General features: G+C 43.3%; 51 protein-coding genes and 2 pseudogenes (2 of these 53 running past the window's edge). 14 read left to right on the top strand and 39 right to left on the bottom strand.

The features are described from left to right. The 3 genes from L4C44_RS01495 to L4C44_RS01485 all read right to left on the bottom strand — a co-directional run. A protein-coding gene (locus L4C44_RS01495) for an ABC transporter permease (protein WP_146492368.1) crosses the window boundary here: on the bottom strand, positions 1 to 954 show its beginning. Its footprint begins 1,500 nt before the window's first position; 954 of the gene's 2,454 nt are visible here — the first part of the coding sequence; it begins with the start codon at positions 952 to 954; the stop codon falls past the left edge of the window. Then, the gene (locus L4C44_RS01490; RefSeq protein ID WP_017060385.1) at positions 935 to 1,606 is read right to left on the bottom strand and encodes an ABC transporter ATP-binding protein; all 672 of its coding nucleotides are present in this window, start codon (positions 1,604 to 1,606) and stop codon (positions 935 to 937) included. Before L4C44_RS01490 ends, L4C44_RS01495 begins: the two co-directional genes overlap by 20 nt. Before the next feature lie 122 nt (positions 1,607 to 1,728). Further along, complete coding sequence (locus L4C44_RS01485) at positions 1,729 to 3,102, bottom strand: MATE family efflux transporter (RefSeq protein WP_146492372.1); 1,374 nt, start codon at positions 3,100 to 3,102, stop codon at positions 1,729 to 1,731. Positions 3,103 to 3,628: 526 nt separating this feature from the next. On the opposite strand from L4C44_RS01485, the gene L4C44_RS01480 reads away from it, so the two are divergent. After that, entirely contained in the window at positions 3,629 to 5,044 is a 1,416-nt protein-coding gene (locus tag L4C44_RS01480; protein ID WP_372384372.1) for a cytochrome c peroxidase, read from the top strand. 182 nt (positions 5,045 to 5,226) lie between these two features. Next, positions 5,227 to 6,687 (top strand): DUF2867 domain-containing protein, encoded by a 1,461-nt coding sequence (locus L4C44_RS01475; RefSeq protein WP_372384373.1) that lies wholly within the window; start codon positions 5,227 to 5,229, stop codon positions 6,685 to 6,687. A gap of 257 nt (positions 6,688 to 6,944) precedes the next feature. Here the strand turns inward: L4C44_RS01475 and L4C44_RS01470 are convergent, their stop codons facing one another. From L4C44_RS01470 to rsuA, 3 genes are all read right to left on the bottom strand, one after another. Then, positions 6,945 to 7,604: a DUF2913 family protein gene (locus L4C44_RS01470; protein WP_010441495.1), complete on the bottom strand. Its 660-nt coding sequence runs from the start codon at positions 7,602 to 7,604 to the stop codon at positions 6,945 to 6,947. Next, the gene (locus tag L4C44_RS01465; protein WP_428804202.1) at positions 7,604 to 8,821 is read right to left on the bottom strand and encodes a Bcr/CflA family multidrug efflux MFS transporter; all 1,218 of its coding nucleotides are present in this window, start codon (positions 8,819 to 8,821) and stop codon (positions 7,604 to 7,606) included. The genes L4C44_RS01470 and L4C44_RS01465 overlap by 1 nt, the downstream gene beginning before the upstream one ends. 190 nt (positions 8,822 to 9,011) lie before the next feature. Continuing rightward, a complete protein-coding gene (rsuA, locus tag L4C44_RS01460; protein WP_017060380.1) occupies positions 9,012 to 9,707 on the bottom strand; it encodes a 16S rRNA pseudouridine(516) synthase RsuA in 696 nt (231 codons plus the stop codon). Between the two features lie 97 nt (positions 9,708 to 9,804). Here rsuA and radD point away from each other — a divergent pair, with 97 nt between their 5' ends. The 4 genes from radD to L4C44_RS01440 all read left to right on the top strand — a co-directional run bounded on the left by radD (position 9,805) and on the right by L4C44_RS01440 (position 14,323). Continuing rightward, positions 9,805 to 11,547 (top strand): DNA repair helicase RadD, encoded by a 1,743-nt coding sequence (gene radD / locus L4C44_RS01455; RefSeq protein ID WP_146491929.1) that lies wholly within the window; start codon positions 9,805 to 9,807, stop codon positions 11,545 to 11,547. A 161-nt stretch (positions 11,548 to 11,708) separates the two neighbouring features. Continuing rightward, entirely contained in the window at positions 11,709 to 12,107 is a 399-nt protein-coding gene (locus tag L4C44_RS01450) for a PepSY domain-containing protein (protein ID WP_017108242.1), read from the top strand. A gap of 88 nt (positions 12,108 to 12,195) precedes the next feature. Beyond that, a complete protein-coding gene (locus L4C44_RS01445; protein WP_017060377.1) occupies positions 12,196 to 12,855 on the top strand; it encodes a response regulator transcription factor in 660 nt (219 codons plus the stop codon). A 121-nt stretch (positions 12,856 to 12,976) separates the two neighbouring features. Then, on the top strand, positions 12,977 to 14,323 hold the full coding sequence (locus L4C44_RS01440; RefSeq protein ID WP_123325945.1) for an ATP-binding protein: 1,347 nt from the start codon (positions 12,977 to 12,979) through the stop codon (positions 14,321 to 14,323). A gap of 78 nt (positions 14,324 to 14,401) precedes the next feature. Here the strand turns inward: L4C44_RS01440 and L4C44_RS01435 are convergent, their stop codons facing one another. Both L4C44_RS01435 and L4C44_RS01430 read right to left on the bottom strand, forming a co-directional pair. Next, positions 14,402 to 15,709 (bottom strand): LssY C-terminal domain-containing protein, encoded by a 1,308-nt coding sequence (locus L4C44_RS01435; RefSeq protein WP_428804201.1) that lies wholly within the window; start codon positions 15,707 to 15,709, stop codon positions 14,402 to 14,404. 14 nt (positions 15,710 to 15,723) lie between these two features. Continuing rightward, entirely contained in the window at positions 15,724 to 16,452 is a 729-nt protein-coding gene (locus L4C44_RS01430; protein ID WP_146491927.1) for a glycosyltransferase family 2 protein, read from the bottom strand. Between the two features lie 369 nt (positions 16,453 to 16,821). Between L4C44_RS01430 and rplY the strand changes: the two genes are divergently transcribed. Then, positions 16,822 to 17,100, top strand: coding sequence for a 50S ribosomal protein L25 (gene rplY / locus L4C44_RS01425; protein WP_010441516.1), 279 nt, complete (start codon positions 16,822 to 16,824; stop codon positions 17,098 to 17,100). Positions 17,101 to 18,282: 1,182 nt separating this feature from the next. Here rplY and L4C44_RS01420 read toward each other — a convergent pair. The 3 genes and pseudogenes from L4C44_RS01420 to L4C44_RS01410 form a co-directional block, all read right to left on the bottom strand. Continuing rightward, positions 18,283 to 18,530 (bottom strand): annotated as a pseudogene (locus L4C44_RS01420) (hypothetical protein); the annotation flags it as partial. Between the two features lie 60 nt (positions 18,531 to 18,590). Beyond that, a complete protein-coding gene (locus tag L4C44_RS01415) occupies positions 18,591 to 19,193 on the bottom strand; it encodes a hypothetical protein (protein ID WP_102270209.1) in 603 nt (200 codons plus the stop codon). 132 nt (positions 19,194 to 19,325) lie between these two features. Next, positions 19,326 to 19,766, bottom strand: coding sequence for a hypothetical protein (locus L4C44_RS01410; protein WP_210441111.1), 441 nt, complete (start codon positions 19,764 to 19,766; stop codon positions 19,326 to 19,328). 205 nt (positions 19,767 to 19,971) lie between these two features. On the opposite strand from L4C44_RS01410, the gene L4C44_RS01405 reads away from it, so the two are divergent. Then, positions 19,972 to 20,334 (top strand): hypothetical protein, encoded by a 363-nt coding sequence (locus L4C44_RS01405; protein ID WP_210441113.1) that lies wholly within the window; start codon positions 19,972 to 19,974, stop codon positions 20,332 to 20,334. Positions 20,335 to 20,681: 347 nt separating this feature from the next. On the opposite strand, the gene L4C44_RS01400 is transcribed toward L4C44_RS01405, so the two are convergent. The 11 genes from L4C44_RS01400 to L4C44_RS01350 form a co-directional block, all read right to left on the bottom strand. Next, a complete protein-coding gene (locus L4C44_RS01400) occupies positions 20,682 to 20,936 on the bottom strand; it encodes a hypothetical protein (protein ID WP_210441115.1) in 255 nt (84 codons plus the stop codon). 104 nt (positions 20,937 to 21,040) lie between these two features. Next, positions 21,041 to 21,439 carry a hypothetical protein gene (locus L4C44_RS01395; protein WP_210441117.1) on the bottom strand — a complete coding sequence of 133 codons (399 nt, stop codon included), beginning with the start codon at positions 21,437 to 21,439 and terminating at the stop codon, positions 21,041 to 21,043. A 127-nt stretch (positions 21,440 to 21,566) separates the two neighbouring features. Next, a complete protein-coding gene (locus L4C44_RS01390; RefSeq protein ID WP_210441119.1) occupies positions 21,567 to 22,136 on the bottom strand; it encodes a DUF2971 domain-containing protein in 570 nt (189 codons plus the stop codon). A gap of 142 nt (positions 22,137 to 22,278) precedes the next feature. Further along, positions 22,279 to 22,725 carry a hypothetical protein gene (locus L4C44_RS01385; protein WP_210441121.1) on the bottom strand — a complete coding sequence of 149 codons (447 nt, stop codon included), beginning with the start codon at positions 22,723 to 22,725 and terminating at the stop codon, positions 22,279 to 22,281. Positions 22,726 to 22,839: 114 nt separating this feature from the next. Continuing rightward, complete coding sequence (locus L4C44_RS01380; RefSeq protein ID WP_210441123.1) at positions 22,840 to 23,484, bottom strand: hypothetical protein; 645 nt, start codon at positions 23,482 to 23,484, stop codon at positions 22,840 to 22,842. Positions 23,485 to 23,627: 143 nt separating this feature from the next. Then, a complete protein-coding gene (locus L4C44_RS01375) occupies positions 23,628 to 23,927 on the bottom strand; it encodes a WYL domain-containing protein (RefSeq protein ID WP_210441125.1) in 300 nt (99 codons plus the stop codon). Positions 23,928 to 24,154: 227 nt separating this feature from the next. Then, on the bottom strand, positions 24,155 to 24,730 hold the full coding sequence (locus L4C44_RS01370) for a hypothetical protein (RefSeq protein ID WP_210441127.1): 576 nt from the start codon (positions 24,728 to 24,730) through the stop codon (positions 24,155 to 24,157). A 148-nt stretch (positions 24,731 to 24,878) separates the two neighbouring features. After that, the gene (locus L4C44_RS01365; RefSeq protein WP_210441129.1) at positions 24,879 to 25,643 is read right to left on the bottom strand and encodes a S1 family peptidase; all 765 of its coding nucleotides are present in this window, start codon (positions 25,641 to 25,643) and stop codon (positions 24,879 to 24,881) included. A gap of 151 nt (positions 25,644 to 25,794) precedes the next feature. Next, positions 25,795 to 26,975, bottom strand: a protein-coding gene (locus L4C44_RS01360; RefSeq protein WP_428804200.1) for an IS3-like element ISVisp1 family transposase whose coding sequence is annotated in 2 segments (ribosomal slippage) — positions 25,795 to 26,690 and positions 26,690 to 26,975 — 1,182 coding nt in all. Because the reading frame shifts where the segments join, the coding sequence is not laid out codon by codon here. 71 nt (positions 26,976 to 27,046) lie between these two features. Then, a complete protein-coding gene (locus L4C44_RS01355) occupies positions 27,047 to 27,643 on the bottom strand; it encodes a class I SAM-dependent methyltransferase (protein WP_210441146.1) in 597 nt (198 codons plus the stop codon). Positions 27,644 to 27,681: 38 nt separating this feature from the next. Next, positions 27,682 to 28,431, bottom strand: a complete 750-nt coding sequence (locus tag L4C44_RS01350; protein WP_246859794.1) for a competence protein CoiA family protein — start codon at positions 28,429 to 28,431, stop codon at positions 27,682 to 27,684. 257 nt (positions 28,432 to 28,688) lie between these two features. On the opposite strand from L4C44_RS01350, the gene L4C44_RS01345 reads away from it, so the two are divergent. Then, entirely contained in the window at positions 28,689 to 28,964 is a 276-nt protein-coding gene (locus tag L4C44_RS01345) for a hypothetical protein (protein ID WP_210441150.1), read from the top strand. 361 nt (positions 28,965 to 29,325) lie between these two features. Here the strand turns inward: L4C44_RS01345 and L4C44_RS01340 are convergent. After that, positions 29,326 to 29,799, bottom strand: a pseudogene (locus L4C44_RS01340) (transposase); the annotation flags it as partial. A gap of 423 nt (positions 29,800 to 30,222) precedes the next feature. On the opposite strand from L4C44_RS01340, the gene L4C44_RS01335 reads away from it, so the two are divergent. After that, positions 30,223 to 31,182, top strand: a complete 960-nt coding sequence (locus L4C44_RS01335) for a nuclease-related domain-containing protein (protein WP_132787311.1) — start codon at positions 30,223 to 30,225, stop codon at positions 31,180 to 31,182. A gap of 96 nt (positions 31,183 to 31,278) precedes the next feature. Here L4C44_RS01335 and L4C44_RS01330 read toward each other — a convergent pair whose 3' ends face one another. The 7 genes from L4C44_RS01330 to L4C44_RS01300 form a co-directional block, all read right to left on the bottom strand. Next, positions 31,279 to 32,541 carry a site-specific integrase gene (locus L4C44_RS01330; RefSeq protein ID WP_132787313.1) on the bottom strand — a complete coding sequence of 421 codons (1,263 nt, stop codon included), beginning with the start codon at positions 32,539 to 32,541 and terminating at the stop codon, positions 31,279 to 31,281. Further along, positions 32,542 to 32,751, bottom strand: a complete 210-nt coding sequence (locus L4C44_RS01325; protein WP_010434910.1) for a MerR family transcriptional regulator — start codon at positions 32,749 to 32,751, stop codon at positions 32,542 to 32,544. Between the two features lie 387 nt (positions 32,752 to 33,138). Beyond that, positions 33,139 to 33,531, bottom strand: coding sequence for an NUDIX hydrolase (locus tag L4C44_RS01320; RefSeq protein WP_146491910.1), 393 nt, complete (start codon positions 33,529 to 33,531; stop codon positions 33,139 to 33,141). Positions 33,532 to 33,561: 30 nt separating this feature from the next. Beyond that, positions 33,562 to 34,071 carry an RDD family protein gene (locus L4C44_RS01315; protein WP_285952962.1) on the bottom strand — a complete coding sequence of 170 codons (510 nt, stop codon included), beginning with the start codon at positions 34,069 to 34,071 and terminating at the stop codon, positions 33,562 to 33,564. 150 nt (positions 34,072 to 34,221) lie between these two features. Further along, positions 34,222 to 34,977 (bottom strand): nucleotidyltransferase domain-containing protein, encoded by a 756-nt coding sequence (locus L4C44_RS01310; protein ID WP_428804199.1) that lies wholly within the window; start codon positions 34,975 to 34,977, stop codon positions 34,222 to 34,224. Then, positions 34,961 to 35,725: a carbon-nitrogen hydrolase family protein gene (locus L4C44_RS01305; protein ID WP_146491907.1), complete on the bottom strand. Its 765-nt coding sequence runs from the start codon at positions 35,723 to 35,725 to the stop codon at positions 34,961 to 34,963. The genes L4C44_RS01310 and L4C44_RS01305 overlap by 17 nt, the downstream gene beginning before the upstream one ends. 105 nt (positions 35,726 to 35,830) lie before the next feature. Then, positions 35,831 to 36,493: a DNA alkylation repair protein gene (locus tag L4C44_RS01300; protein ID WP_146491906.1), complete on the bottom strand. Its 663-nt coding sequence runs from the start codon at positions 36,491 to 36,493 to the stop codon at positions 35,831 to 35,833. 205 nt (positions 36,494 to 36,698) lie between these two features. Between L4C44_RS01300 and L4C44_RS01295 the strand changes: the two genes are divergently transcribed. Further along, a complete protein-coding gene (locus tag L4C44_RS01295; protein WP_146491905.1) occupies positions 36,699 to 37,220 on the top strand; it encodes a prepilin-type N-terminal cleavage/methylation domain-containing protein in 522 nt (173 codons plus the stop codon). A 180-nt stretch (positions 37,221 to 37,400) separates the two neighbouring features. Here L4C44_RS01295 and L4C44_RS01290 read toward each other — a convergent pair whose 3' ends face one another. From L4C44_RS01290 to L4C44_RS01265, 6 genes are all read right to left on the bottom strand, one after another. Next, complete coding sequence (locus L4C44_RS01290) at positions 37,401 to 37,931, bottom strand: GNAT family N-acetyltransferase (RefSeq protein ID WP_146491904.1); 531 nt, start codon at positions 37,929 to 37,931, stop codon at positions 37,401 to 37,403. Positions 37,932 to 37,971: 40 nt separating this feature from the next. Beyond that, the gene (locus L4C44_RS01285) at positions 37,972 to 38,367 is read right to left on the bottom strand and encodes a DUF3465 domain-containing protein (RefSeq protein WP_146491903.1); all 396 of its coding nucleotides are present in this window, start codon (positions 38,365 to 38,367) and stop codon (positions 37,972 to 37,974) included. 67 nt (positions 38,368 to 38,434) lie between these two features. Next, positions 38,435 to 38,686: a TIGR03643 family protein gene (locus tag L4C44_RS01280; protein ID WP_048658368.1), complete on the bottom strand. Its 252-nt coding sequence runs from the start codon at positions 38,684 to 38,686 to the stop codon at positions 38,435 to 38,437. Between the two features lie 114 nt (positions 38,687 to 38,800). Next, positions 38,801 to 39,322 carry a GNAT family N-acetyltransferase gene (locus tag L4C44_RS01275; RefSeq protein WP_146491902.1) on the bottom strand — a complete coding sequence of 174 codons (522 nt, stop codon included), beginning with the start codon at positions 39,320 to 39,322 and terminating at the stop codon, positions 38,801 to 38,803. Between the two features lie 64 nt (positions 39,323 to 39,386). Beyond that, complete coding sequence (locus L4C44_RS01270) at positions 39,387 to 40,217, bottom strand: hypothetical protein (RefSeq protein WP_123305309.1); 831 nt, start codon at positions 40,215 to 40,217, stop codon at positions 39,387 to 39,389. Between the two features lie 203 nt (positions 40,218 to 40,420). Continuing rightward, positions 40,421 to 40,846, bottom strand: coding sequence for a hypothetical protein (locus L4C44_RS01265; protein WP_048658365.1), 426 nt, complete (start codon positions 40,844 to 40,846; stop codon positions 40,421 to 40,423). A 515-nt stretch (positions 40,847 to 41,361) separates the two neighbouring features. On the opposite strand from L4C44_RS01265, the gene L4C44_RS01260 reads away from it, so the two are divergent. Both L4C44_RS01260 and L4C44_RS01255 read left to right on the top strand, forming a co-directional pair. Further along, positions 41,362 to 41,553 carry a hypothetical protein gene (locus tag L4C44_RS01260; protein ID WP_428804198.1) on the top strand — a complete coding sequence of 64 codons (192 nt, stop codon included), beginning with the start codon at positions 41,362 to 41,364 and terminating at the stop codon, positions 41,551 to 41,553. 205 nt (positions 41,554 to 41,758) lie between these two features. Then, on the top strand, positions 41,759 to 42,178 hold the full coding sequence (locus L4C44_RS01255) for a BLUF domain-containing protein (RefSeq protein WP_146491900.1): 420 nt from the start codon (positions 41,759 to 41,761) through the stop codon (positions 42,176 to 42,178). 83 nt (positions 42,179 to 42,261) lie between these two features. Here L4C44_RS01255 and L4C44_RS01250 read toward each other — a convergent pair whose 3' ends face one another. The 3 genes from L4C44_RS01250 to L4C44_RS01240 all read right to left on the bottom strand — a co-directional run bounded on the left by L4C44_RS01250 (position 42,262) and on the right by L4C44_RS01240 (position 57,272). Then, positions 42,262 to 43,257 (bottom strand): OmpA family protein, encoded by a 996-nt coding sequence (locus L4C44_RS01250; RefSeq protein WP_428804197.1) that lies wholly within the window; start codon positions 43,255 to 43,257, stop codon positions 42,262 to 42,264. A gap of 62 nt (positions 43,258 to 43,319) precedes the next feature. After that, complete coding sequence (locus tag L4C44_RS01245; protein WP_428804196.1) at positions 43,320 to 46,835, bottom strand: hypothetical protein; 3,516 nt, start codon at positions 46,833 to 46,835, stop codon at positions 43,320 to 43,322. A gap of 27 nt (positions 46,836 to 46,862) precedes the next feature. Next, a complete protein-coding gene (locus tag L4C44_RS01240) occupies positions 46,863 to 57,272 on the bottom strand; it encodes a hypothetical protein (protein ID WP_428804345.1) in 10,410 nt (3,469 codons plus the stop codon). 307 nt (positions 57,273 to 57,579) lie between these two features. Between L4C44_RS01240 and L4C44_RS01235 the strand changes: the two genes are divergently transcribed. Further along, positions 57,580 to 57,671, top strand: the 5' end (the start) of a protein-coding gene (locus tag L4C44_RS01235) for a helix-turn-helix domain-containing protein (RefSeq protein WP_428804195.1). The gene runs 1,768 nt beyond the window's last position; the window shows 92 of its 1,860 coding nt (coding positions 1-92); it begins with the start codon at positions 57,580 to 57,582; its stop codon lies off the right edge, out of view.

Genomic DNA, 57,671 nt, shown 5'->3' with positions numbered 1-57,671 from the left:
TACTGCCGGTAACAATTGATTAGCCAACATGACACCGAATACATTACCGCAGATCCAGCTCAGTACTACCAATAGCAACAGCTCTAAACAAAGCGCTTTCGCCAGTTGCCAGCCCGATACACCTGTTTGTCTTAAGATTCCGACTAACGGTTGGCGCTGAATAAACGACAGCGACATCGCTTGATAGAAAATAAACAAGCCAACCACAAACGACAGCATACCCATCGCTTTAAGATTTAAGTGAAAAGCACTGGTCAGCGACTCTAGCTCCGCTTTAGAACTGCGGGTGATCGTCAGCCCATTCGGCAACATATTTTTTAGGCGCTCAAATTTCTCAGTAGACATGTCTGAGCAAGCAATCACTGAAAGTCCTGCACTGCGTTTAAGCATGCGGAGCAAGGAAATATCTGCTATTAACCTGGTGCCATTAATCAGGTTGTTTTGATCGACAACCACAGGACCAAGCTCAGAGCCATCCATCAGAGGAATGTAATCACCGTTGTTCCACTCCATGTGTTCAGCGAGATCATCACTTACAAGGATTGGATATGGCGGTTTCATGAGGTTTAAAGTGGTGAGATCTTTTAACGCAATACCCGGCTGCAATTGAAGCATAGAAACAGGGTCTATGCCGATAAGCATGAAGTTCGCGCCGTTTTCATCAGTGATACGATGGTGGTCAAAAGGAGAGCACTGTTGAAAGCCTTCACGGCGAAGCTGGATATAAAAACCTTGTGGGATCTTATTAGCGTTGTGTTTTGGTCGAATACGGTAAGGAAGAGGATTCGAAAAGAGTTTTTCGCCATGTGCATAGCTTTGCTTGGCGTGTTGATTGATAGCAGTAACACCAACCAAAAGTGATACGCCGAGGGTTAAACCAAGCCATACCAAAATAATCTGCAGTGGGTAACGTCGATAGTGACCGAGTAGTGCCTTAACTACGGGCCATAACATGCAGTTGCCCTCCTTGTAGACGGATCCTGCCATCCATGTGCAGTGCTACTTTTTCACTGTGTGTCACCAGCAACAAGGTACATTCTAATTGGCGAGCCAAAGAGGTCAGCAAACGCATTACGGCTTCTGCATTACGCTCATCTAAACTACCGGTCGGCTCATCGGCCAGCAATATTTTTGGTTCCATATACAGCGCACGCGCAATTGCCGCACGTTGTTGTTGACCACCAGACGCTTCTTCCGGGTAACGGCCAAGCAAAGGCATAAGGTCTAAAGCAGAAAGAATCTGCCTCCAGAGACCTTTGTCTTCAGGTAAGCCTTTTAACTGACGGCAAAAACGGATGTTATCGGCAATATTTAGCGTTGGCAGTAAGTTGAACTGCTGAAAAATATGGCCAATGTTGTTTCTACGATAAGCAGTGCGATCACGCTCGGTTGAGTCGTGCATATTGAAGTGAGGGAAAGCGATTTCACCTGAATCCGCAAGGTCTAAACCCGCGATAAGGTTCAGTAAAGTGCTTTTACCTGATCCGCTTTCTCCCATTAATGCTAGCTGGTCACCTTGGTTTAATGTTAATTCAGCACCTTGCAAAACAGGGTGAAACTCCCCCCCATCGACATAGCCTTTACATAGGTCTGACAGCTTTAACATTAAACAGCTCGCATTAGTTAGAATTTGGAAGGAGAATCTACACTAATTCCCTGTTAGGAGGAAGTATTTTGAAAGATAGATCACACACCAATGATAAAGTGACGTGATTGGTGCGTCCTACTTCAACTTCCTATCAAGTTTTTAATCCATTTTCTTGTTTTCATGCGATAGAGCGACCCGCCCCACTTAATCACTTCTTCGGTTAGGAAAAGCAGATATACCCACTCCGGTGGAAACTTAAGATAAATAGCAGCAATAGCCGCCAGTGGAATACCAATCACCCACTGAGCAATCAAGTCTTGATAGAGGCAGAACTTCACATCACCGCCCGCTCTCAACACACCAACAATCACAGTCAACGGTACCGAGCGAATAATAATACCTACACTTAGAATCAGAATAAACTTTTCTGAGAGGGCTCTGGTTTCTTCAGTCAATGCGCTAAAGGCATTAAGTATTGGCGTTTGAACGAAGTAGAGAAAAACGGCCACTACGATACTGGTTAAGAAACACAGAATCGTTAAGCCCAACGCTTGATAGTAAACCGCTTCATTGTTTTTCGCGCCAAGTTGGTTACCCACCAGAACCGCTGCCGCATTTGACAAACCAATCAATAGGCTCAATGAGATAGACTCAACCGGCGTCATTACTGAAAGTGCAGCTAAACCTTGAACGCCCGATTGTCCCATGATCGCATGGTAAGCAAACAAGCCACCCGCCCATGCTAAAAAGTTGAACGTGGTCGGGAGAGACAACTTCAAGAAGCGAACCACCTTTTCGATCGAAGCTGCCGCTTTAATATCGCAGAACTTGAAAGCTAATAAATGCTTAGAGAAATAGAGATAACCAAACAAAGTCGCGACTTCAATTGCGCCACTCAGTACTGTTGCAATTGCTGCGCCTTTGATTCCAAGTGCTGGAAAACCCAAGTTACCGAAAATCAACACCCAGTTTAAGAATATATTAGACAGGATACCGATACCGCTGAAAAAGGTACTTAGTCCAGGTTTGTGCATCGCTCTCAAACCCACAGCCATACTGCTTACGCACGATACCGCTAGCATGCTAAATGAGGTAATTACGATGTATTCAACGCCTAGGTTGATGACCTCTTGAGAGTCGGTCGTCACGCCCATGATTTGTGCAGGAAATGAAACGAAAAATGCAATGGTCAGTAACGCAAATAGGGTCGAAACCAGCCACGTCAGTGCGGTGCTTTCTCTCACACCTTGCCTGTTACCCGCTCCCCAATATTGAGCAGTAAGAAGCGCGCCGCCGGTGGTGACACCCACCAGCATAATGGTCGTCACGAACATCGCTCGGCTCGCAACACCCACAGCCGCAATGTCTGCTTCGCCAAGTTGGCCCAACATCAACACATCCACTAAGCCTCGGCTTGAAAACATAATGCTCTGCAAAGCAATAGGCAAAGCAATCGCAATAAGCCTGCGAACAAAATCACCTCGAGTATGATGAATAATTGAAGAGAGCAACATAGAGATACCTAAACGGAACGTATTGATGAATAAAGGAAAATATCCCGCCATTATATCAACGTTCGGTTTTTAACCATACATAAATAACGAGGTGAACATGAATTCCCGCATAGCATCCTAATTTATGCATCATTCACTTGTTCAAATGTGAAAACTCGATTAGCCAGACAATAGTGACATAATATTGTTCCTTACTCACCGAACTAGCAAAGCACATTCACTCAACCACTCTCTCGAACAAGGCGGAAATCATCAAATCCGCATTATTAATACAGGTGCACATATCAAAAAACACATTTGACGCTATAGACAGGTAAATTGATTGAAATCAAAGTTAGTAGCGATCGGCATCGCGTTGTATTTGTTGCCATTTTTAACAAACCAACATAACCACATGAATTAAAAGGCTTTATTTCGTTAAATTATTCTCCATCTAGTTATTCGATTAATATTGATTCCTTTTTGTCATTTCATAAAGTCGCTTAAATTCAATAACTTCCTAGCCAATTCACTAGGGAGTTAAAAGATGAATAATAAAAAAATAATATTAAGTTTAGTTGGTTTAGGGATATTGGCTTATTTAGGCTCGGTGTATTGGGTCGACAAAAATGACCAAAAACTGGCCGAGCAAAACTTGGCGCAATTCTCATCACTCGATAAGTCATCTCTTGATTATCAAGCGATGAAAGTACTTACAGATAAGGGATGTAGTTATTGCCATACAGGCGACAGCGAGATGCCTTTTTATGCCAACTGGCCAATCGCTAAAAACCTTATGGATAAAGACCTTCAATCTGGTATGAAACACTTTGAAATCACTCAGCTCTTCAATGGGGTACAAGGTAAAGAACCAATATCTGAAGTGGCATTAGCTCGTATCGAAAAAGTGCTTTATGACGATTCCATGCCACCAAAAATCTACCAATCGATGCACTGGTCAGCGGGAATTTCGAAAGAAGAAAAACACACGCTTCTTAGATGGATTCGTCACACTCGTGCCACTCTTCACGCCAACTCACCGGTGCATGACGAGGGAAAAAAGCTCGCTTTGCAGCCTATCTATTCTAGCTTTGACGTTGACGAAGACAGGGCTAAGTTAGGTAAGGCCTTATATCACGATACGCGCCTGTCTGGAGATGACACCGTGTCTTGTGCATCATGTCATGGCCTCGATACGGGTGGAGTAGACAACCTCGTTGGCTCGGTCGGCATTCATGGTCAAGTGGGTGGAATCAATGCACCAACCGTCTTCAACTCAGTGTACAACAAGCTCCAATTTTGGGACGGTCGAGCAAGTGACTTACAAGACCAAGCTGGCGGTCCTCCATTCAACCCAATTGAAATGGGTTCTGAAGGTTGGGATCAGATAGTTGACAAGCTTAGCCACGACCAAGAATTAGTGGCTATGTTCGACAAGACCTACGAAGGTGAAATCAGCGGCCACACCATCACTCACGCTATCGCTGAATTTGAAAAGACATTGACGACACCCAACAGCCGTTTTGACCAATACTTAACGGGTAACGTCGATGCTATAGATAGCCATGAAAAATATGGCCTAATGCTTTTCAAAAAGTATAGCTGCGGTACATGCCATGCGGGTGAAGCCATGGGCGGTGAAACCTTTGAGGCAATGGGCCTCAAAGCGGATTACTTCTCTGACCGTGGTTCTGACATCACACCAGAAGATATGGGGCGTTTCAACGTAACAGGTATCGAATCGGACCGACACAAGTTTAAAGTCCCTACACTGAGAAACATCGAGCTGACAGCGCCCTACTTCCATGACGGACAGGCAGAAACTTTAGACAAGGCGATTTTCGATATGGGTAAGTATCAAGTAGGTGTTGAAATGAGCGACCAAGAAGTTGATGCGATTAAGGCATTCCTCAAGACACTCACTGGTGAATATAAAGGTCAAAACCTTAGCCCAACCTCGTAAGTAATACCTTATGTCGCTCGTTCTTAGATAAAAGAGCAGGCTGCTCTTGAAGCTCAAAGCCAATAGGTTAATTCTATTGGCTTTTTTACATCCATCACTGGTAAATTGGTGTATAAGCAAGTTAACGCAGTTACCTTGAGTAACGTGTCCGAACTTTGAATAGCACATTACATGGAGTAACAATGAAGAAAGTACTGGTTTTAGGCGCTTCTGGATATGTTGGTTCGCAACTCCTCCCTCTTCTGCTTAAGCAAGGCTATCAAGTCACGGCAGCAGCAAGGCATATCGAGTATTTAAAGGCACGGACCGAGCCTCACGAAAACTTATCACTTAAGTATCTTGACCTGGCTGATCAAGCCGCAACACAAGCCTTAGTCCCCGATTTTGATCTTATCTTCTTCCTTGTCCATGGAATGGCAGAAGGCCACGACTTTATTGATTATGAGTTAAATCTAGCTCGCAACTTTGTCTCTGCACTTGGCCCTAAAAACCAGCACGTTATCTATCTAAGCTCGCTTCAGCCTCAAACCGGCGACTCAGAGCACCTTCAAGCGAGAAAGAAAACCGGTGAGCTACTTCGTAAAGGACCAGTACCGATAACCGAACTTCAAGCAGGCGTGATCATAGGCCCAGGCTCTGCGGCATTCGAGATCATGCGAGACTTTGTGTACAACTTGCCGATTATGATTGCGCCAAAGTGGGTCGATTCTAAAGCCAACCCGATTGCATTGCAGAACCTAAACCACTACCTACTGAAACTTGCACAAGAAACGCCTAGCGAAAGCCAAACCTTCGAGGTTGGCGGGCCGGATATTGTCTCTTATCGAAATCAATTTGCTCACATAGCCAAAACAGCCGATCGTCCACTCAGGCTTTGGGCGACATCGCTACTAACGCCGTCAATCGCTTCATATTGGCTGGGCGTGGTAACCTCTGTACCCTCTAACATAGGCAGAGCGCTTCTCGCAGGCTTAAAACACGATTTTATCGCCAGTTCGACCACCATTAGAGAAAAGTACCCTCAGAAGCTTATCTCGTTCGAGAATATGGTTGAGCAAGCTATTCATTCTGAAGGCAACTTCGTAAAGAGTAATGTGTGGGGTTTTGACAAAACCGCCTTCAAACGCTGGCAAGCTGGGTATGGCTATTACCCGAAGAAAACAGGCGCAAGTATCACCTCAAGTGCACCACTAGAATCGCTTTGGCATGTTGCTCAGCAAATCGGAAGCCCGAAGCAAGGTTACTTCTTCGCTAACACTTTATGGCGCACACGCGAATGGTTGGATGTTCTTTTCGGTGGCGGGGTACCTGTTCGTCAAATGCCAGAAGGCCCCAACCTAAAAGTCGGTGACAAAATCGATTCATGGAAGGTCATTCGCTGTGAAGAGAATCAGTTTTTATCTCTGCTTTTCGGTATGAAAGGCCCCGGTTTAGGACGACTCGAAATTACCGTCTCTGACCACGGAGACTCTCGCGAGCTGAACATTTCAGCGTGGTGGCACCCTAAAGGCTTTCTGGGATTACTGTATTGGTTCGCAATGATGCCAGCTCACCTATTTATCTTTAAAGGCATGGTGAAGGCGATTGAGAAGCAAGCAAAAGAGCAGATGCGAGATTCGAGTGTCGAGATGCGAAAAGACTAAAAGCAGATACGGGATTCGAGTGTCGAGACGCGAATAGATTAAAACGGATGCGAGATTCGGGTAACGGGATGCGAAAAGACTAAAAGCAGATGCGGGATTCGAGTGTCGAGATGCGAATAGATTAAAACGGATACGAGATTCGGGTAACGGGATACGAAAAGACTTAACAGCAAATTAGCGACACGCGCTATGAGAGGCAAAAAAAGAGCGGATAATTCCGCTCTTCGTATCTCTCATCTCGTATCCCGAATCCGCTACTAGCCAATAACGCTAATTGGGATCTCAGCCAATTGGTTGCCTTGATTAGCAGGGTAAACGATGTATTCACCGTGATACTTCACTGCAGACTTATAGTCCGTTACTTTGTGAAGCATGAACCCCGCTTCCATCGCCGCTTGGATGAACTCAGCGTGGTTACCACGAACAAACCAGTTCATAGGCTTAACCATCAACTCACCGTCAAAAGAGTCGTCGCACTGTTTGCCACACAAGGCAAAAGAGTGCTCACCATCGGTGAAGAATTGGATCTTGCCGCCAGTCGTTAGCTCGTCTTCACTCGATACGCTCCACCCCATCTCGTACATTTTGTCCATGAACGCTTCAACATCACTGTCTTTTAGTGCTTTAGGCTCTTCGCCTTCAGGGAAAAAACGTCCGTAAAACGCAGAAATACGTTTAAAGGTAAAAGTTAAATCAGAGTTGTTGCCTTTTGAGCGCCCCTGTTTCTGCCAACGAACCAAGTCAGGCACAATCACGCGATCATAAGCTTGAGATTTAATCGCCTTTGTTACCCAGCGAACAAGGTAAAGGTTGTTCGCGATAGGCGCATCGATCGCTTTACCTGACTTATGTAGAGCATACAGTTCGCCTAACGCATCGTTCACTAACTTCTGAATTTCAATATAGTATTTTGACATTATGCCTTCTTTCCTAATGTCCAATATAGTAATGCTGACAGTATTGCACAAACTGCCATCACCATAGCCATTGGCCCTGCAGTGTCACTTGGTAGCATTGCAACAATTGCCCCTACCACAGAACCAGTACCAAATCTTAATGTGCCCGCAAGCGAAGACGCTGTGCCGGCCATATTCGGGTATCCGCTTAAAAGCAGTGCCATTGAGTTACTACCAATAGTAGACAGTGTGCCGATAAACAGCATCACAAACGGCACAATACCCCACAAACCGATATCCAGCATCCAACCGACGAGTAGGCCTAAGCCAGCAAATAGTTGAATGGTTAAGCCCACTCTAAGCATGGCATGAGAGCCCACTTTCTTAACGATTCGACCATTGATGCTCGTCATCAAGATCATCGCAACAATGTTCAGACCGAACAGGTAGCCAAACAGATCAGGGCGAACACCATAGATATCAATGTAAACGAATGAGCCAGCCGTTAAGAACGCAAACATGCCTGAAAAAGAGAATGCACCAGAGAAAATCAGGCCCATCGCCGTTGGGTTCTTACACAAACGCGCGTAATTACGAATCGTTGTTTTAAAGCGCAGTGGCTGTCGCTTTTCTATTGGGAGCGTTTCTGGGATCTTCATCGATACCGCTAGAATCACGATCACCGCAAAAATAGCCAAAACCCAGAAAATTGAGCGCCAACCGAACCACAACGCTAGGTAGCCACCAATCATCGGAGCGACCAATGGCGCTACCGTCATCACCAAGGTAACGAAAGACATGGTTCTCGCGAAATCTTCACGATCGAACATATCTCTTACCACAGCTTGGATGATAACGGCCGCCGCAGCACCAGCAAAACCTTGAGCAGTACGGATGTAAGTCAGCGCTTCAATGCCGTGTGTTGTCGCACTCACCATAGATGCGATAGCAAACAAGAACACACCAATAAGCAGTACAGGTTTACGACCGTAGCTATCCGCCAACGGACCATGCAGCAATTGCCCCAGTGCGAAACCCGCGGTATACGCTGTTAGCGTAATTTGTACCTCACCCGCCGTCACACCAAGATCTTTGGCAATGGTAGGCATCGCAGGCAGATACATATCAATGGCGAGCGGAGTCAGTGCACCAATCGCACCTAGAATCAAAAACAGCACTAAGCCTAATTGAGGGGGTTCTGGTTGGGAGCTTGGGCTCTGTGGGGGCGATGTTTGCATAACTCTCCGGCTAAGTACTAGGTTTTATTTGTGCACGAGCATGCACGCAGCAATATACGAATACGTACAGTGATACACGAATATGCGCACACATACATGAACATATAGCAATAATGGCTGAAACTGTCCTAGTACCAGTCAAAATAATCAGCCGACGCTATCCTTGCTCGGCTACATCAATAGGTAGGGATTACTTCCAGATAGAGTCGACTTCTTCTTGCGTTAGGTAACGGTATTCACCTAACTCTAAAGATTCGTCCATCTCAATTTCGCCAATACGTTCACGGTGCAGTGCTTCTACCTTGTTACCAAGTGCTGCAAACATGCGTTTAACTTGGTGGTATTTGCCTTCGTGAATCGTTAGCAGCACTTCACGCTCTGCACGAACTTCTAGGTGCGCAGGAAGTGTTAAGCCATCTTCGCTCTTAAGCTGGATGCCCTCTTTGAATTTTTCAACGTAATCGTCTTCAACAGGTTCAACCAACCACACACGGTACGTCTTCTCGCACTTATGCTTTGGTGATGTGATACGGTGAGACCACTTACCATCATCAGTAATCAACACAAGACCCGTTGTATCAATATCTAGACGACCAGCGAAATGCAGCTTATCCATTTTGATTTCATCGAGTAATTCAAACGCGATACGATTTGCGCCATCTTCATGCGAACAAACAAAGCCTTCTGGCTTATAAAGCATGATGTAACGAGGGCCATGCACATTCAGTTCATTGCCTTGCCATTCGACAACACACTCTTCAGTTACCTTGAGTGAACCGCTTTTTTGAATGACATCATTAACTGTCACTGCCTTGGATTTTAATAAGTGTGTTGCTTCTCTTCGAGTGACGCCTAATGCATCGCACAGAAATTTATCTAAACGCATGAATACCTCAACTAATCTAAGTCGGGTATTATAGTCACCTTTGCTCAATTAGTTGAGCTATTTCACACTATTTGTTTTCCACCTTACAAGACGCGATATGTATACACTCCGCCCGTACCAAGCTGATTCCGTAAAATCAGTGATTCATTACTTCAGAAAACACCAAACTCCGGCTGTTCTTGTGCTTCCGACAGGTGCTGGAAAAAGCCTTGTAATTGCAGAACTGGCAAGGCTTGCGAAAGGTCGTGTACTGGTACTTGCTCACGTAAAAGAGCTGGTTGAGCAGAACCATGAAAAGTATGAAGGCTACGGGCTGAAGGGGTCGATCTTCTCTGCGGGTTTAGGACGTAAAGAGACCGACCAACAAGTCGTGTTTGCTTCGGTGCAATCCGTCGTTCGAAACCTCGACTCATTCTCTAACCAATTTTCACTATTGGTGATCGATGAGTGTCACCGTGTTCCCGATGAAAAGACCAGTAGCTATCAAAAAGTAATCACTCACTTGCGTGAGAATAACCCGGGCATCAAGGTACTTGGATTAACCGCTACCCCTTATCGTCTTGGTATGGGGTGGCTTTACCAATACCACACACGTGGACAAGTTCGATCTGAAGAACCTCGCTTTTTCAGAGACTGTATTTTCGAACTTCCAATTCGCTACCTGCTCGACGAAGGCTTCTTAACCCCTGCACGTATGATCGATGCGCCAGTTTTAAGCTATGACTTTTCACAGTTAAAGCCAGCGAGCACTGGTCGCTATAAAGAAGCCGAACTCGACATGGTGATCGAGCAATCTAAACGCGCTACTCCACAAATTGTCGACCAAATCATTGAACTGGCCAAAGACAAACTCGGCATCATGGTATTTGCTGCGACGGTTCGACACGCACAAGAGATCCTTGGCTTATTGCCAGAAGGCGAATCATCAATTGTAATTGGTGACACGCCTACGCTAGAGCGCGATCAAATCATCAACGATTTCAAAGAACGTAAGATCAAATTCTTAGTCAACGTATCGGTATTAACCACAGGCTTTGACGCGCCGCATGTCGATTTAATAGCGATTCTACGCCCAACTGAATCCATCAGCTTGTACCAGCAAATCGTTGGTCGTGGCTTACGTTTGTCTCCAGGTAAAAAAGAGTGTTTAGTGCTCGACTATGCGGGCAACAGTTACGATCTATACCAACCTGAAGTGGGCGACCCAAAACCCGATTCAGACAGTGAAATCATCACCATCCCTTGCCCGGCTTGCGGTTTCAATAACAATTTTTGGGGGAAATTGGACAGCAACGGCTTCTTGCTTGAACACTTTGGTCGTAAATGCCAAGGCTACTTTACCGATGAAGACACTGGCGAACGCGAACACTGTAATTATCGCTTCCGAGCGAAATATTGTGGTGAATGTGGGGCCGATAACGACATTGCCGCGCGTATTTGTCATGAGTGCGATGCAACCTTAGTCGACCCAGACAAAAAACTTAAAGAGGCACTGAACCTAAAAGATGCTTTGGTATTCGAGTGTTTAGAAATGGACCTCAACGTGCTTAAAGATGATAAAGGTAAATCACAACTTAAAGTCACCTATCGCGGTGAAAACCAAGCGCAAGTGCATGAGTTTTGGTCATTAACCACCAAAAAGCAGAAGCAGAACTTCAAAGACCAGTTTGTTCGCCCTCACCTTGCAGACAGACACCGCCCTTTTGAAGAAGCGTCACCAACGAAAGTGGTTGCTCACCAACACAGATTCCGGCCACCTCAATTCGTCATCGCACGTAAAGTCGGACGCTTTTGGAAAATGAGAGACAAGATATTCGAAGACGAGCTTCAACAACGCTAGATATTATGTTCTTAACACTCAATGGTTAGTCTGCAGTGATCAAGTCTTTAACCAATAAGTTTGAAGTTTTTAGGTTCAAATTCTCATTATTAATCAGGTTCACTTTCTGTTCAGAATTACTTTTTTATACTGAACGCTATCAACCTTCTCTAGGATTCGCTATGTTTAGTAAAGCTATGATTTCTTTGTTTTCTATAAGCTTAGGCTTATTTGTTTCTGCTGGCGCATGGGCTGACTCACATCATAATGGTCACGACCTAGTACAAGACGTTCACAAAGCAGGAACTCGTATCGAATTTGAAGAAGATCAAGACGAAGTCTATGAAGCGGTTCGAGAAGGTTATATCCGCCCTTTCTCAGAAATGTATGCAGCGGTTGAAAACGATCTTCATGGTCGAATTATTAAAGTAGAGCTAGAAGAAGATGACGACATTTGGGTGTATGAACTAAAAATCAATTACCAAAACAACATCATCAAAGTCGAATACAACGCTGAGACGTTAGAAATGCTCATGATTAAAGGCCGAAACTTTAAAGACGCAATTAAACACGGTGAATAAGTAAGAGCCGCAACTTTAAAGACACCATTAATCACGACGAGCAATTAAGCACAACGAACAGTCATTACAAGAATTAAGAAGAACAATTATGAAAATTTTAGTCGTTGAAGACGAGCCTCGTTTGGGCCAACAAATTATTGAAACACTTGAGGGAGCCGACTGGGTTCCAGAGCTTTCTCAAGATGGTATCGATGCACTCTACCGTGCGACATCAGAAGAGTGGGACGCGATTGTTCTCGATTTAGGTTTACCTAAGCTTGATGGCCTTACCGTATTAAAAGGCATTCGAGACGAAAACATTAACACACCAGTGATTATCTTAAGCGCTCGTGACACCCTAACTCAGCGTGTTGAGGGCTTGAATGCAGGTGCAGATGATTACCTAACTAAGCCATTCGAAATGGTTGAACTTATCGCCCGCATTCGTGCTCAACTACGCCGAGCGTCAGGCAGTGCGGCACCGATACTTCAAATTGGTGATTTAAGCCTAGATACACGCAGTTCTAAAGTGTTATGGCAAGGCCAAGCCGTCAGCTTGACAGCATTGGAGTACAAAGTTGTTGCTTACTTCATGCATAACCAAAACAAGGTTATCTCGCGCACTGAGTTGGTTGAGCACATCTACAAACAAGACTTCGACCGCGATTCAAACACCGTGGAAGTGTTTATCGGGCGTATTCGTAAGAAAATCGCACCTAAGATCATCAAAACCGTTCGTGGCCTTGGCTACCAACTGAATGCTGAATAATGCTGTATTTAATTAAGCTAAGAGCAGTCGTCAATTTAAGCACAACCATCAATTAAGTGGACAGCCTGTGCTGACCATCGTTGTTCTCATAGCAAGATGAGCAAAGACAGGCTGATAACGTATGAATCTAAAAAAACGAACACTTAAAAACGTCAGTCTAAAAAGCCGCTTGCTCCTCGCCGCGGCTTTTTGGCTAGGTGCGATGATATTAGCGGCAGGCGTTGGAATACCTAAGTTGGTTAACGATTACTTGGTCGATGACGTCAAGCAACAGCTCAGCCTAACCATGGACGAGTTAACCGCCAACATAGAAACCAACGACAATGGTAACCTCATCATGGCAGAGCGTCTGTCTGACCCTAGGTTTAACCAACCCTACAGTGGTATTTATTGGCGAGCTGCTACCCAAGACCAGATTATTCGAGCTCGATCTCTATGGGACAAAGACCTCACCATCAAGCGTTCTCCTATCCACACATCGGTCAAAGGGCCACAAGATGAGAAGCTGATTTACATTGAGCAAGACATCTACTTACCTGAACTAAATGAGCCCGTTACCATCACCATAGGTATTGATGAAGACCCACTAGAATCCACATTGACCGAGCTTACTAGTCAAGTATGGTTGATTCTGATGTTGTTGTTTGTGGGTGTGCTACTGCTCATCGGCATTCAAGTCAGTTGGTCGTTATTACCACTCAGCAAGATGCAACGTGAACTGGTAATGTTAAGAAACGGCGAGCAACAAGGGTTAAGCGATAACTACCCGAAAGAGGTTTCTCCGCTAGTTTCTGACCTCAATGCCCTACTCTTCCACTATCAAGAGTTATTGGAGCGAGCTCGCAACCACGCTGGAAACCTATCTCACGCGTTGAAAACACCGCTTTCCGTTCTGAAAAATGAGATAGAGCGACTGCCCGAAGATGACAAAGCACTGCTGCAACAGCCCATTCATCAGATTCAAAGCCAAATAGATTATCACCTTGGCCGAGCGCGTATGGCCGGTGCAATGAACATTCTTTCTGTGAAGTCTTCACCTTGCGAGCGTGTCGAAGCGATCTCAATGGCGTTTGATAAAGTGTATGCCGCCAATGAAGTCACCATGATTAACGAGCTAGACTCTGAGATTGAAGTGGCGGTAGAAAAAACCGATCTTGATGAAATGGTCGGTAACCTACTCGAGAACAGTTACAAGTGGGCGAGCAGCATTATTCGAGTCCATGCAAATGAACTCGACGATGGCAACATAGAATTGGTGATTGAAGATGATGGCCAAGGCATTCCTGAAGAGAAACTTGAGCAAGTGACCAAACGTGGCGTTCGACTCGATGAAACCACACCAGGAACAGGCTTGGGGCTTAACATCGTAAATGAAATGGCGCACAGTTACCGAGGCAGCTTAACGCTCGGCAAGAGCTCAATGGGCGGATTAAAAGCCTCTCTGGTACTTAAAATAAGTAAAGGCTGAACAAGCTAAGTAAAAGTTAAACACAATAAGCCCTAACGTAATGCTAGGGCTTAGTTCTATCGACCTGATATACAAACTCTATATATCGTTCACAGCGACATCCCAAGCTTGGGAATCATCACTCAGGGTCGTTGCTCCAATCATTAAAATTCTACCATCAGTATAATAATCATGATCTTCATCGATCACTTCCACAGTTGCCAATGGATTCTTATCTAACTCAATATCAGGCAGTAACGTTCGAATCTGATTAGCGAGCCTATCTCGCTCTTCATCAACATTAGGGTCAATGTTATGAAGTATGGTCACAATACCTGAATAAGGAGTGACTTTAAGGCCATCATCATAGCTGATTGCGCCTAACCATTGAGGCTGATTAGTTTGAATATCAACACCAGCACGCCACCAGCGAATATGGCTGCGCTTCATCAGGTTACCCGGCAATTGAAACGCCATATCTTGCGGCTTGTCTCGCCAATATAAATCGGACACTGGCGGCGTTTTGTCTCTGAGCAATGCGAGATAACCAGCCCATTCAATCTCATTTCTAGAAAAGGTTTGATTCTCTATCCAGCCTAATTGCTGCATTAAATCTCTTGGGGTTGAGCCCACATAAATCACGTTGATCGCTTGTGCTGAATAGAATGACGATTTCCCTGGGAATGCTTTATAGGAAACCGAGTTCCAATCTACTTTACTAATTTGAGCCGTACCTTGTTGATTCTGAAAATCATCGGCCTTCCAGAAAAAGTGTGCGTAATTTGCAAACAATACCCACGCCAACAACAGCGCACTCGACTTAAGAACCAAGCGTCGCCACTTCATTCGGTAACCGATAATGGTGAAGACCAATACCGCGAACACACCCACGATCAAGCTATTATGCTCAGAGATAAATATCTTAAGGCTATTAAGCCACGGAAAGCTTTCAACGCCATGCGCCAGCAACATGCCCCAAGCAATGAACTGTCCACCACCAAGAACCAAACCAGTAAAGGCCAACACACTGAAATTGCGCCACGGTACACGATGCGAGCCAGCAATAAATGGTACAACCCAAGCAATAGGTCCTAACAAACGAGCAAAAAGAATGATATATGTGCCTTTGCGAGCAATCAGGTAGCGGCAGCGCGCAATTAATCTTTTGGTTTTAGGGCGAAACTTAATGAGCCTTCGTTGCGCCTTAGCACCGTATTTATAACCTATAAAATAACTGAGTTGATCACCAAGCAAGCCACCTAGCATCACTAAAACTAACGCCATCCATGCACCTGAATACAATTGAAAGCCCGCTGCGATAAAAAAAGGCTCTCCCGGTACAAATAGGTTTGGGCCTATGAGAGCATCACCCAATGCTCCCAAAAACAGCCCTAGTCCATCAAACATAACAACCTCAATGCTTACTGTTCTTTATAGTGACCAAACTTGTAATTCATCTCATTGTTACGCATTTCTCCTTTAAAGAAGCGTCTGACATTGGCTTTAAGGTAAGTTGAGCCTGTCTTCACAACGCCATCTTGATCTAATCGACGTGGGTCAAACCCAAAGGTCAGATTTAGAAACCTAAAGCGCCATGTCTTGCTTGCACGTTTAACGTAGTCACAATCTTCACACAGTACGATCTCTTCATCGAAACCACCGATTTCTTCATGTGCTCGTTTCGTCGAGAAAATACACGCGCCAATCGCCGTAGGAAAAAAGAACTGGGTAGTAAACAGGCCTGCGTTAAATAGCCCATAACCAAACTTGTGCACAAGCGGCAAACCTTTCGAACTCATATACACACCTGCGACCTCAAGCTTGTTCTCTTCTAGTTCATAAAGCGCTTTTGCAAGGAAGTTTCGAGGCAAGCTCACATCGGCATCTAAAAAAAGGATTCTGTTGTACTGAGCCAAAGAAGCGCCCGTATTTCTGCCAAGGCTCACACCACGATTTTCCATATGATGAACAGTTAATTTTGGCAACGCGCTTTCATAAGCTTGTGCCACTCCTCTTGTGTTGTCTTCACTGTTCGAGTCGACAACAATCACTTCAAACTCTTGGTGGGTTTGCACGCTCAACTCTTCCATTAAGCGGCTAATACGTTTCTCTTCGTTTAGTGTAATAACGACAATGCTGACCGGTTCCATATTTTCACCTATTCATTCTGCTGTTTAATTAACACTAAGATTAACTAACCAAGCCTTAACCAAGCCTTAGCTAAGCATTCATTTTCCGTTCATTAACTTGATGATTTAGCAGCGATATAAATAGATAAGAATGGCGATGTAATAGGGGCTAAAATGGGCTCAACAAGCATTAGCGAACGTTTTATCTCCAAACGAACCCATTATTGAAGGAAATTCACTTTGAGGTGGGCTTCTGACTTGCTCATATTGGAATGTGATGTTAGTATCCGCGCTCGCTTAAGCATGAACTCGTTTATGCCTAGGCATTACCACATACTCAAGGTCGCATTGAGGTGTGAAGTTAATTTTTACTAATTTGAGAGTAAAACTATGAAATTTGAAGCAGTAGTACGTACTGAACTAGGTAAAGGTGCGAGCCGCCGCCTACGTCACGCTGGTAAATTCCCAGCTGTAATCTACGGTGGCGAAGCAGCAGCTGTAGCTATCGAACTTGTTCACGCTGACGTGATCAACCAAATGGATAAGCCTGAATTCTACGAAGCAATCACTCTACTGATTGACGGCGCAGAAGTTAAGGTTAAGCCGCAAGACGTTCAACGTCACGCGTTCAAGCCAAAAGTTGAGCACATGGACTTCATCCGTATCTAATTCCCTACCAAGGAATAAGATTGGATTAATCCAAGCCTTCTGCATAGAAAAGACAATCGATCTTACCAGTCGAGAAATCTAGAAATTCGAAACCCCGATGCTACCAACATCGGGGTTTCACCGTTTCTGAGCCCTCAAAAACGTCGTAAATCTCGCGCAATACACTGAAAAGAATCAACTTTCCCCTTCCCCACTTTGTCCCAATCTTACTTGGGTGGATTAAGGGTGGACGAAAGGTGGACTTATACAGTAGTTTTTCTAACAGTAAGACTAGACCGCTTTTTCGCTAGGTTCAACACACTACTCAAACAAAAAGACAAAACCGACTAGCATCTAGAATGTTACTTGTATGGTCTTGTACGCACTTCTAAACAAATATAATCATCCAAGAATAAGAACCGATCCTTTGGCATAATTCGCGAACGCTGATAGCCGCCAATATACATTCATGTATATTGGATTGGGCATTACCACCACGTAACACAGGCTAATCAAATAACGCTGAAAGACGCTCAAGAAAACACACTTCTGGCCTTTCGTTCATTCTTAACACCATCTTCCAGCCTAATCTTTCAACTCTCATTTAACGACATAACACGCCTGAACTAGCCATTAGCCAATAAACCTACTCATCCAGTATTAAGAACTTAAAAGGCCTATAGGCATTCACAGATCCACACACCCACTTTTCAAAACATAATACTCGGCTTCGCTGGCCAAAAATCATGGATTCGGATTCCGAATAACAGCTCGAACGTCTATGCAAACCTAAAATATTAAAGCATTTGGTCCAAGAATTTGTGATGGTGGGGCTCTGGTCGCATCACAAGCATAAACTCCCGCAACCCCCACCCTCATGCACTCTAGGTGACACTTTCAGTTCACCTAGAGTGCACGGATTTAAAGGGCTAACGAGAGATTTTATTGACCAAGTAATGTTGACACTTTTTTGGAAGAAATCTCAATCCAGATTCTAGTGCTAATTCTTAAAAATCAACGGCGTTTTGAAGGAGAAAAAAACGAGTAACTCTACGATTTTCAATACAACTCGTATAATAAAACTCGTATAAGTGAGGTTGCCGAGGCAGAATTGTAGCGGATATCCGAATTCGCGAATAAAAAGGAGTAATATTGAGATGATTGCAGCTACGAAAAAGAAGCGGCCTAATTAGCCAACTTTCCTTAGGCTCTTCTTTCTAGAATACTCGTAATGTCTTTTTTGAGTTCCTCTGAAAGGCGTTCGAATTGTTCTGGTGCAACCAAGCCTTCCTCACACATTTGCATTAGCTGGATAAATGTACGGCTTCGAGAATGACCATCAAAAATAAGCTTCATTTGCTTTTGAGATTCTTTGGAATGCTGACACATAAAGTTATACCTCCCCCTACAGGTTCTGCTTCATCAGTAATCGTTTTAATTGCTTGATCTAAATGACTTAAACCAACGCCCACCGAAATGACACGCACTGCGAATCACTCTTAAATGCTTTGTTAGCTTAGTTCTTTCCACATCTCGTTAACTATTCGTTCTGCAGCACAAATATTCCAATACTCACGGACGTAAATGTATGCCAGAGACCCTAGGGGGAAAGAGAATACAACTACGCCCCATAAGCCATTAAAACCAAACGATCTAATGATATCACCAATAAAAAACACTGGTGTAGTTGCCAAAAACGCTGTCACAAAGTAGCCCAGGCTATTATAGATTTTAATTTTTTTCAGTCTGCTTGACTTATAATGATTTTTAAATACAAGCACTCTTTTATTTTTATCATCAATGGACAACGTCAAATATAATTGAGCTTGCTCAAATAATTCGAATTTCGACAACGGATTTTGCGTGTTTAATATAAATCGAATTTCAGAAGCGTTAAGAGCTTTAGCACTTATAGCCAAGTAACCTTTTTCCAATAAAAAGTCTGACATATTTTTCCATTTATCATTTGCAATTAGCTTCTCGGCAAAGTCATAGTCAGCGCGTAACTTTGCCTTTTTATTAAACGTAAATTCATTAAACTTGCTAAACACAACAAAAATACTAGTTGCCAATGCGATTATCTTGGCAATATTGTCAATTGTAATAAAATCCATATTTTCCTCGAATAAGCTAACGCCCAATTAAGGAGGGAACAACGCCACCACCCAACCTAAAGCATTGTGCTATAAACACTAATTTTGAAGTAGAAGCAAAAATGCCAAGTGTTGTGAATCCCCCTTAAACAGTTATACATTTGTCCAAACCTTAGGGTCTGACTTGAAGTCTTCTTTCTCTAGTTTCTCCAAAAAACTAAATGTACCAGGGGCCGATTCCTTAACTTCAGACCAAACTTCAGAAAACAAAGCCCTATTAATATTTTCTTCAATTCCACTCGCCCAGCTCTTCCAAAGGCGTTCGCTTATACGCTTAGTGTGCCTATGAGCAATTTGTTCGTTACATAAGTCGAGATAGTTAAATACAATTTCACGCGCCTTCAACTTTTCGGGCTCAGGCAAGTCTTTACCGAGAAGTACATCAACTGGGATTGCATAAATCAAATCTCTATATTGTTGGTTAAAAGAGTCTTCAAACGTAGCTTGAGCAAGCTTTCGACTCTCCCATATCTGCCAAGTTGCTACAGCTACGCCAATTGCTGTTGCTATCGAAGCAATATTCTCTAAATCCATAACTTCCTCGAAAATGTATAACGCCAAATTAAGGTGTGAACAACGCCAACACCTTACCTAACGCATTGTGCCATAAACACTAAACTTGCTTGAAGTGAAAGCGCCGAGCGTTGTGAATCACTCTTAAATTTATTGTTAGAACAACACACTTGAAATACCTACCTACTGCCCCAATTAATCAATTCCTTTTAGTTGAGATAACAATATGACAAACAACGAAAAACTTACGCTACTCGCTTCTTTGGGAGCGGCACTGCTATCACTTTACACATGGTGGGAAGATGGCAAAGGCGATGACACCCAACACGCCTACGGTATTTATAGTGATTACTTAAAATCAAGAAACCAATGTTTGAATGAACAAAAATGTGCTGGGCTGGACGATCTTGCAATTCTCACTGCTGAGAGAATTTTCACTTTAGCAAATGATGATGCTGCTTGGCTTAATACGATTACATACATCCATGCTAATGACCCAAGTTTCTTTAAAGAAATACACTGCAATACTCTAAATTCAGATTTTCAAGGCTTCCTAGCAGAACAGAGCTTAACTTACACCTGCAAATAGAAAGCCCCCAAGTAAGGCTACAAACCTTACTTGGTGTTCTAACGCCCTGTTAAGGTGTGAGCAACGCAATACCGATGCTTCCGCATGCCACCTTAAACACTAAACACAACGCATAGTAAAAATGCCACGCGTTGCGAATCACTCTTAAATGCTTTGTTAAGTTTCAGACTATCCTAGTGCACGAACTAATATAAATACTACAGTCACGATTACTCCGACCCACGCGATTTTGCTGGCTAGGTAAACAACGACGCCCAAAATCGTAAGCAGAGCCCATGAAGCTACTGGCCAGATTACGAAATATCCCAATATACATAGCACTATCAATGTCGCTAGGTAGTGCATAACTACGACACTTCAATTTGGTACAGCAGTTCTACCAAATCAGTCGGCTGAACATCATCCCACCGCAAATAACTAGCCAAAGAACTATTTCCAGAATCTCTACCAAGTACTTTTTTACAGATACCTTGATGATCTAGCGACGCTGACACCCAAACTTTCCCCGACTGTTGGCAAAAATATGTAGACCCTTTCAAACTACCTTTTTGAATTCGTTTCTTCCATGTATCCACTTTTTGAGTGGTTATTTTAATTGCCATAATACCCTCTAGAAACTTAACGCTAAACTAACCCGCACGGAACCTTGGCATAGACTTTTGCGAAGCAAAAATGCCAAGCGTGAAGTGTCGGGGTTAGTGCCTTGTTATATTGAGCCACCGTAATATTCATCGCATGAAGGGCACTTATGATGCCCAAACGTAGCAAATGAACCTGTGACTTTAGCTAAGCGTATTTGCTGGTTTTTTACTTCATAGCAAGCCGAACAAAAAGGTCCATCCTCATCTTGAGTGTAATACGCAAATTCTTTGAAGATAAGTTGATTTAAGTTATTGCCTTGTGAGTTTTTAAGCTCGTTAACTTCAGACTTTAACTGATAGTTTTGCTCCATGACATCTGCTAATGCGAGCTTAGTATCTGCTAATTCCAAGTTGAGATCAGCAAGTAAGTTTTTAAACTCTGCATCCTCAATATTCTTACTGATTTCACGTAAACGCTTTGCCAAACCGATAGCTTGACCGATAGAACCTAAAACATCACTCATAGATTACCTCCCAATTTGAACAACAATATAACGCCGCATTAAGGTGTGAGCGACGTTTGGCTATACTTGAGCGAAGCGAAAACGCCAAGCGTTGCGAATCACTCTTAAATGCTTTGTTATACGATTTCTACGAGAAGGCGTTTTTCAACTCAATACTAGGATCGATTTTCTCGACTAGTTCGCGAATAAACCCTTTGTCTTGATTGCTCATTGAACGACCAAAGATTACCTCTTTAACTCGTACGCTAATAAAGTGTTTTCCCTTAACAAAGACTCGCTCTTCCTGCTCATACTCCCAAACATTAAGTTTATGAGATAGGATATCTAGTGCTGCATTTTGATTTAGATTATTTCGGTTAAGTACATGCAAACCATCATAGATAATCGGCTTAACTTCATACTCTGTGTCATCAACTTCTACGCCGATCGCAACACCTCGGTGTCCCTCAGCATAGTGTGACCACATAAGTTCATTTTCTGGATCTCGTGATAGTGAACATATCCGAATTTTTTCTTTCTCACCTTTTATTAAAGCTCTTACATCTTCATCGAGTGTGTTAGAGCCTTGAGAGTATAGGTATCTACCCTCCATAGGGTCGTTCAAATCAAAATACGGAGCAGCGTATAACCGCTGTTTCATAATAATATCAACGAAAAATCTAAAGCCTTGAACGCCTCTATATTTGTATAAAATCAACACTACCTCCAATCGTATAACGCCGCGTTAAGTAGTGAGCAACGCTACCAGAGAACTAAAACATACCACCGTAAACACAATACTCAACGATGGAATAAAAAACGCCAAGCGTTGGGAATCTGCCTTAAACGCCTTGTTAGGCTTAACTTTCACCATTTATCTGTCTTGCAAAATCCGCGTGAAAGCTGATTAGCTCAATACCATCAATTGCTTTTATTGATGCATTGCTGCCTTCAACAGTACAAAAAGGCGGATAAGCGAATAGCAGCTGACCAACCTTTAGCTCCAAATCGCTTGGAATATTCAATCTTTCAATTGGATCCTCGTGTACCCAAGCCAAAAATTGCTCCCAGGTACAACCAAATTCATCAATCTCACCAGTTTCAGCATTCAACTTAACCACCAAGTTATCTCGAATAAGGAATTGGTCGCCAAAGCAATCCTGAGCAATAGGAAAATCGCTTGCTTTAACTTCTCGATACAAGTTGTGGAAAGCAAATTCACCTTCTAAGAAGGTATTAACATTTAACAAGCGTTCTTGTGCATCGTGAGAGCGAACCTGTAGACCGCCTGAATACAATATTTTCATAGTTTCCTCTGTAAGCCTAACGCCGCATTAAGGTGTGAGCGACGCTTGGCTATACTTGAGCGAAGCGAAACTGCCAAGCGTTGCGAATCACTCTTAAATGCTTTGTTATGTGAATTATGAGCTAATAGGTATTTCGATTATCTTTCTGATTATTTTCACATCATATTCAATTTGGTCGAATACACTATCCATTAGAGGAAATGTCTCATGCACAAGTTCCCACCGACTTTCTTGCTGAGCGTCATAAATGTTCATTTCATTCTCTTCGTTGGTGTACGCCAACCCATGAACAGCAATGCCTTCAATACCAGCCTTTTTAAAGTACTTAACCGCAACGCTATACCAAGAGTCGTATAAAGATGCCAGATCATCGCTAATATATAGCTTTTCTCTTTCAATAATTACTTTGCATTGAATGAAGTAATTGTAGAAAATATCTGGTGACTCTAGCTCATCATCTGCCAGCGGATTTTCATTTTTAAACTTTGAATAATCTTGTTTTAACTTAAGCAGTTCCGTATATACCGAGACCTTACGATCGAAGTTCATTTCATACGTAGACTTAGATATCTGGTGGCTATGGTCTCTCTTCTGCATTTCAACTGAAAACTCATGTTCCAATGCTTTCAAGCTACTCTGGCTCTCATTTTTATACTTTTGTAAATTTCTTGCCGACCAAAACTGCCATAGCAACGTACATAAAGCCAAAATTGCAGCACCGCCACCAAGATAATCACTAAATTCTTTTAAAAATCCCACTTTTTCCTCGATCGTGAAAATTCACATAACGCCCTGTTAAGGTGTGAGCAACGCAATACCGATGCCACCGCAGACTACCTTAAACACAAAACGCAACGCATAGCAAAAATGCCAAGCGTTGCGAATCACTCTTAAACAGATTGTTAGGCTGGTACTATTTCGAGTTCACGATCCCAAGGACTATGTGTTCCTGATGGGAAGGGTCTACGTCCAGCAAAAGTCTGACTAGTCACCCGTAGATTACTAATCCTGAACAAGTCAAACCTACGCCACTCAGGTAACCCTCCGGAGCTACTTTGACCACCAATTTGATAAGCCAAGACTTGAATATTGCCATTACAGACGCCAAGCACATGAGGCTCTACCACGCGTAACTTATTGCTATAGGTAAACTCAATTACTAACTTATTTTGAATTGCTCTTCGAATTTCTGATTCGTTCATTTTGATACCTCAAAGAACGGCAATATGCCACTAGACACATTACAAGAATTCGATGCTCAAATAATTGAAGCTGTTGGCAAATCCATAATTTTTATATGGGTAAAGCCTAACGCCTTGCTAAGGTGCGGCTAATACCACGAAACCTAAGTAAAGCCACCGTAATCACTAAAGCCAACCAAACCAAAAGTGCCAAAGGTTAGCCGTCACTCTTAAGCAATTTGTTAGGCTTATATTATCGCAAGTTCCTTGGCTCTCAATATCACTGAAATCCCCATGCTTTTATCAACAGGAGTACCAGTAGATAATGCGAGTACTGAACTGGTAAAACTGGCAAGTTCTGTATCTGAAGCTTTTGTAGCCAAATACTCACTCATCTCATCAATAATGTATTTTATTTGTACTAAATGAGCCTCATACTCACAACGTTGAGATATATAATCTACATAGTTTGTGCCATCAAACCTAATGTAATTTTCTTCGTTTTCTACAGTATTCTTCTGTAAAAAATGAGCCGTCTCATGATATATAATATCTTCACGCCCAAGTGTTCGGTAACGTTCAGGCATTTCTATTTTATATTCGTTATACGCAACCGATTCAAAGCCCTCAAGTGAATACCTACGTTCAGCATTAACACCTGGGTAGCCATCACAAACCCAAACAACATCGAAATGCCTGGGGCCGTTATAACTATTATCATTGACATAAAAATCATCGAGATTTTGATCTACTAAAAATGTGTCCCTTGTTTCAAAACCAAAGAACTCCATCAATTCAAGGGTTTTATTAACGTAATGATTCAATATGACTCCTTTAAGCCTAACGCCGCATTAAGGTGTGAGCAACGCATCCACAAAACTTAACCATACCACCGTAAACACAAAACCCAACGATGGAATGAAAAATACCAAGCGTTGGGAATCACTCTTAAATGCTTTGTTATACATATTGTCAGGTTAATTTATCCAATGTCTTTCCGCAGTTTGCAGGAACCCAGTCTTTCAGTGCATCCATACGCACAGCATAAGACATACTCCCTGCAATCTCGATAAACTCTATTTTCTTATCTAGGTTATTATCCAATGTTTCAAATGCGATTGTCTCTGTTTTATCAGCAATATATATTGCTGCAACTTCCCATATTCCATTTTTTGATTGGAACACTGGACTTCCTGAGCAACCAGCTCCAACAGGCTGACTTAACTCATAAAGTTGCTTACCTTTAATTCCAGGTAATGCAAACGACGTTCTACGTCTAATATGACCTTTTGAGTAAATTAAATCAGGTCTACCCAAGACAGCTCCTGATGCATCTCGGGCATCTACGTTTTCATATAAATTTGCGTTTGGATATCCAAAGAGCTGATATTCAAATGATGCAAATTGCATATCAAAACTAACTCTTACATCAGTTTGAAATGGAGTCCATCCACGCATTTTTAAAAGACTAACGTCTTCAGTAGGATGAGTATCTGCTCTATCAGCATTGAACATCTGCCACTTATTAGTAGTTTTATCCACAAATAAGCCAACTATAGCTTGGTTAGGTTCGACCTTAAGGTCAACGACATGAGATGCTGTCAACGCATAGCCATCTGAACCCACAAGAAAACCTGTTCCCAGAAAGCTAACCATTTTCGACTCACCAGGCTTGACTTGTTCTGCCAAGATCAGTGGAAATACAATATATCTAACTTTAATATCGCCTGAAATCAAACTTTTCTCCTTATGTATAACGCCCTGTTAAGGGGTGAGCAACGCAATACCGAAGCCACCGCATACCACCTTAATCACTAAACCAACGCATAGTAAAAATGCCACGCGTTGCGAATGATCTTCACCCGATAAAATGGACACCCTATTATCTTTAACCCGTCGTTACTTCATATTCATGCGGGGTTCGATATCCAAGACTTGAGTGCAGTCTATAACGGTTATAAAAATGCTGGATATAACCGGCAAGTTTATCTCTAAGCTGCTTCTCACTTTTAAAACTATTTTTCCTAATTATGTCGCCTTTGAGCGTATGGAAGAACGACTCCACCTCCGCATTATCAGTGCAATGACCTGGACGATTCATACTTGGGACAATTCCATTTTTTGATAATAAAGCTTGAACTTCATGGGCGCGATATTCAGAGCCTCTGTCGGTATGAAACAATAAGCGCTCTTGTGGCTTTCGATTTCTAATGGCCATTCTCAACGAACTCATCGTTAGCTGTGTACTCTTCTTACTACCAAGCGACCAACCGACGATTTTACGTGAGTAAAGGTCGATAACGACGGCTAGATACATCCAACGTTTACCTTGCTTTATATACGTTAGATCTCCAGACCATTGTTGATTAACTGCCGTTGGTTTTGGTGTGTCTTTTTTAATATTCTTAATCGATTGATAGAACCGATGTAGCTTGGCCATTTTCATGTAAATGCGATAACTTCGTGCTCTCAGCCCTTGCTCTCTCATGATCCGAGCCACACGCTTACGGCTAACCAAAACTCCTTGGCGCCTCAGTTCTGCATGAACTCGTGGGCTGCCGTAAGTCTCTCGACTCTGGGTAAACACTTTAATTATACGCTTCTTCAAAGCCTGCTCTTCTTGAACGTAGCGGCTTGGCTCTCTATCAAGCCATGCGTAGTAACCCGACTTAGAAACAGATAGAAAACGGCACATCAATACAATGGAATAACGCGTTTTGTAATAGGCTATGAATCGGAATTTTGTCGATTTTCTTGGGCAACGAATCGTTGCCACTTTTTTAGCAAATCATTCTCGAGCTTAAGTTGTTCATTCTGACGTTCGAGCTCTGCAATCCGACTAGACTCAGTTTTCTGGCTCGGGATCTGAGTCCTTTTCTTACGTTTATCTTCCATAAGAACCCCTTCTCTATAGTCCTTTCGCCATTTAGAAAGCATATAAGGGTGGATATCTAATGATAGCGCCACGCCTTTAACTGTAGCTCCTTCTCGAAGCGAAAGTCGGACAGCAGTTACCTTAAATTCCGTAAGATATTGTTGAGTTTTTTTACCTGATTTATAAGCTGGCATAAACACCTCCAATTGCTATTGAAGGTGTCCACTAGATCGGGTCAACTACAGAATCTGTCTTAAACGCTTTGTTATGTACGTTTCACCGCGACCACAGAATATGTATGCCAATGCTTCATTCTACCCAATGAAGTTTTTGCTTTTTCATCACGCTCAAAGAACCTGATTATGTCAAAACCTGAGAACAAAGCCTTTACTTCTGATTCCGACAAAGGTGTTGTTGGGCTGCGATAGTTGTTAGCCCAACTGTCTTTGAAACCCATGAAGTCACCAGCAAATACCCCACCGATTTCAATTGAAGATTTAATGTTGCTCCAAGTCGATTCAAATTGGTTTGGGTCAGCGAAGAACAAACTAGAATTTGCGATAACTACACCCGATTTTGGATAGTCGAACGACTCAAACGAAGAGTCTGCAATATCAACTAATGACTTTGCCCCAAATCGGTCTCTACAAATAGCGACCGAATCAGGATTAATATCGAAGCCATGAACTTGAAAACCCTGTTGATCTAAGTATTCGATATCACTGCCTGTTCCACAACCACAGTCAGTGGCTACTTTGAGGTTCGATTCATTAAGTCGGACTGCAAATTCAGTACGTTTTGAATGTGGGTGAGATAGTGCCTTTTCGTAGTACTGACGCCAAATTTCAGTATTTTCATCCATAAGTTTCTGATTTTCCTTAAAAGTACATAAACAGATTGTTATGCAACTGCTCCATAGCGTCTTAAGAACTCTTCTTTGCGATGCGCTTGAATACAGAAAGAACTGAATTCGTTGAAGCGTTTTAGCTGCCATAGAATGCCCTTGCCAAAGTCAAGATACACTGGCTTCTTTGCATTTAGCCACACTTGTTTTGGTCGTTTCCACTCATAGAAAAAATGACCAACATGAGTATCTTTAATTAAGCTCTCTATTTTATCAGATGAATGTATTTCGATGAGTTCGTCTGGTTGGCATTCAGAAATATGGAAGTAGATAAAATGTGTTTTATGATTAATATTTCGAACGCCAATGTCCACCATAGATACATGGTTCGGGTCTGGTAATGCAGCCCTTAACTTCATATTTTTAGCTAGGTTCCTACCATTTACAACCCAAATCATATCTCCGTAGAATTGCTCACGAGACTGTAATTCCTTATGCGACATCGGTGAGTTTTGGAACTCTAATACCATACCATTAGGTAATTTAACGTCTGCTATGTGTTTTTCACCGACCTCATCAAAGTCGACAATCTCTTGATAGTCATTTGCCCAATGGTTTTTCCAGTCTCTGTGCCACTGACTTTCATTATCCCACCAAGGGTCACATGAATCTTTGCGTGCATGAGCCCAATGCCAACGTACTTTAGTGCCACACTTAGACAGCGTTGGCTTACCACAAAACTGGCATAAACCTTTTACCTTCGGGGACGGTTCCTGCCTAACTCCGTCAACTAACGAAAACTTCATTCTAGCCTCTTGTTGCATAACGCCCAATTAAGGGGTGAACAACGCTTCCACCCAAACCTAAAGCATTGTGCCATAAACACTAAAACTGAAGTAGAAGCAAAAGTGCCAAGCGTTGAGAATCCCTCTTAAATTGCTTGTATGTTTTTATTTGCATAAAAACATTGATGCATATCAACTAACTGGTGGATATAAATTAGATGTCAATACGTATGGACTATACCTACTAGTGATCATTTCCATATGAAGGAGGTAGTACAATGCCAGCTAGAATGGATGTAGTCGTTGAAGGAGTAGACGGAATATTTGGTTTGTTTAAATGGTTTGAGGGAATTGATAATGCCCATGAACAAATGGACAGATTCCAGCATGAAAGAGAACATATTGCTAGAACCCTTCCCAAAGGCTCTAGCAAGGACTATCAAGTGATAACCAAGGGAAATAAGTTTCACAGCCTTATACCTACAGATGAGGCCCACCTTTTACCTGGAGACGTTCAGTTTGGGCCAATAGAACGCATTTATGGTATGAAGTAAAAGTCCTAATTGAAGATGTTCAGGGCCTATTTCGACATATCGTTTAGGCCCACCTTACTAAAGTGTCTACTAAACGTGGGGTATTCAGAAACATAACGCTTAAGTATTTATCCTTTGTCGTAGCACAATGGATAAATACCTGTTGGACTTGGCCGCTTCTATCTATGGAATTTGCTTTTTAGGACTGACTTACGTTCCACTATTATCATTAAGACCGGTACCCCGTCAGCCATCCATTTTCCACTTCTAGCCACCAATTTATCTACATCGAATATACCCGTTGCATAATCTTTTTTAAAAGCGAACAACGCCCCTCTCTCGCCATAACACAACGATAATTTTATTCATTATAATCAGACAATTAGGTCAGTCGGTGCTCTGAAACGACTATCCTAGGTCTAATATTGATGCACACGAGTACCATGCTGTTGCTATGGCAGTTCGGACAACACGGTTTCTCTTTCAACACTTCCTACTTTTCTGCGGGTCACTTTCGTAAGCTTTGCCTAATTTCCGCTATCGCTTTTACCCGTACCGCATTAGCTAAAAAGCCATAATAGCGTATTCGCATTAGCCCTTTAGGTAATACATGTAAAAGTAAGCGTCGAAGTAACTCGCCCGCATTACAACACATTCTTTGAGTCCCATTGGTTCGATAGTCTTTGTAACTCATCGTGATACGGCCATCCACGTTATAACTTAATTGGTTTGGATTTAACCCGATACGATTGCAATACCGAGATAGATAACCCACTACCGCTGTGGGCTCCTGAAGTACAGGTTTACTGTACACAACCCATCTCTTACTAGCGACTTCCTCTAATAAGTTCTTGATAGATGAAATTCGGATTCCGAATTCTGAAATGACTTCATAATCACGAAACAGGGCACTATCACCTGCTCTTAGGGCTGAGGCCTCTAGTCATTCCAAAAGCTCAATAACAATTTATGTGTGTGTTTTTCTCTGCAGCAATGGCTGCGTATCACCTCTTATTGTTGCGCCACCATTACCTATTTACAACTTTCATGGCGCTCACAACGCCTTACCACACTCAATAACTTGATACCTAACAAACACATTATTAAACAGCGGGTTGCAGGTTTCCTACTCTCGACTTTGAGCTTTCGAAAAGAGATATTTCACAATTTTCATCAATAACAGTGTTCGAAAAAGAACATATGTCTCAAAAACATACACACCATCAATATGAACAATACTGCATGGTAAACTGCTTTTATAAAAAAGCAGGAATAAAGAATGATTACTAAGGATAGAGATTCAAAAATCGACAACAGTCTTCAACAGAAAGCTGGCGCAAAAGTAGAGCAAGATGTCGCGTTTTACTTACGCAGAGAGTTTGGAGATGCAAATGACGTTTTCATTATTAATGACCTACGCATACAATTTAAAAATGAAACAGCTCAGATCGATCACTTAGTCCTTTATAACAAAGGATTTATCATTATTGAGTCGAAATCGATTCGTGGTGAGGTTAAGGTCAACAATCAACTCGAATGGAGTCGAACCGTAAGAGGGAATTGGACAGGAATGCCCTCGCCTATCGAGCAAGCTAAGTTGCAAGCCAAACTATTGAAAGCACTTTTAAATGACAACGCTAAGTCGTTACTAGACCGAATTGCATTTGTACAAGCGTACTTTGGTGGTCGCTGTTGGGATCAGCTCTGTGCCGCGTCTAATGACGCTCTCATCGATCGAACTTCTATCCCTAAAGATATATCGAAGAAGCTCATTAAAGCCGAATCTATTGGTAGCTGCGTTAAGAGTCTCATCAAAAAGCACCGCGTAGGTTCAATACTAAATCCGAATCCTACGTTTAATCGTGATGAACTGTACCGCCTAGTTCACTTTCTAAACGAACAACATGTGCCTACGTCTTCTCCGGCTCCCAAAGTACATATCGCAGAATTGAGCGAAACGGAAAAGGTAGACTTGGTTCCAGCTCAAGAAACAATTGAAGAAGCCAAAGTTCCACAAATAAGGCATGGTTTTAATTGTAAGAAGTGTCAAAGCCCGCAGACCGAGCCGAGGTATGGAAAGTATGGGTATTACGTCTACTGCCCACAATGTAAGGTGAATACTGCAATGCGTATTAGTTGCCATTCTTGCCAATCTAATTCAGCTAAAGTCAGTAAGAAAAAGAACACGTACTCAATTGCATGCTCTTGTGGTGAAGGAACTCAAGTCGTATTTCCTTAATCTAATAATTCGGAATCCGAATTACAACGCAATTTAAAGCGATGCGGATTCAAATTCGGAATCCGAATTCCTCCAAAACTAAACAACTGACAAACATCACTTCTGGCCACCTTTAGGCATAACCTCAACAGGTGGTACTTGGTGCCAAATAATGTCACTTGTGCCTGTATAGATTTTTGTCGTTTTAGCGTTCGCATGTGCCATTCGCTCGGTAGCACTCTGCCCTTGCTGTTCAATCATTCGAGCAGCTAGTCCTCGAATTTCATGATAGGTCGGCCTTAGCGATTTCTTTAGGTGACTATAAAGCCCTAGTGAGTCTCGAACCTTACTGAACTCTTTACTTATATTGTGATGATGTACTTGGTACAGATGATCGGTCTCTTTTGAAATGCCACGTTGCTGCTGTTTGGGTTTACGATGAACGATATAAGGACAAATCAATCTCGATGTTTTAGAAAGATCGACAATGTCTTTAATCGTCTGAGTGACAGGAATGGCGACGGTGGAAGCATCGGACTTTTTCACCTTTTCTCGATGAACATAAAGCATTCCATACACTGCATGCCCATCCACATACTCCACCTCTTTGTCAGGGTTCCAAAGAATCCCACACACGCCTTCACGTGGTTTGTATATCCGATAACGAAGCCTATAGATCTCTCTCACAGCATGAGTCGTCTCAAGTGTTAAGCTCATTGCGACCTTAAGAAACAGTGGCGCTGCATCGTAGACCTTTTGGTAGTTTTCGATATCTAGGTCGTGGCGAGCTTTTGTGTAATCTTCTCTGGTCAATCGACGCTGTTTTTTATTGAGTACAAAATTACTCTCAATAGCGCTCTCATCAGCAAGATAGGAAAATACCTTTTTAAGGTTACTGATCTTATTGTTGAGCTGACGATTACTTAACTCTGAATAGTATTTCGAAAGGAACTCATTGATGTGCTGTAACTTGATCGATTTGGTTGGCAACCGCCCCATGAACTCATCAAGGCGGTAACAGTCCCTTTCCAAATTTCGATAAACGTCTTTGGAAAGCCGTTCTTCTTTCTTCACACGAGACAACACTAACGGAAGCCACTCTTTTAAAGGCCGATTAAATTTGTCCTTACGGCCTTTGGAGACAGCTTTGCGAAATGGGGTCATCTCAGAAAGGGAAAACGCGCTTCCTAACTCAGGACGATATTGCAAGTTGTAAACATGCGCAGCTTGTATCGCTTCTTGCTCTACAGTCCCGATAGGAAATAGCTTCTTCACACCATCTACGGTCGTAAACCGAAACCGAGATTGACCCCTATGGCTCATTTTCACCAAGAATGGAGGGTAATGAGCCGTTTCTTTGCTTCTAGCTCTACCAACCATTTATGACTCCAAGAATCTTAGAAGTTCACTCACCCTGTCTGCAGGGTTCCCTATCTCGTCGTCAACACAGACTAAATATCGGCCCGTTGGCGTTCTAGTGCCCTCGAGCTTGCCATGTTTAATCCAGTTTATGATGGTGGTATTGCATATCCCTGAATCAGGGTAAAACTCATCAATAAATTGTCTAGGTCTGATTTTACGCGTCGCCATGTCGTTCTCCTTACCTTTCTCACTACATGAAAATTAAGATTTTTCATCTACTGGTAGAAAAACTATGCACGATTTTTTCAGTGACATTCTATTTGCGCAGCAATTAACAAAAAGAATTCCCGAAGCGTAAAATGATTCAACGAATCGATTTCAAGCCCACTTTAGGGTGGACTAATACAGTAGTACCAAGTTGCTAATCTATTGATTTTATTTGACTATTTCATTGGCCTTTTTAACCGTTTTTTAGGCTAATTAGAGCTTAACCACCAGCTCTAAACACATGAAATTCATATAAATCAATATCATACAGCTAAGATTACTACCAACATCGGGGTTTCACCGTTTTTGGGCCCTCAAAAACGTCTTAAACATGTTATCGAATCTAAACTAAAGATAACTACCCACTCGCTCCACTTCTCTCAAAGCAATACCATCGGCCGCTATACCAACAGGAGCAGTATTTAGCGAATACCACGCGATGCTGTCAGCTTCTTGTGCGATTATCTCCCCTTCCCATTGGGTTACCACAAAGTAATGAATCAACTGGGTCTCTGTTGTTGGGTGGTAAAGTGAACATAAGAACGTGTATTCAGTAGGAGTAACGTTGAGCTCTTCTTTAAGCTCACGAAACAACGCCTGTACCTGACTTTCACCGCGCTCAATATGACCGCCAGGTATGGTAATCAATCCCGGATCCGTCTCTTTAGACTCGCTGCGTTTTTCTAACAATACTTGTGATTCGTTCAGCAAGATAAAAGAAACACACTCATGTACATCCATCGATTTTTCCTTAAGCCAAAGTTTAGATAATTAGACTTTCTTTACGACAACAGAGCCCGCAATGAAATCATGAATCGCTCTGCGTTTATGATTAAATAGCATGGAGATGAACTCTAAAAGAACCCATCCGATCATTGCGTACCCAACAAAAATAAAGGCCCGGCCTTGCTCTAAACTTTCCCAAGTCTGGCCGTAAAAAGACAGTTGCGCGTAAGCATAGAGACTAAAGGGTATAAGCATGATTGGGACAATATCTCTCATACAAGACTGTTTGAGGGTTAGGTTTCGACTTTCAGATACATCGACTACTTTCACTCGGGTGACCATCTTACCGATTGTTTGCCCAAATTTAGCATGCATGCCAACGTAGTAAGTGACACCAATTAGTGAATTCACCGCTCCCCAAGCAAAAATACCACCTGAACTTATCACGCCAGAAAGTACATAATCATCTATCCACTCCAAAGGTAAAAATACGATTGAATCTATCCAGATAGCGAAGAAGCGTCTCCAGAAATTAGAATACTTATTGGCATACATTTTTGTTCCTTGGTCTCTATTGGCAATAAAGCACAGACCTTACAACACATCAGTTTTTAATACATTCAACTGGCTATGATTTATAAAACAAATGCGAAGCGGCATGCATATGCCAATGATTTACCCCACCGATTTGCAGGCTCACTAAGCTCACGACAAATTCTTGCTTAGCCTTTCATACAACTCCAAGGCTTCAACTTTAGAGGTTAATTGCCCGAGAGCGTATTGATGTGCTAATTCAATATCGTCACTTTGCTCTGGATAATAACGCTTAGCTACTGCAGTACACTGGCTCAAGTTGGTGTGCCAACTTCCGTCTTTCTCAGCGGCAAAGTAGTACGCCGCCCGCACTAACTTTTTGCCAATCAGCTTAGCGACATCCGCATCTGTCATTGTTTTAAGGGCTGGACTCATTTGATCCAGAAAAGTAGACAAGTCACCATTAAGCGCTAGGGCTATTTCACGACTAGGTTTGTGGCGTGGAAAATCAATAGATAGATCATTACCCCAAATACAACAGCAACAGTGCTTGAGCCAAAACTGCCAATGGAATTTTTCTTGTGGTTGCAGCACTTCCGAAAGAAAGCCAGGGTCAATATCAAGCTTACTTACTTGGGGATATGCTTTGGGAATACAGTCAGAAAGGCGTTGAAATACTCGCTTCTCTTTTTTGCCAATAGGTGTATTGAGTACGATAGAAACATCCAAATCCGAGCGACCAACAACCGCCGAGCCTCTCGGAACACTTCCATATAGGTAGATACCATCAATTTGATTCGGCAGGTCACTTAACAACGAATCAATAACAGCAGTCACAACCTCTTGGAATTCGGGAGCGATATTCTTAGGAGAGTATAGATTTTCGATGAACCCGTCTTTGTCGAGACCTCTAGTTTGATTCAGCATGCCACTTTCCAGCTAGATTAAGATCCGTTTCACAGCCCGAGATCGTACATAGAACAATGCCACTCTCTTTTGAGTTTGCACTGATCACGAGCTCTCCTTGCGAACTCCAAACCGAGCTCTTGCCACACGTTTCCCAATCTCCCGTCATAGAGATATGGTTACTCAGTAATACTGGTATACCGTGTTCCGACGCAATTCCAGATAAGATTTTAGAATCCGGATCAAAGCCATTCTCAGAGATTAAAGCGCTCGCTAAATAGATATCAGCATCTAGATGTTTAGCTCGTTGGGAGTGATCCGCCTCTATGAAGTCAGCACATATTGCTAGCGCGATTTTATGCCCATTCACATCAAATACATAATCAACATCGCCAGCGGAGCAGTATTCACCCTCACCATCATGCAGGTGCTGTTTAGAGTAGAACTCAACTCTGCCATCGGGAAAGCAAACAACGGCGCCTATGGTGGGATGGGATAAGCCAGGAACTCGCAAGGGACACCCAGCCACAACAATCATCTCACTTTGAACTGAAGCACGGGAGAGTTCTTCAAAATTTGATGGCTCAAGAGACAATGCAAGTTCTTCAGCCAAATCAAGCTCATAGCCAATCAGTGATAGCTCGGGGAAAACAACCACATCCGCATTGTACTTTGACGATTGCTCTACCATTTTTAGATGTTGCTTAAGGTTTTCTCTCCAGTTGCCTCTTACGATAGGAATTTGGGCCAAACTGATAGTGACACTCATTTCAAACTTCTCCAAAGAACAAAAATCGCTACAGAAATCTCTACATAGTTAAATGCGGTTTACGTTAAGGTGTTGTGGTTATAATTTGGCTTCAAACACTGCTAATCAAAGCGACATTAACTCTCGCTTAATTTCATTGTCCAACTTTTCAATCGCGTAACGAAAAGCCACTCTTGGTATTGCGGCATGCTTAGCATTCAGATAACCAATAACCTGTTGAGGTTCTCTTTGACTGAGTACTTTAAGCATCCAACCATAGCCTTTCTGTACTAAGTCATGGTTATCTTCGAGCAATAGATTCGCCACGCGAAACGGATCCAACGCAGAGTATCGATTCTTATTGATAGGATAAATTAAGATGACCGCAGCGGCCCTGCGTACAGCAAAATTCGAATGCTCGACCCATTTGGTTGTGAGATCAAACAAATCATTGTATTGAGACAGTAATTCCCCAAAAGCATGAGTACAAAAGTCGTCACAATCGCTCCAGTCTGTGACGAACTCTTTTAACCAACGCTCAAAAACAGGAAACGTGTCTCTTGAATATTGTTTTCTTACTCTAAAAGCCCAATCGTACGCGATAACTCCTAGCGCCCAATCTCTTTGTTCCAATAATTGAGTACACAGAGACAACACGTGAGAAATATCTTTGTCTTCAATAGTCTTAAAAATCTGAGCAGAAATGGAACGAACCTGAGCTGTTTTGATACCCACTTTTGGATAACCCACTTCTGAAAGATGCCGCTTTACCGTTTCGACCATATTCACTACAACAAACTCCTTGTCTATCTAAATTCAACATTCAAGTGGGATATCCGGCACTTAAGTTATGTCTCAATTGAGTTTTATAAAATAAAGCCATGTAAATCACAACATTCATAATTGGTTTATAAAATCACCCCTGAAATATAGAAATTTCCTTTGGCAATAGTCACTTATGGTGCATACTTGCCGCCTTCAAAAGAGGTGCATAATGAAAAAGAACGGTTTTACAATTATTGAGCTTGTTGTCGTTATTGTGATTCTTGGAATAATCGCCGTTACGGCAGCGCCCAGATTCCTGAATGTGAGTACAGATTCGCATATTGCAGCCGTGAAAGGTACTGGCGCTGCTTTCAAAGCAGGTGTCGATCTTGCCTACTCAAAAAATTTGACCTTAAACGGTGGCGGTCCATCTACGAACATCCCTATCTATGATGACTCTGCCACTGGCCAGCTTGACTTCAATGAATGGGGATACCCAGTACAGCAATGGCCTTACGCAGAAGATTTTCCAAGATTGGATAATCCGGAAGACTGTATTTCGGTATGGGGAGCTCTCCTGCTTGATCCACCGAGCGTTTCTAGTTTCAACTCCCCGACTAATACTGACTATATCGCTGAGTACATCCACACCGACCAATGCCGTTATCATTATCGAGTCGTACCGGGGATATCTATTTACTACAACTCGATGAATGGCGATGTCACCGTGGATGACGAACCAGACAGCTAAGCTCTAGTTTAATACTCAACGTGTTGGTACACACAAATAAACTTAGAGAATGCCAAGCATCAAGATCCAGCCATCCTAGAAATTAAGACAAGCACGTTTTGGCGAAAACCAGCGTGCTGTTTAGCTTACTTGATGGCAAACACCTCACATTCGCATAGCGCACTTCTGCAGGTGACCACATCATTCCCACTCTGAGCGAAGCATTGCTAATACAACGGTATCCCACCACTTATTTTTGAAGAATCGGTGCTCTTTAAAGCAAGCTTCTTGTCTCATTCCAAGTGACTTGCACAGCCTTATCGCCGCTAGATTCTCACCAATAGTTTCCGCATAAATTCGATGAACCCCTAACTCTGAAAACCCAAAACCAGCCAGAGCTTTGGCCGCTTCTATGGGTAGCCCTTTCCCCTGAATTTCTCTCGCAAAAGCGCAACCCATTGAAGCTTGCTGGTTATCTTCAAGGCGTAAACACACGGTTCCGATAAACTTCCCTGACTCTTTACTTTCAACAGCTAATTGATAGGACTGGCGAGGATCTTCCTCAGCCTGTTCAACAAATAATTGGGTGAGTTGATAGTATTTACTAGGCTCACAATCACTCTCATCATAGAAGCGCTGATACTTAGCGTCTTGAGACATGGTAACAAAGGCGCTCTCATCTTGGAGTGTCATGTCTCGAAGAATCAGTCTGCTGGTTTCGAGTTTGAACATCAAAACTCCTTTTTCACGTTAAAACAAAACGAGTTGTCACTTACTCGTATACTTTCCCATTATGCTTTAACCAACCATGAGCATGATGATTGCGAGGATCTTTGTGCGTCCAGTGCATTACGCCACCTTTCTTGTTCCATTCATATTCACCATAAAATTCAACTCGATCGCCCTTTGCCAGATCCTGAACACGAGGAGCTAAGTCAATATTATGTGCGACTAACAATGTTTGTCCGCTATCAAGTCGTAAAATGAATTTCTGATGCCGAGAACCTTTATTATCATCTGGCAGTACTCGATACACCGTACCCGAACCGCGCACCTGAACGTCGCTGTGGTGATTTTCGTAAGCTTGCTTAAGTCGCGTATCATTCGCTTGAACATGACTGATGCCGAAGCTAAGCAGCACTAAAAGTAGAGCACAAAATTGTTTCATTACCTTCATTTCTTTCATTCCCCATATCTGAGTATTGATTTGGGATACTGACTTGGCATCCCCTCTTTTAACGATGCTTGTACTGAGTTGGACAATAACCTCTCGACACTTCAGAGCTACGAAGTTTTACATGTTTTGTCGCACGACCTGCGACGCGAGCGCGCCACAATTTGAAGCTACCCGGCTTCATATGGCTACGCATAAAACGAATCACCTGTGATTCATTTAAACCAAATTGGTGTTCAATTGCCTCAAATGGCGTTCGGTCTTCCCACGCCATTTCAATAATTCTTGATTCACTCTCTTTAGATAATTTCATTGTCTACTCATCCTTTAAAATCTGAGTAGAAGTACGCTCACTCTCACTTTTTAGATCAGGGTGTTACCACTGAATCGATAGGGAACCGTCAAGCAGGAAAACAGATATTTGTCGCTATCCTCTCTCCATCCACTCGCTACGCAGCACCCCATACTTCACCGAGTCATAATACTCGCCTTGGTAATATCGCACCTTTCTCAGCTTCGCCTCTTGCTGGAAACCTAGCTTCAAAGCAAGAGACATCATGCGCGGGTTACCTGACCAAGTAGTTAGCCCAACACGCTCAATCTGTTTGTTTCCGAATAAGTAAGTAACCCAAAGCGGAAGTGCCAATGCTGCGATCCCCTTCCCCCAATAATCAGAGTTATAAATGACCACGCCAGCTTCGAGCCAACGTGTCTCTTCACACTCCCAGTAGCAACTCACGGTTCCAACAGGTACACCGTCGACAACCACCAGCTGTAGATCATCGCCCTCGATCAGTCGTTTGAACGAATGCGCTTCAAAACTTTCTAATGACGGATGAGAATACGAAAAATAAGGGCCATTAAACTTAGTCCACTCATCGTTTGAGATAACCAAAGCATAAATGGTAGCCAATTCGCTCGGCATTGCTGGTCTTATCGTTATGTCCATTCACTTTCCTTATCCTGTTTTCAAACGCCATCGTACTATTTGATTATTCTCGGCATTAGCTCGACTAATTTTTGTTGGAGTCTATTAGCTTTAAATGAGTATTTGCGAACTCTCTAAGCACTCTCGCATTATTGTGATGCGCGTTATCTCCACATTGCTGTCCGTTCACTCTAATTTCAGGACTAGAGTAGGCAGGAATAATATCACGCTCGTAAGACATTACAGTGCCTCTCTCTGCACATGTAGCACCGAATGAATATGCGGGCGCTTTCGGGTACCTGTCAGCGATAAAATGTTCAATAGTCGCGTAATCTTTTAACACCGTTTTATAGTCATGGTTAGCACCACTCAAATGACCAACTTCATGTTCCATTGTCGAGTCTGGGCAGTTTATCGCTAAAGAGAAAAAATAGGATACTGGAGATGAGGTACCACAATATCGAGACTCGAACGCAGAATGATAATTAGAAAACACAACCCCTGAAAAAACAGGATGACCGTCTTCTGTGATTTCTTTAATTGGCTCTTCCATCGATAATTTGAGTAGCCTCTCTGCTGCGCTCAAATCTTGAAACCAGAGGCTATCGATTACCGAGCTATAAGTCACCTTGGTTACTTTTCTCGTCATAGGAATGCATGAGTTTTTCAACACCAAATTCGAATAGCTTTCCCATGTCGCTATTTTAGAGGCTATAAATTCTTTGGAATATTCGGCTAACACAGATTCATCAACATAAAGGTGGATCTCTGTATTCAAAGCCTCGCTCTGTGCACAAGTAGGAAACTCTATGGTTTGAGCATTGGAAAATCGGCTAAAGCTCAACACCATAATCAAAGCGTAACCAACTAGCCGGATAAGTCTCGTTAAAAAACTCTTATTTACTCGCGTATTCACCGCCACCCTCTCCCTAAGTTCAAAGTCCTAAAGACCACTATAAGTACCGTGACTTAAGATTCATAAAGATCACCATTACCAACATCGTCGTTGGCGTACAAAAGTAACCTGCTCTATCTATGTTTTTCAGAAAATAAAAAGCTCGCCAACGAGTGACGAGCCTTGTTTATTATTGAACCTAACTTATTACGACACTCTGCTTACTAAGAAACTTGGTCTCGTAACGTCAATTCGACGTTTTTCAAAATTTTGAACTCTTCGCGAGTACAACCACGAGCTACAGATACCCAGTGATCACCGGTTTCGTCTGCCCCTTTGAACTCTGCACGCAACTCGTATTTTCGCCATGAGACAAAAGCCAAAATAAAAGTCAGCGCAAGCATAGGCAGTCCAAACTGAGGAACAAACGCCCAAGTCGCAGCGGAGAGTACTAAAGCCAGTGAAACGATATTGATAGCGTTTTCTTTGAAGCCCAATTGACGAATTTCTAACTGTTTAATTTTACGCAAGCTATAAACATCTTTCTTAACTCGTAGTTCATTAGAACTGACAAGGAAGTCTGTTGCCTTATATGGTTTACGAAATCGCATTAAATTCGCTAACCCGTTGCGTGTTTGGTTCTTATTCATCGCCTTTCTCCATGTTATTTAAAGGTTAGTAAAAACTAATATAATCATGAAGTTATTGATGCGCAGAGAATTTATAAATCAAAGGAATGTTAAAATCAAGCTTATGCAATTAATAACACTTATAACAATACCCACCTAACATTGACAACCCCGATAGATACTACCGGTCGTGAAGCTTAGATTTCACCTCGAACGATAAGTTCTAAGTAGTTCTCTCCATTGATTACGAGAAAGAAGCAAAGCAAAAAATTAAGTAATGCCTAGCCGTTTTGTAACCACTTATTTCAATCCAATTTGGGTAAGAAATAACTATCGTAAAAGTTGTTGAAGCCTTGTCACAGAACACCGCCGTAATCATAACCACTGTAATGACAGGCTTTCTCGTCCATTAGCTATTTGAATGATCAAATCATTCATCCAGAGGCATTAACGCGGCTTATGAATTAAGCAATTGATCTCATAATGTAGAGTCTGTACGCTTACACTATGCACACGGTTACCTAATGGAGATCACGATGAACGAACTACTGACATGCGCAATGGAACAGAAACAACGAACAACGGTGACGAGTCTGTTCGCAAGGAATGGATTTAAGATAGCAGCTACTGACTTTGATGATGTGACTTTCGAACGTGAAAGTGTGTTGGTCAACGTTCGATTTGATTCCTCTTCTAACGTCGAATCGATTTCAATTCTAAACAACTAACGAGCTAACAAGTAGGTCGCTAAAATAATTGAATGGCCAACATTCGAGTCATTTTAGCGTATCTTGCGACCTGACTTTTTCTACTTCATCTCCTTCCTCTTCTCTTCCAACAGCCACCGAGTGACAATTAGATCAATAATTAGCAATTCTATGAGCTTGGCTTATATTTGTTAGTACCCTTTGAACAAAAATCGAAGTGATGCCTATGCTCCTAACTCGGTTAATTTATGTCAGTACGCTCTGTGAAAGTTGCGACTCTCAGGCTTTGAACGACATTCTTCAGATTTCACACGACCGCAATAAGCAAAGCCATTTAACAGGCCTTCTAAGCCACAATGATAAGTATTTCCTGCAATGCATTGAAGGTTCGAGAACCGCAGTGAACCATACTTACAATCATATTTTGAATGACAAGCGACACAAAAACGTCATGATTTTATATTTCAAAGAGATCGATTGTAGGCAGTTTGGTGATTGGTCTATGGGTGATATTCCTCAGTCGAGCCTAACTGAATTGGTGAACTTACAGTTTTCGACATCGAACCAATTCAATCCATATGAGATGTCTGGAGAAAGTGCTTATCGAATGCTTCTGGAGTTAAAGCAAAACTTACCGTCTCAATAGATGTTTTACCCTAGTTAGTCCATAGAGCAGGCAACAAAAAGCCCCAATGCATGGGGCCTTTTTGTATTTAAATCCAATGCTAACTATTGATTATCAGTCGAAGTTTCCTGCTCGCTCTCGATGCTCATTACTTCCTGTTCATTTCCAGAAAGCGCCTGCTCGCTGCCAACAAGAGCTTGCTGTTCCGCGTTAATATCAGACTCTTTAAACACGATAAACGCTCGACGGTTCAACGCATCCGCTTTATCTGAACGTTCATTGATTGCTGGCTGCAATTTACCGAACGATTTTACTTCCCAAATGAACTGCTTAGGGTCGAGTTTGGTTTTGAGGTATTTCACCACGCTTTCTGCTCGGCGTTCCGCTAACTTCTCGTTGTAAGAGACCGAACCGGCTTGGTCAGTATGCCCTGCCACCATGATGTTGCCTTGTAAGCCACTCAATTGAGATGCAAAGTCATCTAACTGAGTTAAGTCCTCTGGTTTTAGCACTGACTTATCAAAATCAAAGTGCGGTGTGATCGCCATATACACCTTACGTTCGGGTTTTGGTGGCTCACAGAAAGGCATCTCTTCGTATTTCTGCGCCTCTTCAAACACAATAAATGCACGGCGATTTTCCGCTCGGTCTTTATCGGTTTTACCCAACAACAGAGGCTGCGTTTCACCGAGGTGTTTCACTTCCCAATCGTAATTCTTAGGATCCAAATGCGTCTGAAGGTAGTCAGCCACTGACTTAGCGCGTCGCTGTGAAAGGCGTTCGTTATATTCCAGAGAACCTTTGTAATCAGTATGGCCGACAATCGTGATGCGCCCTTTGAGGCCTCTGATCTCTTTAACAAAGGTATCCAAGTTGATCTTGTCGAGGTCGCGTAGCTTGTACTTATCAAAAGCAAAATGCTCTGCGATAGCGATATGCACCTCACGCTCTGGCGCCAAACACTCGCTAATTAAAAACTTAGATACGTCTATGCCAGCAAACTTGTCTCGGTTCTCCTGACTCACGTACGTGTCGGTTGCACAGCCGGAAAGCAACAAAGTACTCATCACTGCGCTTATTAGGAAAATAATTGTTTTCATCTTACTCTTAACTGTCACTTCGAATTCTCAACTCTTAACTTTCAACCCACTTTTGAGCAGGCTTAGATCTTACCGACTAAGTTAATAAACACACCGGATGCGTCGTAGTCGTCATCATTGGTTAGATCGCTATCAAACGCAGAGAAGTTATAACCAATCCCCATTTTGAAGTTCTCGCCAATGTGCTTATTCACCGAAACTAACGCGCCGTGCTCTAACTCATCATTGAGTGTGTCAGTTTTCCAGTGATATTCACCCGTTACATCCCACTCTTTCATCACTCGGTAAGAAGCACTAAGTCCGTATAAATCAATGTCGCTTTTCACCATCTCATTCGCACCAGAAGCACGCTCGAAGGCCTGCTCTTTATCTTTATGCGCATACTTCGTGCCGACATCCCAGTGCTGGTCGATTGAGTAGAGCGCTTCAACTTCAATGATCTGGCTGATTTCGTCTTGATAATCCACATCGCGATCCAGTTTATCGAAGTCTGCAATATAGGTGTAACGGCTCAGTAAGTTGAGTCGATCGTTGTAGATCGGACGATACGCTAGCCCACCCGTCGCCTCGGTAAATTGCGCCATGGTTTCGCCAGTGGTTTCACTCTCTGTGATTGAGTAGTTGTACTTACCAAACAGCGTGTATTCTTCCGTTAAGTGATGCGTATAACGGTTGGTCGTCACGATTTGTTGCAGCTCACGTTGTGCTATCTCTGGGTCGTCTTCACTCTTATCCACTCGGTATTCGAATTTGTGACTTAAGGTGATGTCGTCCAGGTCAATCGATGCATTGAAGCTGATGGACTCTCGCTCTGTGGTGATGTTTTCGTCATCTTCAATTTCACCAAGCTGATAACCGATGCCCATCTCGACATCTTCCGTCACGTCGTAACCAAAGCCATAAGAATCGATTCGACCGTGGCCATCGTTTTCATCAACGAATTGGTTCTCTTGGTAGAAATCGACACTGCTGGTGAGGTCCGCACGTTGCCCGACAATCACGTTATTTTGGCCTTCGTAGTTATCATCAACATAAGTAAGGTACGTTGAATGATCATCGGATACATCGTAAGTCACCGTCGCTTCAGCGACTTGGCCTCGATCGCCGTCGGTATATTCGCCGCCAAGAGACAAGTCTTCCAACACTTGAAATTCCGCACCAATCGACGCGCTGTCGTTTTCGTCATAGTCATCTGACTGGTCGACGGTCTTTTGCCCTTTGACGTAAACGCTATTGTCGCTGTCCCACATGTATTCCAAACGCACACCCGCTAAGGTCGCATCGCTGTGCTCGTCGTTTTGGTTTAGCTCTTCGGTTTGTTGCCCGGCCGCTGAAACCTTGATGTGCTGAGTGATTTTGACTTGAGTTTCGATCTCAATCGTTTCTGTATCTGTTTCTAGATTACCATCAACATCGCGCTCTTCATTGGTCGAGAAACGAGACAGAACCGCCAAACGATCGGTGGCTTGCAAACGAAGCTCAGCACCGTAGGCTTCTTGTTCTAAATCATCGCTGCTGCTCGCGTAGCTGTATCCTGCATCTTTGTCTCGATACCAAAGTTTCAAATCATTACCAACGGCACCAAAAATGGTTGGAGCAAGGTCATAAAGGCTGGTCACTGCGGTGATTTGAATGCTGTCACCTTCGCGGTCTTCTAGCGTGTCGCCAATCGGCGTAAAAGTTAAACCACCGTCAGTAGAGACGAAATTTGACTCAGTTTGAGTACCTTCACTGTGGGCAAACTCGGCTTTAATGTAAGTACCTTCCGTCGCACGCAACGTTAGGTCAGTACCGTAAGACTCGTAATCTTGGTTATCTTTCTCTTGCGTTGCGTAAGTGACACCCACACCAACGTAATCATTGATCCAACCTTTGGCTCGTCCACCGTAAGACATCGCATCCAGCGAGTCTGAACCTTGTGGGACATACTCATAATCAACGACCAGAAAGTTTTCGTAGTCGTCGCCGTTTTCAATCACGCTACCGAAACTGTCAGACAAGATATTGTCGAGTGGTTTAGTCAGAATGATGCGGCCTTGGTACGGGTCGAAGTCATAGTCAACACCCGGCTCCAGTGGAATTTCATTTTGTACTAGACCAGATTCATCTTTTACTTTTACATAAACCTTGTCGCTCCCCGGTACCGCTTCACCGTGACGAAGGAAATACAGAGAACCACCTGTACCTAAGAACTCATCATGTGCATATAAAGAGTCAGCTTCTGCCGTAAAACCAACTATATTCAATCGGTCTTCACCATATTGTGTGGTATCGCGAGTACGGTAATCAGCTTTGAAACCATAGAGGCTACGGTTGTAATCGTTGTTCTCGGTGCCTGTTAAACCCGTGTTGTAGTTACCCCACAAGTATTGAGACTTATCGTATTCAACATTGAGGTAAACCTTGCCCTTGGTGTTAACCACTTTTTCGATGTTTGAGCTATCACCATAGTTACCGTAATACAGCTCATCGTCGTCTTCGAGAATATCGAACACATCCGAATCGTCTGATGCGAACGGATGTTTAAACATGTCTTTGATTTCACTTTCTCGAGTGTCGAAGTGAGTGGTCACGCGAAGTTTGTCGCCAAATTTACCCTGACCAAAGTACGCTAAACGGCCTTGGTTATAGATGTCATCTTGGTACTGGTCATCGACGCTCAGCGCACTGTTATTACCAGACACATTGTTCTTACCAACATAAAGATCAGCCAAACCCGTTTGTGCGTAGTACGTATCTGGAATACGAACGTACAGCTTGTAACGACGTTCATCACCGTTATCAAACACAACCTTGGTTGGGAAAATGTAGGAGTCTGTAGGTAAGTATTGTTCTGCGTATAAGTTGCCGTCTTCAACGTCAAATTCGTCTTCACCGATGATGACTTTATCAACGCCTTTCAAACCGGTACCAATGAACTTTGCTAAGCCCGCATTGGTCGGAATGTTGTGACGCATCAACTTAGCTTGGCCATAGCTCTTGTCTTTGCTCTCTTCATCGTCGTTATCGTTGCGATCGATATCGACTTCAGAGTCAGGCTTCACCAGATCTGTCACACCAACCGTGGTCACATCCATGTTGCCATCTTTGTCCCACGCTTTTAGGCGGAACATCAGCTGCTCACCGACTTCAAACTGGTAGTCAATATCAGTTTGACCATCCCAATTGATGTCAGAATCGTTTGCCAGTTTATCGCCATCAAGCACAGCGATTGGCTCAGACAAACCAAAGTCACCCACACGGTACACTTCCAATTGGTATTTTTTGATGTAGTAACCATAGTTGGTGGTGATGGTGAAACCGACGCTGTCACGCAGTGTGCCTTGTTCCACTTCTAACTCATCGCTGACGCTAACATCTAATACGGGATCAAAGCGAGTGATGTCGCGGCTTGCCCAAATAGCACCTTGCTCTAGGTATATACGCGAGCTGTCCTGGTCTTGGTTCGGCTTAGTGATTTCAATGCCCGTTGTCTCAGAACCGAGCTTTTCAAGCTTACCTGTGTCTTTGGCCATTGCCATTGCCGGGATCGCCGCCAACACACACGTAGCTACACGGGACTTACTAAATACTTTCATACAATTTCCAGATACGGTTCCAATGGCCTACTGCTGTTCACTTTCTTGGTCTTTGCGATGCACGCTAAAGTTGAACTTGGTGAGCTTGTTCGGGGTAATTCGCAACACTTTCGGGTTCTCGCTCACCACTTCCATGGAGGTGGATAACGAATCAGTGTCCAACTTCACGAGGAAGTTCTTACCTTTCTTATTGAGTACCCATTGGTCGGGAACGTGGTAACGACCGTACTGGTCTGTGTAAATAACGATTCCATCAACCGTCATCAACTTAACGCCCGGAACACCATCTTCGTAAATACCTTTATTTTCGATAACGATTTCCCACAGGTAATCCTCGCCATCACGATATAGGTTTCTGGTTACGTTGAGATTTTCCGCGCTCAGTCCCTTTTTCTTGTCCGATTCATGCTTAAATTGAATCTGACCTTGTGCATCAAACTCGATACGGGAGCCCGCATCGGTCGTGACATAGAAATCAAAGCTCTGTTGTGTGCGAGTCTTGAATTGAATCACCACTTTGCTGGTTTCTGGCAGCGTTCGGTTGACTGAGTGACCCCAAAGATCACCAAGGGCCAAGCCCTTCTCAAGCGCCGAGGTTGCTGTGCCAATTAAATCTTTATCTCTAACTGCAATCTCCTTACCATCTCGGAGAACGATTGTAGAACTAGCAATGTAATCCTGAGTAGGCAAACTGGCTGTTAGCTCAACATTAAATGCCGTTGCATCTGCTTGGAATCCATCTTTGTTGTGATCTTCAAAGACTTTGCCGATTATCGATGAGGTATCGAACACCTTGTCCGGTTCTACGGTCACTTTGGCGGTGTCTTCATTGGAAACTATCGCTCCATCCACTTTCGCTACTGCGGTGTTGATGTAATCACCAAACGTTGCTCCTACCGATACTCGCAATAAGTAACGAATACGCAGCTTCTCGCCCGGATCAAAGTTCAGCGACGTGAACATAAGCTTGCCGGTGTCTGACGGCTCTTGAGAGATCACTTGATCGTCTTGTGTACCAAACTCACCATCAGTACCGCTCAACACGATTTCTGACGTGTCCACGATATATTTCAGACCACTTGGGTAACGGTCCTCTACAGTCACGTTCTTAAAGTAAGATTCATTGTTGTTCTCTACGATAATCTCGTATTCAACCGCGTCACCGACTTGCGCGGTATCTTGCAACGCAGATTTCGTCAACTCGAGGACACCAGAATTATCCGGAATTTTTTTTATGTGATTGGTGACGCTATCACTGGTTTCGGTACCGTCCGATTCCGTCGCGGTGAAGGTATTGGTGATGTCGTCATCCAAACCTTTACCCAATGTACCCACAACTTCAAACGCGAAGGCATTTCGCTTTTGAGACTTAAGATTAACGGTGGTGTCTAGGTCTGTGCTTGATGGGAAGCTATGACGTTGAATCACTGCGCCCGTTTCATCAACTTCGACCCCTTCAATGGTCCAATCGGTAAACACTTCGTTGCCAGCGCTGTTTTGCAGTTCGCTGATTTCATCGGTTAGGCGAACGTTCGCAGCATTACCCAAGCCGTTATTAGTTACGGCTAAATAGTAAGTCACACTATCATCATCTTCGGTGTATTCAGGTTTATCAGAACGCTTTTCAACAACCAGATCAGCACCCACTGGCGGTAGATCCAGAGCTGATACTTGGTCTGCTACTGCCTGCATCGAGGTTTCTGATGCCAACATGCCTTTCGATCGAGCACGCATCGTTGGGCTGCCGGTTAAATCAAGGTAGTAACCAAGCACATCGATGTTAGTCAGCATGTCTTCATTGACCGTCAATGTGAACGTGTAGTCAATCTTGCCGCCAGGCGCGATGTCGACCAACGTGAAGATATCTTTATCGTTATCAAAAGTACCCGGTTGGGTTTCAGCTCCTTCTGATGATGCAGTTAGTGTCCAATCATCAAAGGCATGGCTGTGTGAACCATCAATATGGTCACCCATGGATTCAGAAAACTGAGTATAAAGCGCGACATCTTTGGCTATACCACGGCCAATGTTTTGCACCACTAAGTGATACTCAACTTGCTCACCCGGAACGTAATACGGAGCATCGGTAAACAGCTCGGCTTGAACCACAGCCGCCACAGTGTGAACTGGAGGGCTGACCACATCACCGCCGTCTACTTGCGCGGTATTAATAATGTGTCCAGTCGCGATATCGACTACGGTGCCTTTTGAGCGGAACACAACTATGCCGTGTGGCGCGATATCTATGTTGTATTCCGTCGGGCTAACTTGCTCGGTGGTAGTGCCTATTGTGGTTGAATCGACCACCAAAGAGGTGGAACCAGCCACAAAAGCAGGACCCGTCGAACCGTCGTAATACGACACCTCAATAGATTCCATGTCATCAACAACACTTAAGTCACTGATGTAGTTGTTCGAGGTGTTTTCTATGGTGATCAGGAACTCCAGCTCACCACCCGGCTCATACTCGGTTTGGTCATTGGTTTTGGTCGCAACAAACTCAGATTCTTTCGGTGTGATCGTAACGGTAGAGTCTTGTGGGGCAGCGTTGTAAGTGATGGTTGCCGTATTGCTGATATCACCAATCGCTGTCGTGCGAATTAACGCCTTAACATGGAAAGTCACTGTGCTCTGTGGCGCAACATCCATACTCACATCGATGTCTTCACTCAAGTCGAACGTCTTTGGAGTTACAACGGAGCGATCATCCGAGGCGTCAAAGCTCACTTCCCATAGTAGGAATGCCGACTCTTGTTTATCAGCCGTCGTGTCGACTTGAATGTCACTGATGATGTCTTGAAGTTGCACACCAGATGCAAACGCATCAGAGCTATTGATTACGGTGATGTCGTAGTTAATCAGCTTGGTTACTTCATACGATGGCGTATCAACCGTCTTCTTGACCGAAACCGTCGCCAACACTGGTGAACTGGTAGCACTTCCATCAAATGTTGTGCCGTCAAAGGTCGCTGATGCGATGTTAGTAATATCACCTGTCGCCAACGGATTAGTCGTCACTTGAATCGTGAAAACAATGCTGTCTTGAGGCGCAATATCGAGCGTCTCATTAAGATCTTTACCACTGGTTGCATCCGGTACTGGGGTTTCACCCGTAGTCGATACCGCAGATATTTGGATTGAAGCAGGGTCAAAAGCTTGCTCAGTCGCACCGCCTGCAATCGTGGTTTCAACCGACTTAAGCGCATCTTCAATAGCCACATCTTCAGCCCAACCTAAGCCATTATTCTTGACGGTTACTGTGTACTGAAGCGACTCTCCCGGAAGGTACTCTGCTTTATCGACGTCTTTAGTGATCTCAACTTGCGCATCTTCTGGAATGTAGGTCGCGTCTGCAGAGTGCTCACCGTCGTCGCTATCAACTTTAACTACGTTAGTGATCTCGCCTTTGGCTTTATCATTAACAGTGTTTGTCACGACAAATGAATAACTGTCACCCGGGTGAATGCTGTAAGTCGCACTATAACCCTGCGTGTTATTAACCACATCTTTGCGAGCGTTCAGGACTGGATCGCCACTGCCATCAAGCTGTTCGTCGCTAATGACCCAATTACCTGTCAACGCTTGTTCTTGATCTGGGCTGTTAGCCACCTCTGTCATGATGGTGTCGATACGATCGGTTAGGACTTGATCGACAAGGTAACCTTCACCCGTGTTAGCCACAGTGATCTTGTATGAGATTGGTTGACCTGGTTGGTATTTGGCATCGGGTTCTGCAATTGGCGTCGTTTCTTTGGTGAGCACCAATTGACCCGGTTTCGGAGTGATAAAGCCTTCACGTAAGCGAGCGATCTTCGAATCGTCCAAACCATGTCGTAGATAAACCGTATTGGTAAAACGTCCAATCGCGTCATCACGAACCTTTCCTTGAACGTGAATACGGACAACTGTGTACTTATCGCCCCCCCCCGTACCTGCATCGTCACGCCCAGCCATCTTGATCGATTCAACAGGTAAATCGATGTCTGGGCTATTTTGACCTACTAGCTTGTCGAGCTCAGAGAAATCATTAGCGTTAGGATCTGATGGCGCGGAGTTATAAAGCACATCATAATCAACCGTCCACTCCGTGAGTGCGGTTTTCATTGAGCCATCGACAATTTCAACTTCAAAGCTGCTAATGATGTCACGAATCGAGAACAAGCCAGTGTCCACATCGTTATTGGTTATATCGATGTAGTAATTAACCATTCCGCCCGGCACGTACTCAGGCGTATCTGTCCATTTATCTATCAGGATATTCGAGCGACCCGGATCAAGTATGATGTCGTTGGTGTTGCCGTTATTCACTTGTGCCGTGTTGGTGATTGTGCCTGTCGCTGATGCCGAGACCGTACCTCTCACATCAAAAACGATACGCTCACCAGGGCGAAGGTCGACAGTTGCATCCAATGGTACGCTGCCGCTGTAACTACCTTGCACGTCATAGGTACCAACAGGTTCGACCGCAATAGCCGTTGTCCAGCCAGAGAACGCATCGTCACCATCTTCGGTTTTGATTGCGTGAATAGCGTCAATAACAGGTACATTACCGGCGATACTGTCTCCGATATTCTCTAACGTAACTTGATACTCAACATCACCACGTGGTGCATAAGTACAACCGCTACCATCGTCTGAAGGAACAGAACACCCTGCCGATTCACCATCGGTATACACCAAGGTTTTGAAGTAATCGAGCTCGGCATCTTTAGGAGGAATCTCTTGCGACGTCGCTGAGTCACTTCCTGCTGTCACTCGGTTGGCATCAATAGTGCCTAAAGCATCGTCGCGAACAATACCCGTTAAGTTAAACGTCAGCACTTCTCTCGCGGCAATATCGGTTTCAATATCAAGGTTGCCACTTGTGTTGTAGCTTGGTACATAGGTATCAATATTGGCATCAATACCATTGCTAATCTCATGAGAAACATCACTGGAAACAAAAGCTGGCATTCTCTTATTATTCCCAATAACCTCGACTTCAATATCCGTTATTGTGTCTTTGATCTGAACATCGTTCGCCCAACCGTTTTCTTGGTTAGTCACAACAAATTCATACTCAACTTCGTCACCCGGAAGATAGGTATCACCATCACTGAACGGGTTGCCGTTGATCGACACCACTCGTTTTTCGACATTGGTATTATTTTCAAGCGGCAATAAATTCGCACTTTGAACACTACCGTCGTAAGTCGCTTTATTTTGAATGTCACCCAATGCATCTTCACGAATTTGAGCATGAATAGTGAACATTAGGCCTTCTTGAGGCGCGATAACAATTTCGTTATCAATATTTATGTTATTGCCCGGTACAAAATCAATCGCGTCAGTAATAGAGCCTGTCGCAGCGGTTTTATCTAGGCTAACTTCCCAGCCAGCTAAGAACGGTTGACCAACAGGATCTCCAGCTGAAGTGGTGCTGTCTTCTGCAATACGAGTTTGAATTTCCGAAATCACATCTTCTAGGCGAGAACCATATTCAATACCATCACCCGTATTCTTAATCTCAACGCGGTAGTAAACCTCACTCTCGCCAGAAGCTTGGGAATATTCAGTTTTTTGCGAAGAGAACCCAGCGTCATAAAACGCTTTTTTAGAGAACGTGACTTCAGGATCCGCCATCGTTGATGGTGGTGATACCGCGATCAGTTCATTACCATTGTCTTCATCGATGAAAGCTTTGTTGATAAAAGAACCAACCGCTTTCGGACTGATCTTGGCTTTTATGACATAGCGGACAAACGCTGCCGATGCAGCTCGGCCAAAGTTGTCTGCCGAAATATCGAAGTGAGTATCAATCGGCTTATTGTCTTGGATTGAGTTATCAACATCTGGGTTGGAAATACCTGAGCTATCAGTGAATGTTTCAATCGTCCAGCTATCAAATGCAGGGCCACGCGTTCCATCAAAGTATTGAGTGTTAATTTGGTCGATGTCATCACGCAAGCTCATATCATCAACGTGGGCGCTTGCGATGTTCTCAATTAGGATTTCATATTCAACGTACCCCCCTGGCATATAATTGGTTGCGCCAACCAGTTCGTTACCATTCGTGTCGTAGTAAGCGAGAATGTTTTTCTCAAAATCGACTTTACGCGCTTCTTGCTGAATATCATGAGAAATGGTGTCACCATCGACGGTTAAAACGTTAACCACGTCTCCATTGGCTTTGTCATTAATGGTCGCTACAACTTGGTACTCAAGCTTAGCGCCCATCGGGATATCGGCTTCAACATCTAGGTTACTGTTGGTTGATGTGTAAACATTGCCAGCACCTGCGCCCGCATCCACATACTCAGAATCGGTTCCGGTCGCGATCGATGTAATGGTCCAATCTGAATACGCGGGTCCTGTATTACCGTCCACTAAGCTGACCGTGATATCTTCGAGGTTATCGACGATTGGAATATCGTGAGCGTTACCTTTGCCATCATTCTCAATCACCAAGTGATAGGTCACGGTTTGAGCTGGCTCGTACACCACTTCATCGGTCGTTTTATCAAAATCTAGATGATAGTCATCGGGAATAACGACGGTATCTCGATAATGAATATCACCGACCGCATCCGGTCTTACTGTACCTGTAACTGTGTAAGTCACGTCTTCGCCAGCATCGATATCAATCGAGGTTACGATGTCAGTGTCGTTCGCAACATCACCGTCTTTGGTACCATCTGTTGTTCCTGAGTTCGCAGGATCACTCTTAGCAACCGCAACCGTAAACTTGTTTAAGCCTACTGAATCATCGAAAAATGGATTGCCTGAACTGTCATCCTGTAACTCCACTGATATCTCATTAATCAGTTCATTGACATCAACATTGTTGCGATAACCGCGCCCGCCTTGAGAGTTGTACTTGATGGTATAAGTCAACTCATCACCCGGAGAGTAACGGTTAATATTGGTTGTACGAACAACGCCACCGTTATTGTGTACCTGATGGTTTTCAGCCACAGCGCGTTTAAAATATTCGCAATCTGTCGTACACCCAGAATCTCTACTATCGAGGAGTAACGCTTCATTACGAATAACATTTAACTCATCCGCATCAACCCCATTTGACACCGCATTCTCTTTAACAAGGGCATTAATCTTTATTGTCTTCAATTCACCGGGAGCGAGTGACAGCGGAATTCTTACATCATGGGTAGATTGACTTCCATAGCCACTCCCAGTATCTATCAACCAATGCTCGAATGCAGGCTGGTTTTCTACGTCCTCAACATACGCATCTTTATCATTGGCAAGTGTTGTGAAGACCTTCGTTAGTTCGTCTCTAAGCTCAACTTCAGCGAAGTTTTCTTCATCATTGTTCTTGACCAAAATAGTATATTCAACATATTCACCAGGCATATAGCGAACTACATCCGTCGTCTTTGTAAGTGAAACATTGATATCAAAAAGGCTATCTGCGTTATCAATTTGCGCGGAAGAACTATGATCTCTGTCTGTAATCGGATCATAGACATCTACACGGTTGGATACTTGATCATGTGGATAATCGGCATTAACAATACCGCTCACCTCATAGTGAACCCACCCTCCGGGAGTGATATCAACGTCGGTATCGATGTCAGTGTCGTTAGCAATGTCACCGTAACGAGAACCCGGTTTATCTGTATTGGTCGAACCGACAATCGTCCAACTATCAAAGAACATAAGTGCTGAAATACTGTCCTGTACCGTTGCATCATTTGCGTAGCCGATGCCGCGGTTATAGATATAAATATCGAACGTAGCACGCTCTCCGACCACAAAGTCTGTATGTCGAGCAGTCTTAGCAACAACAAGGTTTGGTTCATTTGGGTAAGTACGAACCGTATCAGATAGATTGGTTTCTGGTCCCGTCACTGTTGCAGTATTGTTGAACGCTCCCCAAAGAATCTCATTGTCATCACTGCGATCCAGCTGTCCAACAATGGTGTAGGTGATAGAAGCTCCGGGAGGAATTTGTGCCGTTGCATTAAGGTCATTATTATCCGAAAAGTCACCGGGGTCGGTTACCGCTAGCACCCAAGGAGACACCGCTTCTCTTTCAGCACTGATGGTCCATGATGAAAACACCGGCTTAGTTTCTCCCGACTCATGAAGTAACTCAGCCTCTATCGTACTGATTTCATCTTTAACATTGATATTCGATGCGAAACCGTTCCCTTCTGGGTTGGAAATACTGATCGTATAGGTAATTTCGGTCGTCGTGTCGGTATAGGCATTTTGTTCATTGTGCCCATCTACACGCTTGTCCAGAGTGAGGTAATAATCACGGGGATAAGCACCTCTATCGGAATAGAGCACGCTGTCTACCGTCACTTCATTTCGAATCTCATCATCAGCAATTGGGTTTACGATCGCGGCAATGCTATAAACGATCTTATCGTGTGGGGCTAACTTAGCCTTCTCGTCTAAGATCACTTTATTATTTTGATCACCTTCAATTTGGCCAGTAAAGCCAGGATCACTGTTTGTCGAGATAGAGCCGTCAGAAGCATAAGATTTCGCAGTAATCACCCAGCTCAAATACGCTTTAGTCGGCGTATCATTAATAGACTGAGTCATGACAGAGACTAAATCATCGTAAACCGGCACATCAATCGCGTAGCCGTCACCGTTATTCTCTACCGTGATATCGTAGTTCAGGGTACCGCCAGCTGAGTAGTAACGAGAATCCACTTCCTTTTGGACTTTTAATTTCGAGTTTGGCATTTGTACACCAGAGCCCGACTCACCTAAGTTATCTCCCAAGCACAAGCCTACATCTGAACCATCATCAACAATCTGACCTACACTAGTATCAGCCACTTTTGCGGTCAACTTGTAATGAACAAAGCCCTCTGGCGCGAGGTCGACTTTTAAATCGATGTCGTTTTTAGTCCAAGATCCATAGTTAAATGAACCGTAATTAGAGCCATCACCACTTCTATCAGCGACTTCTAATTTCCATTCAGAAAACGCAGAACCAGTGCTACCATCAGCTTGCTGTGTAACGATACAAGCAAATTTATCGACAACTTCAACATCGTTCGCGAAAAATTCAGCGTCCTTGTTTGAAATAACAATGTCATAGACCACTTCGTTATCACCGGATATCCCCGGTACATACGTAGTATCTGTTGTGCTCTTATTACGGGTAATTTGGCTTGATGAAGAGTTCAATACTTGTTGTGTATCTAGAGGGGCCGTTAACACATCAGTAGAACCTGCTGTGCCTTCTGCATCCACTACCCGTGCGATAACTTGAGGAATGACGCCAATTGAGACTGGGCTTACATCAACCTCCACCGAATACAGGACTTGTTCGCCAGGATAAATAGAAATTGTGTCGTTTAACGACTTATTGGATTCAATCCCAGTATCGTTCAGTTCAGAAATGCTGTTAGAACCAATAGTAATAACCTGATTGGTCCAAGACTCATATGGGTTGCCCATTGTATCGTCAGCATTCTTGTTATTGCTGACATCATTACCTAAATCGGTTTCAAGATCAGCGAGAAACTGCTGAACCGAATAATGGTAAGCAATACCCGAGTTTGCTTGGTTGGCAACCGTGACCGTATAGGAAAACTCATCATCGACTAGGTAGTTATCCGATTGGTTCAAAGTATGTGTCAGGGTGATACTAGGCTCAGTGGGTGGAGTGACAACCTCATCAACTGTGACCAAGTCATCGCGTGTTTCAGCGGTTATGTTGTCATTAACAATGTCGCCGACTAAATTGTCGGCAACGGTCGCTTGAATTTCGTAAGTCACAGACCCGCCTATATCAATCGACGCATCACTTACTGATAAGTCCCCTGATTCGGCGAAGGTGCCTGGTTCGCTCTTGCTGCCTTCAACCTTGCTGACTGAGTTAACGTTGTCAGTAAAGGCTTGTTGCAAAGCCCCTTCAATATTGAGTGCCTTTATGTCTGAAAGGACATCTTGAATGTCGAGCGTCTGAATAAACGTATCGCCAGTGTTCGAGACCTTAATCTTATAGGTGAGTTTGTTATTGAGTTGATAGCTCATCTTATCGACCGAAACAGCAACATCATGTTGGTACACACCACGCTGAATGGATTCTGTATTTGAGTCCACCGAATCCAATAGCCCAGAACTCGCCGTCGCGAAGTTATCAATCGTTCCCGCAGCCTCATCAGAAACCATTGCAGACATTGTGTAGGTCACCGAACCACCAGCGACAACACGCACGTCAGTTGCTTCTAGGTTGCCAAAACGATTAAACGTACCCGCAGATGAAAGCACCGTCGAATGCGCTTGGATCGTAGCCTGAGTAAACGCGTTAACGCTCTTGCCTTGGTCATCTGTCGTCAGAATATTGAGTAGCTCATCTTTAACGTCAAAGTCACTAATGGCTTTGTCTGACCCATTCGTTAAAACAAGCGTGTAAACCACCTCTTGTCCATTGTCATAAGATGCACTATCTACGGACAGATCCATTTTTAGCCCTGTAGTGTCAGCTTGGGCGGAGAATGGGATCAATAAAATAGATAAGAAAAAGGCAAGGTTGTATCTGAACATTAACGCGCACTTCACAGTAGATTGACAAGTCTCCAGGCTAAATGCCATAGATTTGACGTCACTAATTTGGCATTTCGCCTTTTTAGGGACATGCGCAACATACCGATCAATCAACCCAAACAATTAACATCCGTAAAAAACAAATTACCGAAGATGTTAAATAGAGAGTCTGATGTCTAAATTAGAATCGAGACATTGAGTTAATTATCAGAAGGTTAATGTTTTAATGAGTGAGTTTTCACAGTTGTTACGTAACTTCAGAAAGGAACTTCTATTTACGCAAAGAGAGTTTGCAACCTACTTAAATCAGCTGGACGA

The sequence above is a fragment of the Vibrio satsumensis genome, assembly GCF_050337435.1.
Taxonomy (GTDB): domain Bacteria; phylum Pseudomonadota; class Gammaproteobacteria; order Enterobacterales; family Vibrionaceae; genus Vibrio; species Vibrio satsumensis.
This window is presented reverse-complemented; position numbering and strand designations above follow the sequence as displayed.

Bases quoted from the DNA above. Each gene is read 5' to 3' on its own strand.
- L4C44_RS01450 (WP_017108242.1), top strand. From the start codon at position 11,709: ATGTTTAGTAAAGCTATGATTTCTTTGTTTTCTATAAGCTTAGGCTTA.
- L4C44_RS01240 (WP_428804345.1), bottom strand. From the start codon at position 57,272: ATGGATCTGTCCGTAGATAGTGCATCTTATGACAATGGACAAGAGGTG.
- L4C44_RS01465 (WP_428804202.1), bottom strand. From the start codon at position 8,821: ATGCAAACATCGCCCCCACAGAGCCCAAGCTCCCAACCAGAACCCCCT.
- L4C44_RS01250 (WP_428804197.1), bottom strand. From the start codon at position 43,257: ATGAAAACAATTATTTTCCTAATAAGCGCAGTGATGAGTACTTTGTTG.
- L4C44_RS01285 (WP_146491903.1), bottom strand. From the start codon at position 38,367: ATGAAACAATTTTGTGCTCTACTTTTAGTGCTGCTTAGCTTCGGCATC.
- L4C44_RS01445 (WP_017060377.1), top strand. From the start codon at position 12,196: ATGAAAATTTTAGTCGTTGAAGACGAGCCTCGTTTGGGCCAACAAATT.
- L4C44_RS01295 (WP_146491905.1), top strand. From the start codon at position 36,699: ATGAAAAAGAACGGTTTTACAATTATTGAGCTTGTTGTCGTTATTGTG.
- L4C44_RS01330 (WP_132787313.1), bottom strand. From the start codon at position 32,541: ATGGTTGGTAGAGCTAGAAGCAAAGAAACGGCTCATTACCCTCCATTC.
- L4C44_RS01305 (WP_146491907.1), bottom strand. From the start codon at position 35,725: ATGAGTGTCACTATCAGTTTGGCCCAAATTCCTATCGTAAGAGGCAAC.
- L4C44_RS01320 (WP_146491910.1), bottom strand. From the start codon at position 33,531: ATGGATGTACATGAGTGTGTTTCTTTTATCTTGCTGAACGAATCACAA.
- L4C44_RS01485 (WP_146492372.1), bottom strand. From the start codon at position 3,102: ATGTTGCTCTCTTCAATTATTCATCATACTCGAGGTGATTTTGTTCGC.
- L4C44_RS01435 (WP_428804201.1), bottom strand. From the start codon at position 15,709: ATGTTTGATGGACTAGGGCTGTTTTTGGGAGCATTGGGTGATGCTCTC.
- L4C44_RS01405 (WP_210441113.1), top strand. From the start codon at position 19,972: ATGACAAACAACGAAAAACTTACGCTACTCGCTTCTTTGGGAGCGGCA.
- L4C44_RS01265 (WP_048658365.1), bottom strand. From the start codon at position 40,846: ATGAATAAGAACCAAACACGCAACGGGTTAGCGAATTTAATGCGATTT.
- L4C44_RS01245 (WP_428804196.1), bottom strand. From the start codon at position 46,835: ATGAAAGTATTTAGTAAGTCCCGTGTAGCTACGTGTGTGTTGGCGGCG.
- L4C44_RS01385 (WP_210441121.1), bottom strand. From the start codon at position 22,725: ATGAAAATATTGTATTCAGGCGGTCTACAGGTTCGCTCTCACGATGCA.
- L4C44_RS01415 (WP_102270209.1), bottom strand. From the start codon at position 19,193: ATGGATTTTATTACAATTGACAATATTGCCAAGATAATCGCATTGGCA.
- L4C44_RS01400 (WP_210441115.1), bottom strand. From the start codon at position 20,936: ATGGCAATTAAAATAACCACTCAAAAAGTGGATACATGGAAGAAACGA.
- L4C44_RS01470 (WP_010441495.1), bottom strand. From the start codon at position 7,604: ATGTCAAAATACTATATTGAAATTCAGAAGTTAGTGAACGATGCGTTA.
- L4C44_RS01260 (WP_428804198.1), top strand. From the start codon at position 41,362: ATGAACGAACTACTGACATGCGCAATGGAACAGAAACAACGAACAACG.
- L4C44_RS01350 (WP_246859794.1), bottom strand. From the start codon at position 28,431: ATGAAGTTTTCGTTAGTTGACGGAGTTAGGCAGGAACCGTCCCCGAAG.
- L4C44_RS01335 (WP_132787311.1), top strand. From the start codon at position 30,223: ATGATTACTAAGGATAGAGATTCAAAAATCGACAACAGTCTTCAACAG.
- L4C44_RS01490 (WP_017060385.1), bottom strand. From the start codon at position 1,606: ATGTTAAAGCTGTCAGACCTATGTAAAGGCTATGTCGATGGGGGGGAG.
- L4C44_RS01480 (WP_372384372.1), top strand. From the start codon at position 3,629: ATGAATAATAAAAAAATAATATTAAGTTTAGTTGGTTTAGGGATATTG.
- L4C44_RS01315 (WP_285952962.1), bottom strand. From the start codon at position 34,071: ATGTATGCCAATAAGTATTCTAATTTCTGGAGACGCTTCTTCGCTATC.
- L4C44_RS01325 (WP_010434910.1), bottom strand. From the start codon at position 32,751: ATGGCGACGCGTAAAATCAGACCTAGACAATTTATTGATGAGTTTTAC.
- L4C44_RS01410 (WP_210441111.1), bottom strand. From the start codon at position 19,766: ATGGATTTAGAGAATATTGCTTCGATAGCAACAGCAATTGGCGTAGCT.
- L4C44_RS01275 (WP_146491902.1), bottom strand. From the start codon at position 39,322: ATGGACATAACGATAAGACCAGCAATGCCGAGCGAATTGGCTACCATT.
- L4C44_RS01290 (WP_146491904.1), bottom strand. From the start codon at position 37,931: ATGTTCAAACTCGAAACCAGCAGACTGATTCTTCGAGACATGACACTC.
- L4C44_RS01355 (WP_210441146.1), bottom strand. From the start codon at position 27,643: ATGGATGAAAATACTGAAATTTGGCGTCAGTACTACGAAAAGGCACTA.
- L4C44_RS01375 (WP_210441125.1), bottom strand. From the start codon at position 23,927: ATGAACGAATCAGAAATTCGAAGAGCAATTCAAAATAAGTTAGTAATT.
- L4C44_RS01475 (WP_372384373.1), top strand. From the start codon at position 5,227: ATGAAGAAAGTACTGGTTTTAGGCGCTTCTGGATATGTTGGTTCGCAA.
- L4C44_RS01395 (WP_210441117.1), bottom strand. From the start codon at position 21,439: ATGAGTGATGTTTTAGGTTCTATCGGTCAAGCTATCGGTTTGGCAAAG.
- L4C44_RS01345 (WP_210441150.1), top strand. From the start codon at position 28,689: ATGCCAGCTAGAATGGATGTAGTCGTTGAAGGAGTAGACGGAATATTT.
- radD (WP_146491929.1), top strand. From the start codon at position 9,805: ATGTATACACTCCGCCCGTACCAAGCTGATTCCGTAAAATCAGTGATT.
- L4C44_RS01255 (WP_146491900.1), top strand. From the start codon at position 41,759: ATGCTCCTAACTCGGTTAATTTATGTCAGTACGCTCTGTGAAAGTTGC.
- L4C44_RS01430 (WP_146491927.1), bottom strand. From the start codon at position 16,452: ATGGAACCGGTCAGCATTGTCGTTATTACACTAAACGAAGAGAAACGT.
- rplY (WP_010441516.1), top strand. From the start codon at position 16,822: ATGAAATTTGAAGCAGTAGTACGTACTGAACTAGGTAAAGGTGCGAGC.
- L4C44_RS01280 (WP_048658368.1), bottom strand. From the start codon at position 38,686: ATGAAATTATCTAAAGAGAGTGAATCAAGAATTATTGAAATGGCGTGG.
- L4C44_RS01440 (WP_123325945.1), top strand. From the start codon at position 12,977: ATGAATCTAAAAAAACGAACACTTAAAAACGTCAGTCTAAAAAGCCGC.
- L4C44_RS01310 (WP_428804199.1), bottom strand. From the start codon at position 34,977: ATGCTGAATCAAACTAGAGGTCTCGACAAAGACGGGTTCATCGAAAAT.
- rsuA (WP_017060380.1), bottom strand. From the start codon at position 9,707: ATGCGTTTAGATAAATTTCTGTGCGATGCATTAGGCGTCACTCGAAGA.